The 57,671-nt window shown below is 54.7% G+C and carries 46 protein-coding genes and 1 riboswitch; of the genes, 29 read left to right on the forward strand and 17 right to left on the reverse strand.

The window, feature by feature from the left end; translation table 11 throughout:
- Positions 1–112: 112 nt before the first annotated feature.
- The 4 genes from GSF01_RS19315 to GSF01_RS19330 are packed head-to-tail and all read left to right on the forward strand — an operon-like array spanning position 113 to position 3,670.
- Complete coding sequence (locus GSF01_RS19315; protein WP_201305436.1) at positions 113–1,222, forward strand: Gfo/Idh/MocA family protein; 1,110 nt, start codon at positions 113–115, stop codon at positions 1,220–1,222.
- 24 nt (positions 1,223–1,246) lie between these two features.
- Positions 1,247–2,287, forward strand: a complete 1,041-nt coding sequence (locus tag GSF01_RS19320) for an LLM class flavin-dependent oxidoreductase (RefSeq protein ID WP_235941619.1) — start codon at positions 1,247–1,249, stop codon at positions 2,285–2,287.
- Positions 2,277–3,410, forward strand: coding sequence for an NtaA/DmoA family FMN-dependent monooxygenase (locus GSF01_RS19325; protein ID WP_159886931.1), 1,134 nt, complete (start codon positions 2,277–2,279; stop codon positions 3,408–3,410). The genes GSF01_RS19320 and GSF01_RS19325 overlap by 11 nt, the downstream gene beginning before the upstream one ends.
- Positions 3,411–3,424: 14 nt before the next feature.
- Positions 3,425–3,670, forward strand: coding sequence for a DUF896 domain-containing protein (locus GSF01_RS19330; RefSeq protein WP_159886932.1), 246 nt, complete (start codon positions 3,425–3,427; stop codon positions 3,668–3,670).
- A 600-nt stretch (positions 3,671–4,270) separates the two neighbouring features.
- Here GSF01_RS19330 and GSF01_RS19335 read toward each other — a convergent pair.
- The 3 genes from GSF01_RS19335 to GSF01_RS19345 form a co-directional block, all read right to left on the reverse strand.
- The gene (locus GSF01_RS19335) at positions 4,271–4,714 is read right to left on the reverse strand and encodes a MerR family transcriptional regulator (protein ID WP_235941620.1); all 444 of its coding nucleotides are present in this window, start codon (positions 4,712–4,714) and stop codon (positions 4,271–4,273) included.
- Positions 4,695–5,219 carry an ankyrin repeat domain-containing protein gene (locus tag GSF01_RS19340; protein WP_159886933.1) on the reverse strand — a complete coding sequence of 175 codons (525 nt, stop codon included), beginning with the start codon at positions 5,217–5,219 and terminating at the stop codon, positions 4,695–4,697. Before GSF01_RS19340 ends, GSF01_RS19335 begins: the two co-directional genes overlap by 20 nt.
- A gap of 93 nt (positions 5,220–5,312) precedes the next feature.
- Complete coding sequence (locus tag GSF01_RS19345) at positions 5,313–6,173, reverse strand: helix-turn-helix domain-containing protein (protein WP_159886934.1); 861 nt, start codon at positions 6,171–6,173, stop codon at positions 5,313–5,315.
- 129 nt (positions 6,174–6,302) lie between these two features.
- Between GSF01_RS19345 and GSF01_RS19350 the strand changes: the two genes are divergently transcribed.
- The 4 genes from GSF01_RS19350 to GSF01_RS19365 all read left to right on the forward strand — a co-directional run bounded on the left by GSF01_RS19350 (position 6,303) and on the right by GSF01_RS19365 (position 9,288).
- The gene (locus tag GSF01_RS19350) at positions 6,303–7,046 is read left to right on the forward strand and encodes a GNAT family N-acetyltransferase (RefSeq protein WP_159886935.1); all 744 of its coding nucleotides are present in this window, start codon (positions 6,303–6,305) and stop codon (positions 7,044–7,046) included.
- Between the two features lie 73 nt (positions 7,047–7,119).
- Positions 7,120–7,204: riboswitch (ZMP/ZTP riboswitch) on the forward strand.
- Between the two features lie 81 nt (positions 7,205–7,285).
- The gene (locus tag GSF01_RS19355) at positions 7,286–8,146 is read left to right on the forward strand and encodes a bifunctional 5,10-methylenetetrahydrofolate dehydrogenase/5,10-methenyltetrahydrofolate cyclohydrolase (RefSeq protein WP_159886936.1); all 861 of its coding nucleotides are present in this window, start codon (positions 7,286–7,288) and stop codon (positions 8,144–8,146) included.
- Positions 8,146–8,781, forward strand: coding sequence for a cyclodeaminase/cyclohydrolase family protein (locus GSF01_RS19360; protein WP_159886988.1), 636 nt, complete (start codon positions 8,146–8,148; stop codon positions 8,779–8,781). Before GSF01_RS19355 ends, GSF01_RS19360 begins: the two co-directional genes overlap by 1 nt.
- A gap of 162 nt (positions 8,782–8,943) precedes the next feature.
- A complete protein-coding gene (locus tag GSF01_RS19365; RefSeq protein WP_159886937.1) occupies positions 8,944–9,288 on the forward strand; it encodes a RidA family protein in 345 nt (114 codons plus the stop codon).
- A 154-nt stretch (positions 9,289–9,442) separates the two neighbouring features.
- On the opposite strand, the gene GSF01_RS19370 is transcribed toward GSF01_RS19365, so the two are convergent.
- The 5 genes from GSF01_RS19370 to GSF01_RS19390 form a co-directional block, all read right to left on the reverse strand.
- The gene (locus GSF01_RS19370; protein WP_159886938.1) at positions 9,443–9,991 is read right to left on the reverse strand and encodes a hypothetical protein; all 549 of its coding nucleotides are present in this window, start codon (positions 9,989–9,991) and stop codon (positions 9,443–9,445) included.
- 127 nt (positions 9,992–10,118) lie between these two features.
- Positions 10,119–10,277, reverse strand: a complete 159-nt coding sequence (locus tag GSF01_RS19375; protein WP_159886939.1) for a hypothetical protein — start codon at positions 10,275–10,277, stop codon at positions 10,119–10,121.
- Positions 10,278–10,283: 6 nt separating this feature from the next.
- Entirely contained in the window at positions 10,284–10,505 is a 222-nt protein-coding gene (locus tag GSF01_RS19380; RefSeq protein WP_159886940.1) for an NAD(P)-binding protein, read from the reverse strand.
- Between the two features lie 432 nt (positions 10,506–10,937).
- The gene (gene brnQ / locus GSF01_RS19385; RefSeq protein ID WP_159886941.1) at positions 10,938–12,257 is read right to left on the reverse strand and encodes a branched-chain amino acid transport system II carrier protein; all 1,320 of its coding nucleotides are present in this window, start codon (positions 12,255–12,257) and stop codon (positions 10,938–10,940) included.
- 138 nt (positions 12,258–12,395) lie between these two features.
- Complete coding sequence (locus tag GSF01_RS19390) at positions 12,396–13,178, reverse strand: alpha/beta fold hydrolase (RefSeq protein WP_159886942.1); 783 nt, start codon at positions 13,176–13,178, stop codon at positions 12,396–12,398.
- A gap of 270 nt (positions 13,179–13,448) precedes the next feature.
- On the opposite strand from GSF01_RS19390, the gene GSF01_RS19395 reads away from it, so the two are divergent.
- Positions 13,449–14,054, forward strand: coding sequence for a rhomboid family intramembrane serine protease (locus GSF01_RS19395; RefSeq protein ID WP_159886943.1), 606 nt, complete (start codon positions 13,449–13,451; stop codon positions 14,052–14,054).
- Here GSF01_RS19395 and GSF01_RS19400 read toward each other — a convergent pair.
- Complete coding sequence (locus tag GSF01_RS19400; RefSeq protein ID WP_159886944.1) at positions 14,044–14,553, reverse strand: metal-dependent hydrolase; 510 nt, start codon at positions 14,551–14,553, stop codon at positions 14,044–14,046. The genes GSF01_RS19395 and GSF01_RS19400 overlap by 11 nt on opposite strands.
- A 91-nt stretch (positions 14,554–14,644) precedes the next feature.
- On the reverse strand, positions 14,645–15,259 hold the full coding sequence (locus GSF01_RS19405) for a DedA family protein (protein WP_159886945.1): 615 nt from the start codon (positions 15,257–15,259) through the stop codon (positions 14,645–14,647).
- Positions 15,260–15,547: 288 nt separating this feature from the next.
- Between GSF01_RS19405 and GSF01_RS19410 the strand changes: the two genes are divergently transcribed.
- A complete protein-coding gene (locus GSF01_RS19410) occupies positions 15,548–16,147 on the forward strand; it encodes a nitroreductase family protein (protein ID WP_159886946.1) in 600 nt (199 codons plus the stop codon).
- A 124-nt stretch (positions 16,148–16,271) separates the two neighbouring features.
- Here GSF01_RS19410 and GSF01_RS19415 read toward each other — a convergent pair whose 3' ends face one another.
- On the reverse strand, positions 16,272–17,312 hold the full coding sequence (locus GSF01_RS19415; protein ID WP_159886947.1) for a LacI family DNA-binding transcriptional regulator: 1,041 nt from the start codon (positions 17,310–17,312) through the stop codon (positions 16,272–16,274).
- 262 nt (positions 17,313–17,574) lie between these two features.
- Here GSF01_RS19415 and GSF01_RS19420 point away from each other — a divergent pair, with 262 nt between their 5' ends.
- The 11 genes from GSF01_RS19420 to GSF01_RS19470 all read left to right on the forward strand — a co-directional run bounded on the left by GSF01_RS19420 (position 17,575) and on the right by GSF01_RS19470 (position 36,945).
- Complete coding sequence (locus GSF01_RS19420) at positions 17,575–19,008, forward strand: L-fucose/L-arabinose isomerase family protein (protein ID WP_159886948.1); 1,434 nt, start codon at positions 17,575–17,577, stop codon at positions 19,006–19,008.
- Positions 19,009–19,023: 15 nt separating this feature from the next.
- Positions 19,024–19,875, forward strand: a complete 852-nt coding sequence (locus GSF01_RS19425; protein ID WP_159886949.1) for a transketolase — start codon at positions 19,024–19,026, stop codon at positions 19,873–19,875.
- Positions 19,872–20,807, forward strand: coding sequence for a transketolase family protein (locus GSF01_RS19430; RefSeq protein WP_159886950.1), 936 nt, complete (start codon positions 19,872–19,874; stop codon positions 20,805–20,807). The genes GSF01_RS19425 and GSF01_RS19430 overlap by 4 nt, the downstream gene beginning before the upstream one ends.
- A 9-nt stretch (positions 20,808–20,816) precedes the next feature.
- Entirely contained in the window at positions 20,817–22,331 is a 1,515-nt protein-coding gene (glpK, locus tag GSF01_RS19435; RefSeq protein WP_159886951.1) for a glycerol kinase GlpK, read from the forward strand.
- 65 nt (positions 22,332–22,396) lie between these two features.
- A complete protein-coding gene (locus GSF01_RS19440) occupies positions 22,397–23,320 on the forward strand; it encodes a nucleoside hydrolase (protein WP_235941621.1) in 924 nt (307 codons plus the stop codon).
- 318 nt (positions 23,321–23,638) lie between these two features.
- A complete protein-coding gene (locus GSF01_RS19445; protein ID WP_159886952.1) occupies positions 23,639–27,088 on the forward strand; it encodes a COG1470 family protein in 3,450 nt (1,149 codons plus the stop codon).
- 299 nt (positions 27,089–27,387) lie between these two features.
- Positions 27,388–29,721, forward strand: coding sequence for a helix-turn-helix domain-containing protein (locus GSF01_RS19450; RefSeq protein WP_159886953.1), 2,334 nt, complete (start codon positions 27,388–27,390; stop codon positions 29,719–29,721).
- Between the two features lie 156 nt (positions 29,722–29,877).
- Positions 29,878–30,858, forward strand: coding sequence for an ABC transporter permease (locus tag GSF01_RS19455; RefSeq protein ID WP_159886954.1), 981 nt, complete (start codon positions 29,878–29,880; stop codon positions 30,856–30,858).
- 33 nt (positions 30,859–30,891) lie between these two features.
- Positions 30,892–31,773, forward strand: a complete 882-nt coding sequence (locus GSF01_RS19460) for a carbohydrate ABC transporter permease (protein WP_159886955.1) — start codon at positions 30,892–30,894, stop codon at positions 31,771–31,773.
- Positions 31,774–31,843: 70 nt separating this feature from the next.
- Positions 31,844–33,445: an ABC transporter substrate-binding protein gene (locus tag GSF01_RS19465; protein WP_159886956.1), complete on the forward strand. Its 1,602-nt coding sequence runs from the start codon at positions 31,844–31,846 to the stop codon at positions 33,443–33,445.
- Positions 33,446–33,534: 89 nt separating this feature from the next.
- Positions 33,535–36,945, forward strand: a complete 3,411-nt coding sequence (locus GSF01_RS19470; protein ID WP_159886957.1) for a hypothetical protein — start codon at positions 33,535–33,537, stop codon at positions 36,943–36,945.
- Positions 36,946–37,532: 587 nt separating this feature from the next.
- On the opposite strand, the gene mgrA is transcribed toward GSF01_RS19470, so the two are convergent.
- The 3 genes from mgrA to GSF01_RS19480 form a co-directional block, all read right to left on the reverse strand.
- Complete coding sequence (gene mgrA / locus GSF01_RS19475; RefSeq protein ID WP_159886958.1) at positions 37,533–38,525, reverse strand: L-glyceraldehyde 3-phosphate reductase; 993 nt, start codon at positions 38,523–38,525, stop codon at positions 37,533–37,535.
- A 279-nt stretch (positions 38,526–38,804) separates the two neighbouring features.
- Entirely contained in the window at positions 38,805–38,951 is a 147-nt protein-coding gene (locus GSF01_RS29385; protein WP_201305437.1) for a hypothetical protein, read from the reverse strand.
- A 157-nt stretch (positions 38,952–39,108) separates the two neighbouring features.
- Complete coding sequence (locus GSF01_RS19480) at positions 39,109–39,729, reverse strand: DedA family protein (protein WP_159886959.1); 621 nt, start codon at positions 39,727–39,729, stop codon at positions 39,109–39,111.
- A 141-nt stretch (positions 39,730–39,870) separates the two neighbouring features.
- On the opposite strand from GSF01_RS19480, the gene GSF01_RS19485 reads away from it, so the two are divergent.
- On the forward strand, positions 39,871–40,107 hold the full coding sequence (locus GSF01_RS19485; RefSeq protein ID WP_159886960.1) for a hypothetical protein: 237 nt from the start codon (positions 39,871–39,873) through the stop codon (positions 40,105–40,107).
- Between the two features lie 91 nt (positions 40,108–40,198).
- Here the strand turns inward: GSF01_RS19485 and GSF01_RS19490 are convergent, their stop codons facing one another.
- Genes GSF01_RS19490 through GSF01_RS19500 form a run of 3 tightly spaced genes read right to left on the reverse strand, consistent with a single transcriptional unit; the run spans position 40,199 to position 43,150 of the window.
- Positions 40,199–41,938 carry a hypothetical protein gene (locus GSF01_RS19490; protein WP_159886961.1) on the reverse strand — a complete coding sequence of 580 codons (1,740 nt, stop codon included), beginning with the start codon at positions 41,936–41,938 and terminating at the stop codon, positions 40,199–40,201.
- Positions 41,935–42,954, reverse strand: coding sequence for a hypothetical protein (locus GSF01_RS19495; RefSeq protein WP_159886962.1), 1,020 nt, complete (start codon positions 42,952–42,954; stop codon positions 41,935–41,937). The genes GSF01_RS19490 and GSF01_RS19495 overlap by 4 nt, the downstream gene beginning before the upstream one ends.
- Before the next feature lie 31 nt (positions 42,955–42,985).
- On the reverse strand, positions 42,986–43,150 hold the full coding sequence (locus tag GSF01_RS19500; protein ID WP_159886963.1) for a hypothetical protein: 165 nt from the start codon (positions 43,148–43,150) through the stop codon (positions 42,986–42,988).
- A 201-nt stretch (positions 43,151–43,351) separates the two neighbouring features.
- On the opposite strand from GSF01_RS19500, the gene GSF01_RS19505 reads away from it, so the two are divergent.
- The 7 genes from GSF01_RS19505 to GSF01_RS29390 all read left to right on the forward strand — a co-directional run bounded on the left by GSF01_RS19505 (position 43,352) and on the right by GSF01_RS29390 (position 57,405).
- A complete protein-coding gene (locus GSF01_RS19505; protein WP_159886964.1) occupies positions 43,352–45,127 on the forward strand; it encodes a vWA domain-containing protein in 1,776 nt (591 codons plus the stop codon).
- 25 nt (positions 45,128–45,152) lie between these two features.
- On the forward strand, positions 45,153–48,542 hold the full coding sequence (locus tag GSF01_RS19510; RefSeq protein WP_159886965.1) for a tubulin-like doman-containing protein: 3,390 nt from the start codon (positions 45,153–45,155) through the stop codon (positions 48,540–48,542).
- Between the two features lie 44 nt (positions 48,543–48,586).
- Positions 48,587–51,058 (forward strand): hypothetical protein, encoded by a 2,472-nt coding sequence (locus tag GSF01_RS19515; protein ID WP_159886966.1) that lies wholly within the window; start codon positions 48,587–48,589, stop codon positions 51,056–51,058.
- Positions 51,055–52,344, forward strand: coding sequence for a vWA domain-containing protein (locus GSF01_RS19520; protein ID WP_159886967.1), 1,290 nt, complete (start codon positions 51,055–51,057; stop codon positions 52,342–52,344). The genes GSF01_RS19515 and GSF01_RS19520 overlap by 4 nt, the downstream gene beginning before the upstream one ends.
- 88 nt (positions 52,345–52,432) lie before the next feature.
- Positions 52,433–53,068, forward strand: a complete 636-nt coding sequence (locus tag GSF01_RS19525; protein ID WP_159886968.1) for a hypothetical protein — start codon at positions 52,433–52,435, stop codon at positions 53,066–53,068.
- A 54-nt stretch (positions 53,069–53,122) separates the two neighbouring features.
- On the forward strand, positions 53,123–54,388 hold the full coding sequence (locus tag GSF01_RS19530) for a TRAFAC clade GTPase domain-containing protein (RefSeq protein WP_159886969.1): 1,266 nt from the start codon (positions 53,123–53,125) through the stop codon (positions 54,386–54,388).
- Complete coding sequence (locus tag GSF01_RS29390) at positions 54,385–57,405, forward strand: GAP1-N2 domain-containing protein (protein WP_201305438.1); 3,021 nt, start codon at positions 54,385–54,387, stop codon at positions 57,403–57,405. The genes GSF01_RS19530 and GSF01_RS29390 overlap by 4 nt, the downstream gene beginning before the upstream one ends.
- The last annotated feature ends 266 nt before the right edge of the window (positions 57,406–57,671 follow it).

The raw sequence follows: 57,671 nt of genomic DNA on the forward strand, positions 1-57,671 counted from the left end.
TATTTAGCAAGCTAAATTTTTATATACTAATTAAATACTTCGTAAAAATTTAAGTATTTGTTTAGCAAGCTAATTATTTTTTTCAGACAAACCATAAAGGAGACCATTAATTATGATGAATAATCAAAAAATTGGTGTTGGTATTATCGGTGCAAGCCCCTCCAATCCGTACAGTTGGGCGGTTAATGCACATATACCTTCAATTAAAGCATTATCGGATGATTACGAATTGAGAGCAGTTAGCACAAGCCGTCAAACGACTGCAAAAGAAGCCGAGAAAAAGTTCGGTGTGACCGGCTTCGATAATCATCTGGATCTAATCAACCATCCTGGTGTTGATTTGGTTGTTGTCGCGGTAAAGGTTCCCTATCATCATGAAATCATTTCTGCTGCGCTTGATGCAGGGAAGATGGTCTTCTCGGAGTGGCCACTCGCTAATGGCCTAGATGAAGCAGAAGAATTAACTAAACGTGCTGAAGCATCAGGAGTACGCACAATAGTAGGCTTACAAGCACGTTATAGTCCTGTCATTGGCTATGCAAAAGATCTGATTTCAGAGGGTTACATTGGAGATGTTCTTGGTACGACTCTTGTTGGATCAGGCATGGGTTGGACGGGAGTTACCGACCATTTGAATTCGTACGTCTATGATAAGGCCAACGGCGTAACGCTTCTCTCGGTTCCGATCATGCATACTATTGACACCCTACAGTACTTGCTGGGTGATTTATCGATCCTATCGGCACAATTGGTATCCAATCAAGCAGAAGCCGTAATAGCTGACACGAATACCATTATTCCCTTTACCTCACCCAATCATGTATCGATTATGGGGACGCTGACGGAAGGCACGGCTGTGTCTGTCTATTATCGCGGCGGAATATCTCGTGGTGAAAATATGCGTTGGGAAATCAATGGTACAAGAGGTGATTTGGTCATTACTGCACCAAGTGGTCATTCCCAGTTAGCAGAATTAAAGTTGCAGGGTGGACGAAATCAAGAAAACCATGTAGAAGATCTAACTGTTCCTGAATCATACTTTGGTAATCATTTACCAAATGGCATGCCAGGTAATACAGCGCGAATTTATGAACAGTTCGCTAAGGACTTGCGTGAAGGCACATACACGACTCCAGATTTTGCACATGCTTTACGCCAACACAAACTTCTCAGCATTATTGAAACAGCTTCACTTACAGGAATGAGGCAACATTTAAGCTGATTTTATTAAAGAGGGGTATTGCCAATGAATTCAACTATGAATGAACAAAACCTAAAATTATCGGTATTAGATTTCGTCCATGTATATAAACACTCCAATTCAAAGGAAAGCCTTAAAAATACGACTGAGGTTGTTAAATTGGCGGATCAACTGGGATATACCAGGTATTTGTTCACTGAACATCACAATACAACGAGTCAAATTAGCACTTCTCCGGATTTGCTAAGTTTGCATGCAGCCTCCCAGAGCCGGCACATTCGTGTTGGTTCTGGAGGAGTTATGCTGCCCAATTATAGTCCATTGAAAGTAGTAGAAAACTTCACCTTGCTGGAGGCGCTTCATCCTGGAAGAATAGATCTCGGCTTAGGCAGAGCTTCCGGGACAGATGGCTTAACGGCAACTGCCTTGCAGGTATCGCGAGATGATTTTTCTGTTCAATTGAATGATTTACTTTCCTTCTTTTCACGAAACTTTCCAGAAAAGCATCCTTACCGTAGAATTAAGCCGCCTGGAGATCCTACCCTGGTTCCCGAACTTTACATGCTGGGGTCCAGTCAAGGCGGCGTACAGTTTGCAATTGAAAGAGGACTTGGATTCGCATTTGCTGCACATTTGGCTCCGAAACTGGCAGTACCGATATTACGCTCCTATCGTGATAACTTTGTTCCTTCGTCGTACTTAAAGGAGCCTAAAAGTATACTAACTATCGCCGTAATAACTGCAGAGACTGACAAAAAGGCAAAGTACTTGAGCGGTCCATTAGAACTCATGTGGGCAAGGATGGCTACAGGATCAGCCGATATTTCTTTCCCCACCTTAGAAGAAGCAGCATCCCATGCGTATACTCATGACGAAGTAAGAGCGAAGGAATACAACAGTGAACGTTTTATCATCGGAAGTATTGAAAATGTGGCCAAAAGGCTGCGAGAAAAAGCAAAAGAAGCAAGGGTTGACGAAATTATGATCGCCGATTTTTACCCTGAACAGGCTGCACGGTTAAAAGCCCTGGAGTTATTGGCTAGAGAGTTTGGCCTTAACAGACAGGAGTGGAAAGATGCAAAATAAAAAACAACTTAAGATCGGCGTTATTGTCGATGGTGTTGGTTGGAGTTATACGGCATGGCGCCATCCTAACATGCCTGCCAACGCAAGCGAAAGTGTAGATTTTTATGTCAAGAAGGCACAACGAGCTGAGGAAGGCAAGTTCGATATGTTTTTTTTAGCAGATGTAAGCCATATAGGGCCCGGAAATATTCCACACTATCTAAGTATGTTTGAAGGTGTAACGATACTCTCAGCGCTAAGTATGGCAACCAGCCACATTGGGCTTGCCGCAACTATAGCGACATCTTACGCTGATCCATTTACAGTGGCTAGACAGATGGCCTCTCTCGATAAAATTAGCAACGGGCGAGCGGCATGGAATGCTATAACTTCTAATCCTGGAGGGTTGGTTAACTATAGCAGAAGGCATTTGTCTAAAAATGATTTATACCCTTTGAATAAAGAGTTCATCGAAATTGTGGAAGGCCTGTGGGATTCTTATGAAGACGATGCTTTTATACGTGATAAAGAGAGTGGTATCTTCTTCAATCCAAGAAAGATGCACCCATTGAACTATAGAGGAAAGTATTTTTCTGTAGACGGTCCACTAAATATTAGTCGTTCTCCACAAGGAAGACCCGTCATCTTTCATGCGGGTACATCTGAAACGTTTATGAATATCGCATCCAATCATGCTGAAGGTGTACTCATAAATGGGGATGATTACAATTACGCCAAGCAATTTAGTGAGGAACTAAGAAGAAGAGTAGTCCTTGGAGGACGAGCCCCGGAAGACCTGTTGATTATGCCGACTCAACACATCCTCGTCGGAAGAACAGAAACTGAGGCAAATGAAAAGTTCCAGGAGTTAAAAAGGTTATCACCTGCAGGATATCATATTCCTAAGCCCCAATTTTTCGGATCTGCAGAAACCGTAGCTGATATGATTGAACATTGGCATCAAACGGGTGCAATGGACTTATTGCTCCTAAGACAAGAACATCCTTCGGGAATTGATGATTTTATTGATTTGGTCGTACCTATCCTACAGGAAAAAGGAATATTCCGAAGAGAATATGAATCAAGTACGTTAAGAGGTAATTTAGGTCTTCCTTATCCAGAAAATAGGTATGCAAAAGTATAATAACAACAGTGGAGATGAACACTTTGATTCCTTTTCTTGATAGAATAAACGAACTGAGCAGGAAACAAGCCAAAGAAGGACTAACTGATAACGAGAAAACAGAGCAGGTAAAGCTACGGCAGAATTATTTGAAGCTGATTCGTGGACAACTCCTAACTAATATGTTAGCTATTTCCGTAGTCGATTCTGAGGGGAATGATGTTACTCCATCAAAGCTAGTTGATGAGAAAAATCGTGCGCCATACTCCCGTAGAGATTGAGTTTTTCCTATCAAGGCCCGGCGATGATAGGGCGAGGAAAGGAGCAGACGACCTCTGGAATCGCACGCCAGGCAAAGCTTAGGGGGCAAGGCTCGCGAGCACAGTGAACGTTGAGATTGCAGCGAGTCATATCTTGGTGATCTGCGTGCTGGATTACGAGGCTGTACATGATATCCTTGAGGAGGCAGGCGAAAAATTGGCCGGTCGGGCGATCGTAAACCTCACAAACGGGACTCCGACACAAGCCCGTCAAACAGCCGCTTGGGTGATAGATCGGGGGGCCGAACATCTGGACGGCGGATCATGGCTGTTCCCCAAATGATTGGCACCTCTGGCGCACTTGCGTTGTACAGCGGATCAGAAAAGGTTTTCCAATCCTACCAACCGATGCTAAAGGGGCTCGGGGCCGCGAATTATCTTGGGAAAGACCCCGGCTTGGCGCCTCTTTATGACTTGGCGCTGCTAAGTGCCATGTACGGGATGAGGGCATCAGTACTGAGTTAATGACGCCGATTTAATCAATCGCGGTGTCGCGGAAGGCTACGGTACCGATGGACTTTCAAGGGTAGTTGAGCTTCTTATCCGTAAACCGGTCTCGGTTTAACCGATCGCCGTGCTTATTATCGTTCTCTGGACTATCATTTGTTCAATGCGTTGTTCCAGTTTCCGTTGTACAGTAGTCATCGTTTCAATTTGACGGACGATCTCTGCATGTTTTTCCTCATAGGCTCCGAGCATTTCCTCACAGAACTCATCGCTAGCGTAAGCATCGTAATTATCATGGCATTTCAAAATTTCAAGAATTTCCTTCGTTGACATACCGAGATCTAGATAAATTTGTATCGTATTGATTCGTTTGACGTCAACCTCGTCGAATTCCCGATAATCATTATCTAAACGCTTTGCAGTCAGCAGCTTTTTCTTTTCGTAAAATCGGATGGATCGGGCACTGACACCGGTCTCTTTCGAAAGCTGGCTTATTTTCAGCGGATAGCCCCTTTCATTAATATTGTTATCAATACTACTATATAGGCAGCGCTCCATGCTTGCGAAGAAGTTCCGCTACGTTATGGTTACCTTGCTTGACGGCAAGTGAGCATGCGGTATCTCCGCCCTCAACTCTAGCGTTAACATCGGCTCCGTGTTCGATCAGCAGGCGGATTATTTCCACGTTATCGTCATGGAACGCAGCTGTGTGCAGACAAGTATGTCCGTTGCTGTCGAACAGGTTTGCCTGCGCGTTATGACTCAAAAGCAGCTTGATCACATCCAAGCTTCGCGCCCCCGCAATCGCCGCATGCAAGGCTGTATTCGAAGGAATGTAAGAGATCTTGGAATGCGATACCGCATCAACATGTGCGCCCTTATCTAGTAAGATTTGCACGGCCTCCTTGTTGCCCAAGTGTGCCGCATATCCCAAACTTGTCATCCCGTCCCTGTTTTCTGATTGTACCAGGTGCGGGTGAGCGTCTAGAATGACTTTCAGCTGTGAAGCCTCGCCTGACTGAACCGCTTGAAATATTTCCTCCATGCTTGGTGTGGACTCCATTCCAGTAACCTCCAACTCGATTGTTTGTTGTGATGTGCATACGGGATGTACTTTCAATGATAACTGCAAGTTGATAAACAAGCTTCTTGAAAATCACTTTTTTTGACGAAACTGCGACGGGGTTATGGAGAAACGCTTGGAGAATAGGCCGCTAAACGTGCTAGGGCTCAGGAATCCCACTTCCAGACAAATATCGGTCACCGACATATCGGTTTGAAGAAGAAGCCTCTTGGCTTGTTGAAGCCTTCTTTCCGTTAAAAATTGATGAGGAGACATGCCGAACAATTGCTTATAGCTTCTAAGAAAGTGGTTGGGGGATAAACATGCGGCTCTCGCTACATCCGCTAAAGATATGGGCTGATCGGAGTATGCCGACATAAAATCATGGCCAATATGGATCCGTTTATACAGTTCCTCGCGCGTCGAGGCTCTTAGGGACTGGAGCTTCATGATTTCTGTATTCACTTGTCGATGAACCTGGAGAAGCCCTTGGGCTAATTCATGTAACTTTTCCTCCAGTCTTGTTCGATCCAGAGATTTATTGGTATAGTCAGCCTTTAGCTGACCTAAAGTGGCCGCTAGCCATTTATCATTATAGGTTCTCTCGACAAAATCAACGGATATCGGCTTAGGAGAGACAGGGTCATCTAACAGTTGCGCATCGGATGTCCTCATGCTTCGATAGATTTCTTCAACCATATTCTCCGGGAAAAAGATACAGAAGGATTCAACAGGCACCTCCGATTCAATGGTTATCGAGTATTCCTGTCTGTGGTTGAGCAAGAGATAGTTTCCTTCATCGACAGCAAAGTGACCGTGACCGGCTTGATAGTATGCCCGTCCATTTTTAAACGTTTTAATGGATAACGCGCCTTTCCCCTTCCAGAAATAGTTCTCGCTCCTGGCATGGAGAATCGGGCTGAAGCGTGGAGGTTTCTTTTTATTTATTGGCATTCGTTCACCTGATCCATGGAATATCTTTATGACTATTGTTTCTGGATGAGTGATCCGTTCTCCTGCTTTTTGATTTGAATAATTATACGTTTTATCGTATTATTATTCGATACCAAGAGGGGGATACCTATGAATAATAAATTCATCGAAGAATTATCTATGAACCACTGGCAGGCCTTATCCACTTTGTTTTACGACGGATGGGTGCTGCGCTTTGCGGAAGGCTATACCAAACGTGCGAATTCCATTCATCCGATTCATGATTCGACCTTTGAATTGAACTCTAAGATCGAAGAATGCGAGAAGCTCTATTCCGCCAATCAATTACCTACCGTATACAAAATCACTCCATTTGTTCAACCCGCTCATTTGGATGCGGTATTAGAGGAGAAAGGCTATTCGTTGATTGATCCAACAAACGTCCAAACCTTGGAGCTAGCTAACCTGAACGAGCCAAGACTCCATTCTGTTCAAATAAATGAAAAACTAGATGCTAAATGGATAGAAGTCTTCTGCAAGCTCAATCATGTTAACTACAAGTATAAGCATGTTATGGAACGAATGCTGGCTAATATCAAAACCAAGAAAGGGTTTATTACGCTTTATAACGAAGAGCAACCTGTTGCTTGCGGTCTCGGAGTTATAGAAAGAGAATACATAGGGCTATACGATATTGTGACGGATAGTCAGTTTAGAAATCAAGGCTTCGGAGAACAGATGATCTTGCATCTGCTAAGATGGGGGAAAGAAAACGGAGCGAAATACAGTTATTTAGCAGTTGTAGCCGATAATGAACCCGCGTTGCGGCTTTATTCCAAGCTCGGTTACTCGGAGATTTATAAGTACTGGTACAGGGTGCGGAAAGAATCGTGAAGAAAACCTGCGAACTCGGCTTGATCATTTGACTGTTTCATTTCAATCGATTATTTGATAATATAAGGGAAATATCACTGTATGTGACTGGCGAAGAAAGTGGAATTAACCACGAGGAAGCATACGGTTGGAACGTACCGTTCGCCTGGGGAAAAGTATCTGCGATTGACTCGTGTTTGACGAGCCGTCGTAGATGCTTTTTTTCGTCTATGACAAACTACACGACGGAGGTAATCGGAATGGCCATGCTCATGAAAGCCAAAGAAGCAGCAAATCAGGTATACGATGCGGTCCGAACGAAAGTAAAGAAATTGAATCAGAAAGGGATTCAACCTCACATGGCGACGATATGGGTAGGTGGAGACCCCGCATCCGCGTATTACGCTCAAGCCAAACAAAAAATCGCTGAAAAGCTTGGGGTATCGTTTTATCTTCATTCGTTCCAGGCAGACGTAACGGAAGAAGAAATACTTCAACTGATTACTCGGTTGAATCATGATCCTTCTGTCCATGGCATTATGCTGGAGCTCCCCTTGCCGAAGCACCTCTCGACAAGCACTATTGAAAAGGCTATTTCACCCCTGAAGGATGTAGACGGAATCACGCCTAGTAATAAACTTGCTACGGTTACAGGTGATGCAGGTTTATACCCGGCCACCCCCCAAGCCTGCATAAAGCTTCTCAAGCATTATGGCTATACGCTTGAAGGCAGGAACGTGACCTTGGTGGGAAGAGGTCAAACAGTCGGGTTGCCGCTTTTTCATATGCTTCAACGGGAAAATGCGACCGTTACGGTATGTCATTCCCGGACACCGGACATCGCTTCGCATATTGGGCATGCTGAGATAGCATTTGTCGCTGTTGGTCGTCCTCATATGGTTACTCAGGATTTTGTTCATTCCGACCTGATCGTCATTGATGCAGGAATAAATGAGGTGGCGGGCGGGAAAATAGTTGGCGATGTATCTGCCGAAGTCAGCTCTCATGTAGCAGCCGTATCCCCTGTTCCAGGCGGAGTTGGAACCTTAACTACGGCTATCCTATTCGAGAATCTATTGAAAGCCATAGACCTTCAGTCAGAGGAGTTACATGGATCATGATGAGTACAATTACATGGGATGATTCGATCCGCAGCTTTCTACAACAAGCAGGTAGTTCTAATCCTACACCCGGCGGAGGGAGCGTAGCTGCTCTTGTCGCTGCACTTGGGGCTTCCATGACCTCAATGGTCAGCAACCTTTCCCAAGGAGAGAAGTTCGCCCATATCCATTCACAGATCGCAGAAGTAATCGAGAAGATGAGCGGCTTAACCGCAGAATGTGAGGAGCTGCTTCATGCTGACATCACTTCGTTCAGCCAGTACATGGATGCGTTCAAGCTTCCAAAGAGTACGGATGAAGAAAAGCTCCTGCGTAAACGAGCCATACACGAAGCAACTATCCAGGCTATCGTGGTTCCTCTTCGCCTTATTGAGGTTTGCAGGACGGGAATGGCCTGTACCCACAGCCTAGCAGAATCATCGAATAAAAACGTGATCTCCGATCTAGGTATCGGAGCTATATTGTTTGAAGCTGCCGCACAATCTGCATTGCTGACGATAGAAATCAATCTTGCCTCGTTACAGGACCTGGAGTTGAAGAGTCATTATTCAGACAAGCTCTCCTCCATGATCAGCGAAATTGGAGATCTGAAAAATAAAGCAATCCAAATTACCCGAGCCAGGATCATGCAGTAGTCAATACGTTCCATGTGAGATAGAAGTGGAGAAAGAATGAGCGGGCGTTTGGCTTTTATAGCCGGTGCCTGCTCACATCCGTTTTGGGGATATTTACAAATAGGAACATATGATCTATAGTTTGAGAGGTAATAGAACATAATCATGAAAGGAGAATACCAAATGTTAGAGAGGATCCCTACCAATTATAGCTATTCCCAAGCAGTCATAGCAGGGGAATATATATTCCTTGGGCTTCAGCGTGGGTTTGGTGAAACTTTTACTGAACAAATACATAGTGCCTTCTCAGGATTAAAAGAAACTCTTCAAAAATGTGATGTTTCATTGGAAAGGATTGTAAAGGTACACGTTTACCTGAAAAATATTCAGGACTTACCCGAAATGGAGAAGGTGTTTTCAGATTACTTTGCTAAAGATACTTTTCCAGCTAGAATGACAACGACAACCGAGTTTATTGACTCCGATTGCCTTATGATGATTGATGGCGTAGCGTATAGAGGTGTATAAGGCATAGTCCGACCATCGACGACAATAGAAGCCGAAAAGGGGCTGAAAGTAAGGCCGTACTTTTAGTCTTTCCTGATCAACAGTGAACAGCACTCCACATGGCTTGATTATTGGTTAAAACTTTTCCATACAGATGTGTGAGGGAACCTGCCAATCAGGGAGCGAAAACCTCCGTACTATCGTTTCGCCAAGCGCCTATGCAACCAATTAAACAGGCCGTGTAGCTTATCATCACGCTATCGCTCTCACTGTACTCATATTCAATTGCGATATTTATGCCCGGCTTGCGCCATGTCAAAATTCGACCAATAAATCCAGGCCACTCACTTTCTTCATCCAATTCAGGTTGACCATATACCTTTATCGACTCATCTGGTGTTGAGCTCATCGTGATTCCCTTGGGAAGGTATCCGGGAAACGGAGCTCTAATTCTGTCATCCGACCCGGGCGCAAGAAAATGTATGGCGCCAATGATCCATTCCTCTTGATTTGTATATTTGAGTCCAGTCAGATCGTTTATTTTTGGTGGGCGATAAATATCGATGCGTATCGATGATTTCACAGACCAGATGATATCGTCGTTGAAATAGCTGTTCGGCTTTGGCATTCGTTGGACGCCGAATGATTGCAGCAAAGATTGAACACACTTGGGACTGTATGGATGGCCAAGCATTTCAATGAGTTGTTCGGATGGTGCTTTCATGTTTTTATCGATTCCTTTCACTTCGATCAAGGTACACAACGTGAGGAAATCGTTGTGCGTGGCTATGGTTTAGATAAAACGGCAAAGGAAATGTGGCTTCGATTTACTTTTTCCTAATAAGCGACACTCAGCCCTCCACATGTCCAATTCGATTAAAATGCAGCAGCTTGTCAGCAAATATATAATCCACTACCTTAATAACAATGCCGGGATATCTGTTGATTTCCAGAATATCGCACGTAAAGTTGCGGATGCCGGCGGATGGCTTTCCTTCAGTTCCACGCAAGCTCTTTCATCCAGCTTCGCCTTCACCGTCTAGATAAAACGCATGCACGCCCATATTCAGTGAAGCTCCCTTTTTCTTCACCGTCATGGCCCGCCCTCCAAGCTGATTCATCTTTTCTACTATAAAGAACGGATAGAGACCTGCTTTGGCCAGATAGATAGATGCTGTCAGTCCGGAAAGCCCGCCGCCAATAACTGCAACATCATAGGTTTTTTCGATCGATTTCATGGGCGATTTGTTACAACGGCCGTTTAACATAAATAAAAGCAGCAGTTTTCGATTATTTCCTTCTGCCGATATACAACAAATGAGATGAGATCCCCAAGACAGAAGGGTCCTTAGCGAGTTCAATAAGTAAGCTCATCAGCATCTGCGACTCACCTTTTTCTTCCCATGACAGCCTTTGTTCCTTACTTATCAACCCGCCGACACTAGAAGAACCAATCAAATCAATGGTTTCAAATCCATTGTTCTCCATAAAGGGCTTGATAGCATGGATATCGAAGTAATAGGCTCAAAAGAAAAATAAAAAACCTATTGCCTGCAAAGAGGCGATAGGTTTTCCTTCGCGGTATCACTCATGGATGAAGTATATCGTTTCCAGTTAATACCTGTCAATGGTCCAGTAAATTTCTGTGCGTCCAGCAAATTTTCAAAATTCTAGTGTCGTCCCTTCTGTCGCTCCGGCAGCAGAAGCCCAATCAGCACTCCCGCGCAGGCGGGAATCAGCCAGCCCAGTCCGATAGAATACAAAGGTAAGTACTGGTTAAACCAGCGGTCGAGCTGTTCGATACGCAGCGGCGTATCCTCCAGGCCGTCGACCAGGCTGAAGAGAAACGTCAACAGCAGGCTAACTCCGTATACGTTGCGCTTGCCTTTGAATACATCATGAAAGAATGTCAGAAAGATAAGCATGATAGCAAGCGGATATAAGATCGTCAGAACAGGCACGGAAAAGCGGATTAATTGCTCTAGGCCAATATTGGCCAGCAGGGCGCTGACCACACTCAAGACGATGCAGAACCTTTTATACGAGATGCCGGGAATGATCTTGTGAAAATAGCTGCTGCAGGCGGTGGTCAGGCCGATGTTAGTAGTCAGACAGGCCAGCAGCACGATGATGCCGAGTACCAATCCGCCGAGCGTACCGAAATAATGGCTGGCCACCAAGTTCAGCACCTCGCCGCCATTGCCCAGAGTACCGAAGGCGGATACGCTGCTTGCTCCGATATAAGTCAAGGAGGTGTAAATAATGGCAAGCGCCGCCGCGGCAATCATGGCCGCCTGGAAGCAGACGGTCAGAATGCTCTTACGTTCAGTGACCCCTTTCGCTCGAATAGCGTCTATGACGATAATGCCGAAGACGAAAGCTGCGAGCGCATCCATAGTCAAATATCCCTCTTGAAATCCGGTAAAGAAGCCTTGGGAGGCATAACCGGCATCCGGCGCTTGAGGCTCGCCTAGGGGTGCCATAATGGATGCTATGGCCAACAAGGCGATACAGGCGATCAAGATGGGGGTCAGTATTTTTCCTACAATATCAACCATTCTCGCCGGGTTAATCGATAGGAGCAGGGTCACCCCGAAAAATAGTACGGTAAAGACTGCCAATCCTAGCGGATCATGCTCCATTTGGACAAAGGGCTTTATACCGATTTCATATGAAACGCTGCCGGTTCTCGGCATCGCAAACAACGGCCCGATCGTTAAGTAAAGCAAAGTGGTGTAGCCGAAGGCGAACCAAGGATGCACGCGGTTAATCAAGGTAAGCAAATCCTTCGAACCGGAAAATCCGAGCGCCAACGTTCCAAGCAAGGGCAAGCCGACCCCTGTGGTCAGAAAGCCTAGATTGGCTAGCCAATACTGATCGCCAGCGTTTTGGCCCATCATCGCCGGGAATACGAGATTTCCCGCTCCGAAGAACAGGGCGAATAGCATGAGTCCGATGGTCAAAGTGTTACTAAAAGGTACGCGCTGCATAGGATGTCTCTCCCTTAAAATCTACATAATTCGATAAAAAACGACATTATTCATTATAGTGCCCAATAGGGGATAAATCCATCGAAATCAAGTGGTATCACCGAAAATACAAAAAAACGCCCAGGTGCCGAACGGAGTTCATTCCGTTGAGTGCCTTGAGCGAATAAATTGGTTGATCAGTTTATTCAACTTACCTGCTGCTTTTGTAGGTATTTGATGCTTGGTGTTTTTGATGAAAACCAGCTCGCTCATAGGCAATCGTTGATGCAGCAGATTGGCGTATGGATGAAAAAGCGTATCCTTCTCCCCATAAACCAGTAAGACGGGATGGTATATATTACCCAGCTTTGCCGTGCAGTTATAATGCAAGCTATAGTGATAGTATTGCTCAACGTTTTTGGCGTTCCCTTTTTTGGCATCGTTAAACAATTTCCGAAACAAGGACATCTTCCTGTTGGCTTGCGACCAGGCAACGGAGAGCGCAAGGGTACCGACCGCGCCCATTTGGGAGAAGATGCGGCCAATCGATATTTTGTTTCTCAACCTCTTGTCGCTAACCTCCGACATCCCGCCGATGACAATACCGCCCAGCGCCCGATCGGGGTATGTCAAAAGAAACTCGAGCACAACCGAGCCGCCAGTTGAGTAACCGATAAAAAAAGCTTTTTCGATCTTCAACTGATCCATCAACTGTTTCATATCTTCGACTAGTAACGGATAAGTGATTTCTTCCCCGGAAGGCTCGCTTCGACCGTGGCCCCGGATATCAAAAGCGACCGTTCGAAAATTCTCCGACAATTTCTGGATCTGATATTGAAAATTCAGGCTTGTCAGCACCGGAGGATGGATGAATAGGATCGCTGTTCCTTTCCCGTGATCAATGTAATGCATGCTGTATCCATTTATATCGGTTTGGGGCATTCATGTTCACCTTCTTTAAGTTGAGTGGAAACAAAATATCGTTATAAAGCCCGTTTGGCTCTTGAGAATAACGAATATTAATGTAACCTGTTCATTCCGTAAACATTCACTCGGAAAAGATGAAGACGATGCCGCGCTCTTCACGTTGTCGGCAGCGGAAGGAAGAGGAGGGATGAGCCCTTGGGGCAGCATCCGTAGGAGTGGCATAGATATTGGGCATGTATGGACGTTATAATGGAGTTATAAAACCGAGGCAAAAGGAGGGATGAAATGTTCGTCAGGCGAGAGAGTCTGAAGCAATACGTCAAGCTGTATCCGGTCACTTCGTCCCTGATCGTCATTCAATTGATCGTATGGCTGGCGATGGAAGGGTACGGGTCTTCGCGCGATAACGCGACGCTGCTGGGGTTCGGCGCCATGTACGGGGCTCCGGGCCTGCAGCCGGAGCTGTGGCGGTACGTCACGGCCATATTTCTGCATATCGGCTTTGACCATCTGCTGTTCAACAGCTTCGCGATGTATGTATTCGCCGCGCCGCTGGAACGATTGCTTGGCTCCTGGAGATATGTATCGCTCTATGTGCTGAGCGGTATTGCAGGCAATGTCGTCAGCGCCTGGCTGCAGACCGGCCCGTATATCGGAGCCGGCGCATCCGGGGCGATCTACGGCGTATATGCCGCTTACTTGTTCCTCTCGATCTTCCGCAAGGATCTGATCGACTATCAGACGAAGCAAACGGTCAGGACGATTGTCATCGTTGGTCTAGTGTATTCCGTCATTATCCCTCATGTCGATCTGTATGCGCATGCCGGAGGCTTCGCGGGAGGGTTTGCGGTATGTGCCCTGCTGGCAGGAACTGTCCATCTTAGAAGGTGAAGGCAGCAAATCCCGCATCCAGCAGCAGCAGCCAGACACATGCTGCTATGAGCAGCCAGCGGAATATCATTTCAGCGGTCGAGCCGGTGTCTACCGCGATCATGCGGGGGAGAAGCCGGATCTTGAGCTTCAATGGCCAGAGCAGTCGCACGCCTTGTTCGTTGAAAAGATCGATCAACGGATGGGAGGCGTAGGCAGCCAGGAAAATCCAGTAATAAAGCGGGGGCATGGGAATAGCGAGCACCCCGAGCACAAGCAGGAAAGCCAGCGAATGCGTGAAGGTGCGGTGCTTGATTTTCAACAGACGAAGCAGGGCGGATACGGGAAAAAAGATTTTCGCCATGATGGAGCCCTGCTTGTCGATATCGGCCAATGGGCCGGCCACGCAGCCGATCAGAACGCCGGCGGCGGCTTCCCAGGACAATAAAGAGACATTATATTGCAAAAGTACGAGTTCGGCTGCAAGTACGCCTGCAGCTCCATGTGTCGGTTGAAGCAAAGCTGTCGATACCTCCCGGAACAGACTGGAACATCAGTTCCCATCTTAAGGGAAAATCAACTTTTTTGCAAACGTACCAAGGAATTCGGCTTTACAGATGGCGGCCTAACCATTTGGTGATGGCTGCTTTTTTGTGCTTGATCATGACCGCGGCGGTACCTATAACCGCAAGTAATGTGATAGCCAAGGCGGAATATTGGGATATCGTATGGAGCAGCTCGGCGATCCGGTGGCCGAACAGCTTGCCGATCATCACATAGAGAGTGACCCAGAGGGCGCCTCCCAAGCCGTTATAGAGAAGAAGCGTGGTCAAGCGAACCCTCAGCATTCCCGACACATAGCCGGTAAAATGCCGCAGACCCGGTACAAAGTAGCTGACCAGGATCAGCTTATCGCCATATTTGGCAAACCAATTCGAGATTTTGACGATCCGCTCCGCATTGAGCAGGAAGAACCTGCCGTATCTTTCGAAGAAAGGCGTTCCGAGTCTGTAGCCCAGGAAATACGTAAGCACCGTTCCGGCAAGCGCGCCTCCATACGAGTAAAGCATGACCAGCGGCAGGGAGAGACGGCCAGAGGCGGCCAAATGTCCGAAAACCGCCATCGCGAGCTCACCGGGGAAGGGAAGGGCAAGCGATTCGGCGAACAAGCCCATAAACAAGATCAAGTATCCATACTGCTCGGAAAGTGCGGTGATCCATTCCATATTCATTGCTCCTCATAACCGTTTCGGTGTTTCAATTCACTTTACATAGTGTAGCTAATATATGGGAATACCATAACGGTCAATGGTTGAGTTGAAGGCTGGACTTTGGTCTTGTTCGGAGGTGACCCATGATCCCCAAGCGTTAGCCGGCAGGCTTAGGTTGAGAGGGCTTATGTCGTTCTTCTGATTTAGTTAGTAGGTTTTAAAAAATATTTTACTTTATTTTTTATAGCGACTTGGCTATAATGGTTTCGGAAGCACAATCTACCAAAATGGAGGAATACAAACATGGCTACTGATTTCTGGACAGCGGTTAAAGGCAGACGCAGCGTGTATACACTGGGTAAGGAATCTACGATCTCCGATGAAAGAATTCAGGAAATCGTAGCGGAAGCGGTCAAGCATACTCCGTCGGCGTTCAACTCGCAAAGCACGCGTCTTGTCCTGCTTCTCGGCGAACAGCATAACAAGCTGTGGGATATCACGACCTCTACGCTCAAGGCGATCGTGCCTGCCGACCAATTCGAGTCCACTCAGCAAAAAATGGACGGTTTCCGCGGCGCTTACGGTACTGTGCTGTTCTTCGAGGATGAGTCCGTAATCCAGGGGCTGCAGGCGGCTTTCGCAGCTTATCAGGACCGCTTCCCTGTATGGTCCCAGCACACCAGCGCTATGCATCAGTTTGTCATCTGGACGGCGCTTGAGGCGGAAGGCCTCGGAGCGAACCTGCAGCACTACAACCCGCTGATTGACGAGCAAGTCAAATCCGAGTGGAAGCTTCCCGAGAACTGGTCTCTGGTCGCTCAGCTTGTGTTCGGCAAGCCAACGGCTGCGCCTGGAGATAAAGAATTCAAGCCGGTGGAAGAGCGTCTCAAGGTGTTTAAATAAATATAATAGGCCGGAGCCGTTCATCCAAAACGGGCTGCGGCTGCAATAGCGAAAGCCGCGTCACTCTGTACGAACAGAGCTGGCGCGGCTTTTTTTGTTGGTTGCGGGAACGGGTCCCTGCTTCTTATTCAGCAGGGGAGCCCGAGGACATCCGCTCGATGAATCGGGTGTCCACCCGAATTTTGGTTTTGGCCAGTTCCCCTGACTCCATGGACTCCACCAGAAGATCGACGGCGAGCTGCGCCATTCTTTTTTTCTCGACATGGACGGTGGTCAGCTCTGGCGAGACGATACGTGATTCCGAAATATTATCGAAGCCGACGACGGTGACCTGCTCCGGAACGCTGATGCCAAGCTCGGTCAGCGTCTTCACAGCGCTGATAGCGATGTAATCGCACTCGCAGAAAATAGCGGTGGGCAGACGTCTGCCTTCACTTAGAAGGGCTTCAAACTGAGCCTTCAGCTCGTCCCGGGAAGAGAGCATGGTTGGAGCGGCCGAGAAGCATAGCGGCTCTGCAACCTCCAATCCGCTTGCGAGCAGAGCGGCCGAGAAGCCTTCCTTGCGCTCATCGAAATTATGAATGCGCACATTTGAAGCAATATAGCCGATCTCCCGGTGTCCGAGCTGGCAAATATGGCGCCCCGCTTGATAAGCCCCCATATAGTTGTTGATGCCCACAAAATGAACGGGCAGCGTTTCGAAGCACGTGTCCAGCACGACCAGATGCGGACCGATTTTTCCCGCGATATCTCTGATCTCGTCTTGCCCCAGATTGGTGCCAAGCACGATGACGCCTTCGCTTCGCTTGTCCTCGGCCGCCGCGCGGATATCCCGGTCATAGAAGCCCATGTCGACCGTGGTGAAACGCAGAGCATAGCCCTTGGTCCGGCAGCGGTCCTCGATATCATGAATAAGCTCTCGAAAAAAAGGCTGCTGGTAATACTCCTCAAGCACAATCCCCGAATTCGTGAACACGAGAAACGATAAAGATTTCAACGGGCTATCGGGAGCAGGCATTTTCGTCTTCGGTAAATAACCGCTCTCCTTGGAGAGCTGCAGGATACGCTCTCGAGTCTCGCTGCTGATCCCGGGCTTGCCGTTTAAGGCGAGCGAGACCGCTGCCTTCGATACGCCCGCAAGTCTTGCAATATCTTCCATCTTCATAGGCGGAGGGTCCTCCATCTTCGATTTTCTTATGTTTAGTGAGTTTAGTTTATAACTTTAAAGAAGTTAATGCAAGATAAGGAATGAATCGACCTACAATTTTAGCTGAAAATAACTAAAAAATAGCTTAACAATCCGTTGACGAGCTAAATTTACCGTGTTAACATGGATTTAACGCCGATTACATATGATTATATTATTTATAGTTTATTAAAGTTTAGTTTATTTTAGTTTAACTAAAATTCATGCGGAGGGTTGTTGAATGAAAAAATTAAAGCTTGGCTACGCGCCTACACGCCGCTTTGTATTCAGCGCAGAGGATGCCTTTAAGTACAAGGTCCTGATCAAGGAGAAGATCGAAAGCTTCGGCCCAGATATTGAGATCGTGGATCTGGAGGGGATCAACTCCGAAGGATTGCTGTATGACGACAATATCAATGCCGATCTGATCATTGACCGGTTCAGGCAGGAGAAGGTGGATGCGGTTTTCTTCCCGCACTGTAATTTCGGAACGGAGGATACCGTAGCCCGGGTGGGCAAGGCATTAGGGAAGCCGGTGCTGCTGTGGGGACCGCGGGATGAGGCTCCCCTTGAGGACGGCATGCGCCTCCGCGATACCCAGTGCGGGTTGTTCGCTACAGGCAAGGTGCTGCGCCGGTTCAACGTGCCGTTCACTTATGTTACGAATACCCGGGTGAATGATCCGGTATTCGAAAGAGGGTTTACCAATTTCATCGCGGCGGCGAATGTCGTCCGTCAGTTCCGCGGACTTCGCATTCTGCAGATCGGGCCGCGCCCCGCGTCGTTCTGGACGATGATATGCAATGAAGGGGAACTGCTCGAACGCTTCGGCATCGAGGTCCACCCGATCACGCTCGTGGATATTCAGCGCGCTTCCGCAAGGATCGAGAAGGGCAGCTCCTCGGAGCTGGCCGAAGCGATCGATTACATCAAGGCCAAGCTGGATTGGTCCGAGGTGACGGAAGCTGACGTCCGTCGCATCGCCTCCCTTAAGGTAGCGATGAAGCAGTATGCGCTGCAGACCGGCAGCTCGGCGATCGCCATTCAGTGCTGGTCGTCGCTGCAGGACGCTATGGGGATCATGCCCTGTCTCGCGAACGCGATCCTGACCGACGAGCAGATCCCGGTTACGTGCGAGACGGATATTCACGGCGCGATCACCTCCGTGATGGTGCAGGCGGCTGCGATGAATCAGGCGCCGACCTTCTTCGCAGACTTGACGGTGCGCCATCCCGAGAATGCCAATGGCGAATTGCTGTTCCACTGCGGCAACTTTCCGGTGTCGCTGACGATAGAGAACAAGCCGAAGCTGCGCAAGCATTTCTTGTTCGACGACCACTCCCCGGGTACGCATGAGGGCGAGATCCGGGGCGGGAGCATGACACTGGCCCGTTTCGACGGGGATCATGGGGACTATCAGTTGTTCCTGGGCCGGGCCAAAGGCATCCCCGGGCCATATACCCGCGGCTCCTACGTGTGGGTGGAAGTGAACGATTGGCCGCTGTGGGAAGAGAAGCTGGTGAAAGGCCCGTATGTTCATCATTCTGTAGGCATCCATGCCAACGTCATACCGGCTTTATACGAGGCCTGTCAATATATCCCGGGGCTGACACCGGATCCGGTAGATCCGACAGAAAGCGAAATTCAGGCCTGGCTCAGAGGCAAGGGCCTGTAATCACAAGGAGGACTTATGGAGATCAAAGCACTTCAAGCGAAAGCCGTTGAGATCCGGATGGAGCTGCTGCGCATGATTCACAGAGCCAAGACCGGCCACACCGGAGGCTCCCTTAGCAATACGGACATTTTAACAGCCCTCTACTACCGCGTTATGAACATTGATCCTCAAAATCCGAAGTCGGAGGACCGGGATCGGTTTGTATTAAGCAAAGGCCATTCCGTAGAATCGTTATGGGCGATCCTGGCGGACCGCGGCTTTTTCCCGAAGGAGGAGCTGGCTACTTTCAGCCAGTTCGGCACGAAGCTGATCGGCCATCCGAACAACAAGGTGCCCGGCGTCGAAATGAATACCGGCGCTCTCGGCCACGGTCTGGCGGTAGCCGTCGGCATAGCGCTTGCGTCCAAGCGGGACGGTAAAGGGTATCGCGCGTTCTGCCTGATGGGCGACGGAGAGCAGGCGGAAGGGTCGGTGTGGGAGGCAGCGATGGCCGGAGCCCACTACAAGCTGGATAACCTGGTGGGCATTATCGACCGGAACCGGCTGCAGATCAGCGGAACGACGGAGGATGTGATGGGACTTGAGCCGCTTGAGGACAAATGGGCCGCCTTCGGCTGGCATGTCGTCAGCGTGGACGGCAATGACATCGCGCAGCTCGTCGAGGCATTGGAAGCGGCGCCCGCCGTTGCCGGCAAGCCTACGCTGATCATGGCGAGCACGGTTAAGGGCAAGGGCGTGTCATTTGCTGAACATGTGCCTCATTGGCATCATCATGTTCCGAGTGACGAAGAGTTGGAGAAGGCGCTGGCGGAGCTGTCTGCAAAGCTGGCGGCCTATCAACAGGAAGGACCGGTGAGTCAGCTATGAATAAAATACCTAACCGGCAGGTCATCTGCGAAACGCTGCTGGAGCTTGCGAAGACCGACCGCGATATTATGGTGCTGGCCAGCGACTCCCGCGGGTCGGCGGCAATGGCACCCTTCGCGAAGGCCTACCCGGAGCAGTTCGTCGAAGTCGGCATCGCCGAGCAGAATATCGTCGGGATCTCGGCGGGGCTGGCACATAGCGGGAAGAAGCCTTTCGTCACCTCGCCGGCCTGCTTCCTCAGTATGCGCAGCATCGAGCAGATCAAGGTAGACGTAGCGTATTCCGCGACCAACGTGAAGCTTGTCGGCATCAGCGGAGGAGTCAGCTACGGAGCGTTAGGCATGTCGCATCACTCCGTTCAGGATTTGGCCGTGACGCGGGCGATCCCGGGGCTGGCCGTCATGATGCCGGCCGACCGTCACGAGACGAAGCGGATGACGGAAGCGCTGGTAGGATATACGGGCGGCGTCTATATCCGGATCGGCCGTAATCCGGTCGAGGATGTATACGAGTCGGATGATTACGAATTCGTGATCGGCAAGGCGGTCACTATGCGCGATGGAGCCGATCTGACGATTATAGCATCGGGTGAGACGGTACGGGTCGCGCTGGACGCTCACGAGGCGTTAAAGTCGGCCGGCTTGTCCGCCCGGGTATTGAACATGCATACGATCAAGCCGCTCGATGAAGAAGCGATAAGACGTGCGGCGAGCGAGACGCGGGCTATCATCACGGTCGAGGAGCACAGCATCCATGGGGGACTTGGGGCGGCGGTCGCCGAGGTAGTCGTTCAGCACAAGCCGGTGCCGATGCGGATTCTCGGCATACCGGATGAGCCGGCCATCGCGGGCAAGACCGCGGAGGTGTTCCGCCACTATGGCCTGACGGCGGACAACATCAAGCGGCTCGGGCTTGAGCTGCTGGGCCGGTAGGGGGACGCGATGGAGAAACGGTATATGCTCGTCATCGATCAAAGCACCTCCGGGACGAAGGCGCTGGTCGTCGATCGGGCAGGAACGGTCATCGGCCGGGGAGCGGCCGAGCATGCCCAGCATTACCCGCAGCCCGGCTGGGTCGAGCATGACCCTATGGAGATTTACGATGCCGTGAAGCGAACAGCCGCTCAGGCGCTCCGCTCGGCTGGAGCGGAGCCCGGCGAGCTGGCGGCGCTTGCGCTGACCAATCAGCGCGAGACGGCCGTGATGTGGGACCGTGTGACCGGCCTTCCTGTGTATAAGGCTATCGTCTGGCAGTGCCAACGCACCTCGGAGGCCTGCGAGAGCTTAAGGGAAGCGGGCTGGGAAGGGAACGTTCAAGCCAAAACGGGACTGAGGCTCGACCCGTATTTCTCTGCGGCCAAATGGAGCTGGATGCTGAAGCATGCGCCGGATGCTCAGGAAAAGCTGGCCGAAGGCCACCTCCTAGCAGGTACGATCGACAGCTGGCTGCTCTGGAAGCTGACGAGCGGAAGCATCCATGCTACCGACTATACGAATGCAAGCCGTACCTCCTTATATAATATTCATACGCTGAGCTGGGATCAGGAGCTGTGCGAGCTGTTCGGTGTTCCCTCCTCGCTGCTGCCTGAAGTAAGGTTCTGCGATGCCAGCTTCGGGCATACCTCAGACCCTGAGCTGCTCGGCGGCGCCAGGATCCCGATAACCGGAGTGATCGGCGACTCGCAGGCGGCGCTTTACGGCAATCAGTGCTTTCAGCCCGGGATGGCTAAAGCCACCTATGGGACAGGGACGTCCGTCATGATGAATATCGGCGATCAGCCGACCTCCTCGGACAAGGGGCTCGTCACCGCTATCGCATGGGCGGCCCAGGGGCAAGTGACATATGCGCTTGAGGCGATTATCCGCACCTCCGGGGATTGCATCAAGTGGGTCCGCGACAATCTGGGCTTGTTCCAGACTTACGAGGAGATGGACCGGCTGCTGGCGCAGGCGAAGGACAGCCAGGGAGTCGTGCTGGTGCCGGCTTTCGTCGGGCTGGGGGCGCCATATTGGAGCCCGGACGCGCGAGCCTCGATTACAGGCATGAATCGCGGGACGGGCAAGGCGCATATCATTCGCGCCGCTCTTGAGAGCATCGCCTATCAGGTGCTCGATGCCGTGCAGCTGATCGAAGCCGAGTCCGGCGTACCGCTGCAAGAGCTGCGGGCGGACGGGGGCGCCAGCGGCAATGAGGTGCTGATGCAGTTTCAGGCGGATCTGTTGTCCCGCAGGGTGGTCAAATCCGACGTGGCCGAGTTATCGGCGATGGGAGCCGTCTACATGGGCGGTCTAGGCGCGGGCTTCTGGTCGTCGACCGACGAGATCGAAGCGCTGCATACGTCGTATTGTCCTTATGAGCCTGTCATGGAGACGGAAATCCGGGAGGCCTACTGCCTCGGGTGGCGGCGTGCAGTTGCATCCGTGCTGCATAATACCGAAGCGGTGCACAGTAACTAATCCAGAAGCAGACGCGGTAACGACAAGGAGAGCTGACGGTTGCTCTTACAAGGGGGATAATGGAGATGAGAACGACCTACATGCCATTTGAGGTGCCGTCTGGCCGGCAGATTCGAGTAATCATGAATACGGATGCCAAAAATGAAGCGGATGATCAATTCGCCATCGCGCATGCTCTGCTGACCCCGCGCTTCCAAATGAAGGGAATTGTCGCCGCGCATTTCGGCACCGAGCGGGTGGCGGATTCCATGCTGGCCAGCTTCGAGGAGTGCGAGCGCGTGCTGTCGCTGATGGGCGAAGCCGGGCAGGTTCCGCTGCTGAAGGGGGCGACCTCCAGCATGCCGGATGAGCAGACGCCCGTCCTATCGGAAGGCGCTCAGCTGATCATCCGGGAGGCGATGTCGGACGATCCGCTTCCGCTGTATGTCGTTTTCCTGGGGCCGCTGACGGACCTGGCCAGCGCTTACTTGGCCGAGCCTGCCATTGCCGATAAGCTGACTGCGATCTGGATCGGGGGAGGGGCATGGCCGAAGGGCGAGTGGGAGTATAACCTGATGAACGACATTCATGCCGCCAACGCGGTGATGGCGTCGCCGATCCCGCTGTGGCAGGTGCCGCGCAATGTGTACAGCAAAATCCGCGTCAGCCTGGCCGAGCTGGCGCTGAAGGTGAAGCCTTGCGGTGAACTGGGCGAGTATTTGTTCACTCAGATGATCGAGCTCAACGATAGACTCGGCCGTTCGCCCGGCAGATTTCCCAAGGGGGAGATGTGGTCCCTGGGGGACTCCCCGGTCGTAAGCCTGCTGCTTGACGAGCAGCCCTATGATTACGAGCTAAAGCCGGCTCCGCGTATTACGCCGGATATGCATTATGTGCACCATCAGAACGAACGGCTGATCCGGGTCTATCATGACGTGGATGCGAGATTTACGCTGGAGGATATGTTTGCGAAGCTTGCGCTGTTTGCTTCGGGGCAGAGGCAGAGGTAAGCAAGAGGGACGAATAGGTTAGAAATAAATAGCGGAACTGCGATGATCTATCGCGTATCATGGCCTCGGAAGAGGCAGCGGCATGAGCGCATTAGACAATGGGTTCCGCTTTTTTGTTTTGGGGCCCCGGCCGGATGCACGCAGATGAAGGGAACAAGCTGGCAGGACCTCGGCTCACAGGCGGAGGTCTATTGGCGTGCCGATAGCGTTACATATCGAACATATCTTTAGTTTTTAATGTGTCCCCGCCGCCCGGCTGCGGGTTATACTCGAACCGACTTCACATGTGATGGGAGAAGGGAAGGGGATGAGAAGGCGATGAATGCAATCGAAAACCTTGCTTGCTGGAAGGGACTGCTTGCGGCTGCCGGTAACCCGGTGGAGGGCGCAGAGCCAGCCGTCATTCCTGCGGGAACAGAAGCGGTGTTTGAGTATGATCGGGCCGAGGACTGGAGGAGTCGCGAGTCTATCCGTCTGGAAGTGCGCATACCGGAGGGACAAACGCTCCAGATGACCTTTCGCATATATCCGCTTGCTATCGGCAGGCCGGAATATTTGCCATGCGCCACGGCGACCATCGCGGTAGCCGGGACGGGCTGGACGCCTGTCGAGGTGCTGTTGGAGCAGTTCGACTCTATGCGGCTGACGTCTGCCTATTGGCGAATGGTCCAAAGGGTGGGCGTCGAGGTGACGGTATGGGACGGAGACGGTCAGGAGGAAATCCCTGTCCGCTCCTTCGCGCTGGCTAAGAAGGGACAGCTGGACTTGTATGCCGCCATACGGTCCCGGTCGGCCGAGCCGGGAGAAACGGTCGCCTACGAGCTGCTAGTCAGCAACGAAGGGAAGGAAGAGCAGGCGGTTGTACTCAGCCTGGAGGCGTACGGGTTTGAATCCATGGACTGCCGGTTGGAGCCGGACCGGCTGCTTCTGAAGCCGGGGGAGACAAGGGCCGTTACCTTGACGGCGTCCGTCCATGAAGGCATCGCTCCCGGCGGGTATGAGAAGCATACCGTGAAGGCTGTGCCGAACGGAGACGCGGGCCGAGCCCGGAAGCTCGACCTGTATACGGTGAGAAAGCTTCCGCGTCCTTACATCCTCCATACGGAGACTGGCTGGGATGAGGTCAGATCGAAGCTGGCGAAATATGAATGGGCTAGAGAAAAATTAGACGCTTATATCAAGAAAGCCGAGGAATGGTCGGTTCCCCAGGCGCAGGGCCCGGGCGCAGCCTATGCGTTCGAGCTGGGGCAACGGTTTTATTTGCATGCGGCCGGCGTAGCGTGGAAGCTCACCGGACGGAAGGACCTGCTGGACAAGGTGATCTTATTTTACCGCAGGTTCGCAGACCCGGCAGCGGGGTATCCGGCCACAGACGCCCCTGTTCTGCATATTTATGCTTCTCGGGAAGAAAGGGAAGTGCGCACCCCAAGGGCCGTCAAAGTATGCTCGGGCGAGTTCATTCATGAGGGCGAGTTCATGCTGGACGCGGCTTCCGTATACGATCTGGTGCGCGATGCGGACGGCTGGGAGGAAGAGGATCATATCCGGATCGAAGCGGCCTTCCGGCTGTTTCTGGAGAAGGCCGATTGGAAGATTACGGATGGCGATACGAATAATATTCCGTCCGGCGGTATGGTCGGGGCGCTGCTGTGCAGCCTGGCGATCCAGGATATGCACTGGATGCAGCGGTTTCTCGAGGGGCCGGGCGGCTTTGCCGACATGGTGGCGACGGGCGTCATGGACGATGGCTGGTACTTCGAAGGAGCGACGAACTACGTGCTTTTGTTCGCGGACATGTTTACCCGCCTGGCGCATGCCTGCGAGCCGTGGGGGCTTAACCTGAAAAACCGGCATGTACCTCCTTCTTACTGCCGCAACGCGATGCTCTCTCCATGGTCGATGCCCCGGGAAAAGCCGTTTCTCGGCATGTCCTTCGAAAAGTTCGGTCCCGTCCGCCGGAACTTCCGGACGGTAAAGGACTTGTGGGACGCGATTCTGCCGTTTGTCGATTACCGGGGCATTCTGTTCGGGACAAACGATTCTACGGACAAGGATATCGTTCATCTGTTCGATCTCGCTTACTATGTCTGGAGAGATCCCGGATATATTCCCGCTATAGCGGGCCATAATAAGCGTCGCGACCTTCTCTATGGGGTGGGAGAGCTTCCTGCTCAGGCCCCGGAGCCTGCCGGCCTGCCATCGGCGAAGGCGGACAATATCGGCCTGGCCGTGCTGCGCTCCCAGAAGGCCGGGACTGCTCGGGGAGCTCAGTACCAGGCTGTGCTTAAGTATGGCTCGCATGGCGGCTATCACGGGCATTTTGATCGTACCGGGCTTGCAGCCTTGTCCAGATACGGACGCAGCGCGTTCAGTCCGATGGCCTCCTGGTACGGTTATAGTTCCTTTATGTTCAAGATGTGGGTCCAGACGTCTCTGGCTCACAATATGGTCGCCGTGGACCAACGCATGCAGGAGCCGAAGGATTCGAGAAGCCTGTTGTTCCATGCGGGCCGGCTGCTTCAGGCATCCGTCGTGGAGACGGTAGCCCGCTGGAGCGAACCGCCGTACGGGGGGCAGACGCCGTATCCCGAAAGCTTTCCCGAGGAACGAAGCTGGCAGGAAGGACGCGATATGCCTGTTCCTGCCAAGCCGAGGAGCCAAGGGGACATTGGTGAATATTCCGAGCCCATTCTGCAGCGGAGGCTTCTCGCCGTAACCGATGATTACATCGTCGTGGCTGACTTTTTATCTGGCGAGCAGCATCATGAATTCGACTGCCTGTACCATTTCCAAGGCTATGAGGACTTGGAGGCGGCAGGGAAACGGCATCTCGGACATAGCGGGCAGATGAACCAGGACCCTTACGGGGCCGGGCAGTTTATTACGGATTGCGATTGGTACGCCTGCGATGCTCCTGCTCTGCTCCGCTTCTCCCACGACTACGATGGCGAGAGGGACGACCGGGACGGGCGCCACTGCCTGCACAGCGAGCCGGGCAGCATGAAGCTGAACCTGCATGCCCTATGGCCGCCGCAGCAGCGGATCATGACCGGCTGGTATCCGGAAGCGGATCGCGTCAATAAGCGGCTGTTCTATGAGGTGCTGGGGGACGGATACGTGCTGGAGGAAGGGCGGTTCGGGGCATGGACGCTCGGCAAGCGGCACATCCGTGTTGCGCTTCATGGCTTGAAGGAGCTGAGGCTGCGCGTCAAAACGGAGGGAAGCGCCAAAAAAACGATATTCTGGGGCGATCCCCACATCACGCTGGCGGATGGGTGCAAGCTCCCTCTGTCCGCTCTGCCGGTAAGATACGATAATGTCGACCGCGGACATGGGGTAGGCGTGGACTACTACGGAGGGCCCGTTCATCTGCAGGGAGAGCTTTACCCGCTAGCCGAGCCATTTGAACCGACGGATCAGGAACGGTATGCGGAAGCGATCGTCGACTTGACGGGCGTCGATGCGGCAGCCTTCGAAGCGGTCATCGGGGGAGATTATCCGCTAGGCCTTGAGCCGGCCCGGAGGAAGACAGTCAGTCTCCGCGCCGAAGGCAAGCAAGCCCGCTTCTTGACGGTACTCGAGCTGCATGAGGGAGCCTCCGCTATCGAGCGGATAGAAGCCCCATCTTACGAGAAGGTTTCCGTCACGCTGAAAGACGGAAGGGTCCAGCATTGGTTCCTCGAAGGCCTGGACGGGGACGGAAGCGGAGTAGGCATTCGGGTGCAGGAGATGCTGCAAGGGAAAGTGATCAGGGAAGAAAGCTGCTAGCCGGACTGCCGGATAAATAAAACGGCATAGAAACCGTTGCCAAAAATTCCGTTCACGATAGGGTGGACGGTTTTTTGGCGTTTATCTTAAAAAAACGCAGTTCGGTCTAAAAATCCTTCATACAGAGGAGAACCAGGCTTTGCTATGATTACATTTCAAACCATTCTTCAAAATTTAAAGTTGTCCCTGATGCTTGATCGATGATAGTGAGGGGAATGTGATGTACCCGAGACCGTGGCGTGTAGTAGACAATGACTAAGGTAACGTTTTGTTTGATTTATGAAGACAGGAGGATTCACATGAGTTCGATCCGGGCATTTCTACTGAAAAAAAACTTCTTGATCCGTATTATTTTATCCTATCTCTTCGTCGGTCTGCTGGTGTTGGGGGCGCTGACGTTCATGATTACGAATAAAGTATCCAGCAAGCTGACGCTTGAAATCAATAGCTCTACGGACCGGGCGATCGAGCAATCCTATAACGCAGCGCAAATCTTGCTGAATTCCACTTACATCAATTATGCGAGCGCGTTTCATACGGCCGACATCCAGCTCGGGTTTTACGGCGATGAATTTTCGACCCTCGATATGTGGCGGATCGGAAGCCGGTTAACCGAGCTGGCCAACTCGAATCCGCTGGTTCATTCGGTTTACCTGATCAATCCCAAGAAGAAGCTGGTATTTTCCTCATTGTCGACCGTTCGTTCCTTCGGCGAGTTTTACGACGCTAACATGTTAAGCCTGCTCGACAGCCTGCAGCCGCATCACGCCGGTATTTTCATACCCAGATACGCCAAGTTCCAAGTCGACGGACGGACGTACGAACAGAATCTGATCTCCATCCTGTACTCGAACGTCCGGGAGGAGAAATCCACGAGCGGCGCCATGGTGCTGAATCTCGATCAGGATGTGCTGCAGAGCACCGTTATGAATGGCGTAGGCAGCGCCTCCTTCCAATCCATGATCCTGAACAGCCAGGGAACGATTATTTCCCATACCGATGGCCAAAGAATCAACACGAATGTATCGAATGAACCCTATGTGGAGGAAATTCTGGCAGCCAAAGAACAAAAGGGGAATCTCCAGGCGACCATCGACGGCAAAACCTCCCACGTGTCTTATATTAAATCGGAGAGCCTGGGGTGGATATTCATCGGTACCGTCAATTACGACCTGCTCCTCGACAAGGTTAACGAGATGAAGAGCTACATCTTATGGGTGACGGCAATCATGCTGATCATCGTCGCCGCCTCAGGCGCTTTTTTTACCCGGATGATCTACGGTCCGATTCAGCGTCTGCTCGTCCATGTCCGCAAATCCTCGCCCGACAGCGGGGAGCAGGAGGCCGTCTCGGAGATGGATAAGCTGAGCGGCACCTTTCATTATCTGCAAAATAAAATTCACGATCTCCAGTTCAGTGTAGCCAGCTATCAATCGACGGAGCGGCTTCAGGCACTGAGGTTGCTCACCCGAGGGGGCTGGGCGGGCGAGCAGGAGATGGCGCGCAAGCTGGGGAATGCCGGGATCAGCTTCCCTCACCCTCAATTTATCGTAAGCCTGTTTCGTCTGGATGCGTACAAGGAGCTGTCGGAGCTCTATAGTCAAGCCGATATTTCTCTGCTGAAGTATGCGATATCCAATATTGCGGAAGAGCTGGGAAGCAGCAGAGGGATACAAGTTGCCAGCTTCGAGGATGAGGGAGATGCGATCACGTTCATAGCGAATCTGCCGGAGGATGCGCAGGCTTTCATGCCGCACATCCACGACCTGCTGGCGGATATTCAGGCGCATGTCGCCCAGTTTCTCAAGCTGTCCGTATCTGCTGCCATGGGCATTCCCGTGAGCGGGATGCCGCGGATTTCCGAATCCTGGCATGCGGCTTATGCAGGCTCCCGGTACCGCATCGCCCTGGGCAAGGGATGTTTGATCCAGGCTGACGTAAGGGAGTCCAGAGAATCGCTTACGGATGCTCAATATTTGACGATGGAGAAGCAGATCATCGATCAGCTGAAGCTGGGGGACAGGGACAAGACGGAAGCGGTCATCACGGAATATATGGCTGCGCTTAGCAACGCCCCGTATGACGAAATGATGCTCCTGCTCACCCAGCTGCTTATCGCCACCGCCCGGGCAGCCAAGACCATGGCCGCGGAGAGCGACGAGATGCCGCTGGATATCGAATATCTCGGCCAGCAGCTTTATCAATGGGAGACGCTGGAGCAGATCGAAGCGTGGTACAAAGAGCTGTGCGCAATGGCCATGTCGTTACGGGAGCATCAAGCTTCCCAGAAAAACCGGCTGATCGTGGATAAGGTTAAGCACTATATCCATGAGCACTACGTGGATTCCAATCTGACGGTGGAGACCTTGGTCGAAGTGGGCGGGTTATCGACCAATTATATGAGAAAAGTGTTCAAGGAAATCACCGGCAGCTCCATCACGGTCTATTTGAGCGAGTACCGGTTTGCTAAAGCCAGGGAGCTGCTGACGACTACTGATCTTCCGGCGAACAGAATCGGGGAGATGGTCGGCTTCGATAATACGAATTACTTCTATGTTTCCTTCAAGAAGCATATCGGTAAAACGCCGGATCACTACCGGAAATCGTATGAAACGGGCGGTTCGCAAGCCTGAATCGCCACGAAATAAAGAAATTGGTCATTTTTTATAGCTTTTATCCGGTACGAAACGTTGCTTTTGCACGGAATATGCTCTTTTTCGCAGGCAGCAGGTCGGATAAGGTTTAGGCATGAGCAGCAGCACATTCCAAAGCTTGAGGAGGAGACACAATTGAGGGATACGGTTATCGGGTCCTCTCCGTATGCGAACAAGGCGGTTAAGAAGCAGCGGGGGGCTTTCGGTTCATTTATTCATGAGCTGCTACGCAACAAATTTTTATATGCGCTGGCCTTGCCCGGCGTCCTGTGGTTTTTCGTATTCGCTTATTTGCCGATGGGCGGGATCGTCATTGCGTTCCAGGACTTTAAGGCCATGAAAGGAATTACCGGCAGTGAGTTTGTCGGACTTAAAAACTTCCAGTTTTTCTTCAAGTCCAGCGACTGGATCAAAATTGTGTTCAATACCGTGTATCTGAACGTCTTATTCATTACCTTCGGCACCCTTGCTTCCATAGCCATCGCCATCATGGTGACGGAGCTTACCGGGAAATGGTTCAAGAAGATCACCCAGTCCATCATGATCTTCCCGCATTTCCTGTCCTGGACTGTCGTAGCCATGTTCATTACAGCCTTCGTCGCTACGGAGGGAGGATTTATCAACCAGTTTTTAGCCGGGCTGGGTTGGGAACCGATCACCTTCCTGAGCTCCCCTGAGTATTGGCCGACCATTCTGGTGCTGCTGAAAATATGGCATGGCGCAGGCTTCGGCGCCATCGTCTATATGGCCACGATCGCGGGGATCAATCCGGAGGTGTATGAATCCGCCTCGATGGACGGCGCAAGCCGCTGGCAGAAAATCCGGTTTATCACGCTTCCGTTATTGAAGCCGACGGTTATCCTGCTTACTATTCTGGCCGTCGGGGGCATCTTTAACGGCGACTTCGGACTCATCTACGCGATCATCGGCCGCAACCCGGCGCTGTATCCGACCACTGACGTTATCGACACCTATGTGTTCCGCTCGCTGCTGGATCTGGGGGATATCAGCATGTCGGCGGCTATCGGCTTCCTGCAATCGCTGGTCGGGTTCCTGCTCGTCCTGACGGTCAATTACATCGCGAGGAAAACGGCGCCGGACTCGGCCATCTTCTAGGCTCGGCCAACCTCTACTAGAAAGGAGCTTGTCATGATCAGGGAAAGCTTGCCGGACAAACTGTTGAAAGGTTCGTTCTATCTCATACTGACCGTGTTTTCGATCTACTGCCTTATTCCGTTCTGGGCGGTCGTTGCCAGCTCATTCTCGAGCGAAGCGTCGCTGCTGCGTGACGGATACACCTTGTTCCCTAAGGAATTCAGTCTGGATGCCTACAAGCTCATTTTCCAGGACAATACGATTTACAAATCCTATGGCGTTACCATATTCATTACATTGGTCGGCACGACGCTGTCCATGATTTTCACGAGCGCCCTTTCCTACGCCATCTCGGTCAAATCAGTGAAATACCGGAACAGCATCGCTTTTTATGTGTATTTTACGATGCTGTTTCATGGCGGGCTCGTCGCCAGCTACCTGCTGATCTCCAAGTACCTGGGCATGAAGGATTCGATCTGGGTGCTGATCATTCCCAGTATGATTAGCGCCTGGAATATGTTTCTGCTGCGGAATTTCTTCGCTTCGATCGACGAATCGCTGGCCGAGTCGGCCAAAATCGACGGAGCCAACGATGCTTATATCTTATTTCGCATCATTTTGCCTGTTTCTTTGCCTGCGCTCGCTACGATCGGTCTGTTCTACGCGCTCGGCTACTGGAATAAATGGTTTGACGCCCTGCTGTATATCAGCAACAAGGATTTGTTTCCGCTGCAATATTTGATCCAGCGCATCATGAACAATCTGGATTACGTCAACCAGCTGGCCGCGGATGTGTCCATCCCGAACTTTATTCCACCGGCGATGTCCGTCCGTCTGGCGACGACCATTGTGACCATCGGTCCGATCATTTTCTTGTATCCGTTCCTGCAAAAGTATTTCGTCAAGGGCCTGATGGTAGGCTCGGTCAAAGGCTGAATCCGCATCTTCTCGCGGTTTGGTATATATGTGGTACAAACAGGAAAACAAAAAGGGAGGAAATCGATTTATGAAAGCAAAACGATGGACAACAGCCATGTTAGCCCTGGCCGTTATGGGGACCACAGTGGCATGCAGCACTAGCGGCAAGGAGGAAGCGGTTCCGGCAGCGGGAGGGGACGCAGGTAAAAGCCTGCTCCCGGTTACCTTAAAGGGGATGCTATTCGGCGATCAGCCGAAGGATCTGCCGGTGGTGCTGGAGGAATTTGAGAAGCGTACGCAGGGAACCTTGAATACCAAGCTCAACATTCAATGGAACCCGGGCGGCGATCATAAGCAGAAGGTGAAGCTGATGATGGCGGCGGGCGAAGAAATGGATTTTGTTTTTGACGCCGCTTTCATGAACCTGAAGGAGCTGATCCCGCAGGGAGCGTATGTCCAACTGGATAAGTACTATAACAATGACGCTTACCCGGGATTAAAGAAAGCGTTCACGCCGGAGTTTGTAGAATCGAACAAATGGGATGACGGACATATCTATACCATTCCGTTCACCCAATATTTCTATGATATCCAAGTGGTAATGCTGCGGAAGGATCTTCGTGAAAAATACGGAATGAAGCCGATCAGCAGCTACGAGGAACTGCAGGCTTTCTATGACAAGGTATTGGAGCAGGAGAAGGGGGTAACTCCGCTCGCGCTAAGAGGCGCAAGCGGGTATCAGGATATTCTGGCCAGCGACACTCCGGAAACGGATACTGTCCGTCCCATCCTGATCAGCGGCATTCCCTATGTCGTCCATCTTTCGGATGATCTGAAGACGGTGAAGGATGTCGTCGTATTGGGCGATCCGGCTTCGGAATGGGCCAAGCTGCCGGCTCCGTTCAATTCGATGAAAACGGCGTTCGCCCAATATGACCGGTGGGCGGATTGGAGCAAATATCTGGAGAAGGATGTGCTGAGCCAGAAGGACTCGAAGGCGTACTTTATGTCCGGTAAAGCCGCTTCTTATCACGGGACGCTATCCACATATGCGGCCGACCGCAAGAAGCTCAAGGAAACGATCCCGAGCGCAGATCTTGAATTTTTCGTCTTCCGCGCCAACATGCGCGATATGAAGGATAAGGCGATCAGCACGAATTACAAGGCCAACAATTCGGTCGCCATCCCGGTCACTTCCAAGAATGTCGACCGAACGATGAAGTTTTTCGACTGGCTGTTCAGCAGCCGCGAGAACCATGACCTGTTCGAGCATGGAATTCCCGGCAAGCACTGGGAGGCGGTTGGCGACAACCAGATCAAGCTGCTGGATGAATCCAAAAACTATACCTTCCCTGGCTACGAGCTGACCTGGAACCCGTCCATGATTCGTCTGGCATCCGATCTCGATGAGAATGTAAAGAAATACTACGAGTACTCGGCGAAGCCGGAAACGTACTATACAGCAGTTCTCGGTAAATTTACGTTTGACAACACCCAAGTGAAATCCGAATTCGCCAATATCAACTCGAAGGCAGAGCCTTTTGTGCAAATTTTGAAGGCCGGGCAGATGAAGGACTGGGAGGCACAGGCTGTGAAGCTCAACAGCGAGCTGAAGCCGCTTGGTCTGGATAAGATCCGGGCCGAGCTGCAGAAGCAGGTGCAGGCTTATCTGGATAAAGGCGGCAAATAACGGCTAGAATCCAACCGGTTGGGGAGGCAGGAAGGCTCCAACCGGTTTTTTCCGCTGCGGAAAAATAGAGAACAACGGAGGAATGGCTTATGAAAACGGGAATCCATCTATTGGATGAATGGATCGTAAATGGTGACAAGTCGGGGGCCGGCTATTCGCTGCAGAAGGGACTCAGGCTGGAGTATCCGGAGCCAGAGAACTCGGCAGGCTGGTACCCGATCGGCTTCGAGCGTGGTCATGACGGCGCGCTGGATGCGATGGGTTGGTTCGGCTTGAGGCTTGGTCTGCAACTGCAGAAGGAGACAGCGGATATTCGGGTTAAAGCCCGTTTTATCGACAACCGGAGTGTAGATGCCGTGATCTCCTTGGCAGGGGCGGGTGATCACGAGGTCAAGCTGAAGCTGTCTGATTTCGAGATCGAAGGGTCTAAAGGGAATATTTGGAGGCTCCTCAAGAGCTTTGAGCTGCAAGGGGAGGCGGAACTGGCCTTCGCCAGTCTGCAAAGAGGGGATGTCCTCTATGTAGAGACGAATGTTCTGGGGAAAGCGGGGGAGCTCGGCGAAGAGGTCGTCTACACGATGACGGTGCATAATTGCACCCCGGTCAAGCAGCATGTGAATGTAAAGCCCCGGATCTATGGCTGGGAATCGCTGCATCCGGTTATTCATCCGGCGGGCTTTGTTCTCGAAGCTGATGGAAGCCGTGAGGTCACCGTCACCGTGAAGGTGCATGACGGCATGGTAGCCGGAGGACATGAAGAGACAGCTCTTAGCTTTATCCCGAACGGACGAAGCGACTGCGCGGTTCAAGCAGCCTGCATCACGCTGCGGGCGCTTCCGCATCCGTATATTTATCACGATGAACGGAAGTGGAAGGAGACCCGCGAGAAGATTGACGCTTATCCGAAGTTCAAGCCCGGCTTCGAGGCGATCCTGGCCGCCGCCGATGGCTGGGAAGTCAGGCCGCCCGTGCCGGTCGGAGAGCGGGATTACTGCTATGATACCCATGAAGAGCATAACATCATGTCTGCGGCCTACGCCTATGCGCTTACCGGGGAGTTGGAGTATGCGGAGAAGGTCGCCCGGTTTCTGCGGCATTTCTGCGATGAGGCGACCGGATATCCGCGGAAGAAGAAGGGCTGCAGTCAGAGCTATGTCCAGGAAGGGCATTTCTTCCAGCACCTGGCGATTCCTTATGACATCATTTTTAACGCGGGCGTACTTACGACGGAAGACCATCAGGCGGTCGAGCGTACCTTCCGGATCTACATGGATATTCTCGACCACCATCTGCAGCAGGGTCATATCTCCAACTGGCTGCTCTCGGAAATTACCGGAGCCGTTTACTGCGCGCTGGCGCTGCAGGATATGGAGCGGGCAAAGCGCTTTGTTTTCGGCATCGGGGGCTCGATCGAGCAGCTGAAATGCGGCCTGTTCAGCGACGGGTGGTGGTATGAATGCTCGGTCGGGTACAACACTTGGGTATCCTCGATGTACATCCATACCGCGCATGCGCTGCTTCCTTTCGGCTATAACCTGCTGCATACGCATTTCCGCATTCCCTTTAACGACGAAGTGAACAGCACTTATGGCGGGGCTGACGCGAAAGTGAGATTCGGCATGGTGAACAAAAAGTGGGGAGGACGGCAGAAAGGCTACGTGTGCATCAAGGATATGTTCGACGCCACCATTCCCTTTCTCGATTATCGGGGGGTGATGTTCGGCATCAGCGACTCGGACGAGAGGAAACTGGAGGGCGTGCACTTCGGCTCGACCTTCGATCTGGCCTATCATTATTACAAGGACCCGGCTTATATTCCGGTGATCCGGCAGAACAGCCATGCCGATCCGATCTTCGGACACGGGGAGCTTCCGGAAGTCGAATCCGCCTATGTGAGCCGGAACGCGTATGCCGACAATGTCGGGATCGCCATGCTGCGGAGCCAGACCGAGGGCAGGGAGCAGAAGGAGCAGATTCAGGCGGTCATCCGCTACGGCTCCCACGGTTATGCGCACGGGCATTTCGACCGGACAGGGCTGTTGTCGCTGATGCGCTACGGCCGCAGCTTTTATAATCCGGAGCATGTCTGGTGGGGCTACGGGCATTTTATGTACAAGTTCTACGTCCAAAATTCCATGACTAAAAATATGGTTGTCGTCGATGAAAAGCTGCAGGTTCCGAGCGATTCCAGGCGGCTGCTGTTCTATAGCGGCAAGTCGCTCCAGGCCGCGGCCATCGAGACGGTCTCCCCATGGTCTTATCCGCCCTATGGGGGGATGGTCTACCGAGACGGGGAGACGCTGGAGGAGCGCTGCCGGATGAACGCAAGCTGGCTGCCCCAGGTGCCCGATGCGCCGCCGTATGGGGAGCTGTCCGACTTCACGGAGCCGGTTAGGCAGCGCCGGGTAATGGCGGTAACCGACGATTATGTCGTGCTGTTCGACTTCGTGCAAGGGGAGAAGGAGCATCAATATGACCGGTTGTTCCAGATCAAAGGCTTCCAGGGCTTGAAGGGGGAGTCGGTCCGCTATATCCGACATACGAGCCAATGGACGGAAAACTCGCTATCCGATGCCCAATTCATAACGGATTGCAGCTGGTATGAGGCGTCAGGCTCCTCCGTGGCAAGCTTCGTGACCGTCTTCGGGGAGGAGGAGGGCGAGGATATGCGAGGCAACCGGACGGCGCATAATGAGCCTGGCCTGCTCAAGCTCGATGTCCATACGGCTTGGCCGCAAGAAGCTGCCCATGTTATCGGCCGGGCGGCCGAGTATCATGGGTATACGATACCGCTCTCCTACCGCGTCGAGACGGACGGGGAGATAAGGGCGCAAGGGGAGTTCGGCGCCTGGCTGCTGGGTGAAGGAAAGGTGGACATCGCGCTGGACGGAGTCCGGACGCTTACTTTGCGGGTGACCAACCACCCGATTTATAACGAGCAGAAGTACCCGCAGCGGACCAAGCAGGGCTTGTTCTGGGGAGAAGCTTATCTCTTGACGGCGGACGGTACGAGGCTGGAGCTCAGCAATCTCGCGCTGGACTACGAGAATATCGATCCGGGCCATGGCATCGGCAGGGATTACGAGGGCGGGCGCGTCACGATTGTGGGGAATGAGTATGCCCGGGCGATCCCGACAAGCCCCGCCGATCATGAACGGGAAGGCATCATCCGGCTGGATGTGTCGGAGCTTGGCGCGGTGAGGTTCGTCGGCCTGATCGGGGCCGATGCGTTCCCGGGCGACGAGGCGCAGCGGAGAATGACCTATGGCGTTCGTACGAGAGGGCGGACGGGAAGGTTTACAACGGTCGTGGAGCCGTTCGAGTCGGAGAGCCGGATCGCTGCCGTGACTGCAACGGATGCCGACACCGTGGAAGTGAGGCTTAAGGACGGACGAACCCAGACCCTCACCGTGCTTCGGATGGAGGAGGACGATGTGTCCGTGAAGCTTGTGGAATCCAGGGACGGTTGCGTTGTGAGTGAGGAAGAGACGAGTCGCTGATTATAGAATGGAAAGATGAGCAAACGAAACGAGCCCTTGGAATGGCTTCCAGGGCTCGTTTTGCTGTCCAGCCGGCGAACGGAGTGAAGGCTCAGGCCGGCGGAATATCGATGGTTCACTAGTAAAACGCGTTTCCAAAGCAACGGTTACTTGTCCCCGATACCTGCATGGGTATCGGGATCGGCTAACGGACATGGAGGAGGTTGTCGATTCATTGTGAGTAACCGAGTTGAAACGTTCTGCTTTCGTTAACGGACCTCAGAGTCTCTATTTGCAGCATTTTCGCGATATTGAAAATCTAACGGACTCAGATGACGCTGTTTGGTGCATTTCTGCCCATTCTATGCGGTTTTGACGTAAGTAAGGTCGTCTGTGTCCGTTACAATTTGAACAGGCCCCATTTTTGTGTAATAGCGACTGTGGTGTCCGTTACGATCAGCCTTTACTTAACTGCGCTGCCGTCCACAATGAATCGACAGCCTCGTGGCGGCCTCTTAGAAGCAGTTTTGGGCTCGATGAAACATGTAACGGACATGCCGTTAACCGTAACCCCCATTTATTACTTTAGGATCGCTCTACTTAGCTTATTAGCTCTGAAGCACCGCTTCGATATCGGCCAGCTCCTGATCGGTGAAGTCAAGGTTCGCCAGCGCGCCGACCGCATCCTCGATCTGACTCACTTTGCTGGCGCCGATCAGAGCCGATGTCACGCGTCCGCCCCGGAGAATCCAGGCAACGGCCATCTGTGACAGCTTCTGTCCGCGGGCAGAAGCAAGTTCGTTAAGCTTGGCAACCTTGGCAAGCAGCTCGTCCGTCAAATCCTCAGGCTTCAGGAAGACGCTCTGTCCGGCCGCACGGGAGTCCTTGGGGATTCCGTTCAGGTAACGGTCGGTCAATATCCCCTTCTGCAGGGGCGAGAACACGATGGAGCCGATGCCCTCTTCATCCAGCACGTCCTGCAGTCCGTCCTCTATCCAGCGATTGAGCATGGAGTAGCTTGGCTGATGAATGAGGCAGGGCGTGCCCAGACGCTTCAGAATCGCCGCGGCTTCACGGGTTTCCTGCGGCTTGTAGTTGGAGAGACCCACATACAGCGCCTTGCCTTGACGGACGATCAGGTCAAGCGCCGCCATCGTTTCTTCCAGCGGCGTGTTCGGATCGGGACGGTGGTGGTAGAAAATATCGACGTAGTCGAGTCCCATCCGCTTCAGGCTTTGATCGAGGCTCGAGACCAGATACTTCTTGGAACCCCAATCGCCATAAGGGCCCGGCCACATGAGATAGCCTGCTTTGGTAGAGATGATGAGCTCATCCCGGTAAGGGCGCAGATCCTCGCGAAGCATGCGGCCGAAATTTTCTTCCGCGCTCCCTGGGGGCGGCCCGTAGTTGTTAGCCAGATCCAGATGGGTAATGCCGAGATCGAAGGCGCGGAGCACCAGCTCGCGCGCGCGTTCGTAAACGTCAACCCCGCCGAAGTTATGCCAGAGTCCAAGCGAGACCGCGGGCAGCTTCAGACCGCTGTGGCCGGTGCGGCGGTATTGCATCGTATCGTATCGATTCGTATTCGCCAGATATGGCATATGCAATCATTCCCCTTTGTACATTGGTTATGCCCGGCTCCAGCCCGCAAGTTGCAGGGTGAGCAAGCACTTCAATCTTTATCCTATCGGTTTCTGCTCCATTCGTCCAGCTGGCGCACTTCCCGATCGAACGAAACGGAGAGGAAGCTTATGTATGGCCCATTCCCGATCTGCCCGATTGGGAACGGGCCTGAGCTGCAGCAGGCGCGCGGGACTGCCCCGGCATCAACCGAAGCTCATCGGCCGGATCCGGTCAGTCGCTGCGAAGAACGCCTGCATTCACGAAAGCTTCTGCTTGTTGATCAAAGCCTTCATGCTTTTGTGCAGCGATGTCATTTCCTTCTCGAGCCGTTCCATATCCTTGAACATCTTCTTCATGTCCTTGTCCTCGGCCAGCACCTTGATGATGTGCTCGAACTTGATCACGTCCGATCACCTGCCCCTCCGCTTCGTTTGCTTTAGGTTATGCGCATCGCGTTAGGAGGGAGCGGGCGGCCTGGACATTAGCCGTTATGTATAGACATGCGAGCCTCCGACAAAGTCCGAATTCAGAATTTCCGACCCAGGTGCGTCGACGTCAACGCTATTTCCGAGGCTTGGCCGTCCGTCTCCGGCGCAATAAGAGGTAGACGACGGCCAGCAATCCCAGAGCGATCAGCGCATACGCGACATTGGAGTATACATCCATCGTGTGTACGATTTGTTCCCAGGAATCGCCGACAGCCGCGCCGACGGATACAAGCACGACATTCCAGATGAACGTACCGATGGTGGTGAACAACAGAAACATCCAAACATTCATTCCGGACATGCCGGCGGGAATCGAGATTAGGCTGCGGATCAACGGAATCATCCGGCAGAACAGGACCGTCCAGTATCCGTACTTATCGAACCAGGCATCCGCCTTGCGGATGTCGGCTTTGGTGATACGGAGCCAGCCGCCCCAGCGGTCCACGATTTTCTCCAATCGCTCCACATCGAGTATCCGGCCGATCGCATACAAGATGATGGCGCCAAGGACGGAGCCGGCGGTAGAAGCGGCGACGACGCCGGCTATCGTCAGCTCGGATGTGGTCGTCATAAAGCCGCCGAACGTGAGCACGACTTCCGACGGGATCGGCGGGAACACATTTTCAAGAGCGATCATGAACAGGATTCCGGCGTAGCCGTACTGTTCCATGAACGTTGTAATCCAGCTTTGCATAATGACCTCCTAAGCAAATGTGCGGAAGGGTACTAGATAAAGTTAGTACTACACAACATTGTTTTCCTCATCCTACAATGGCTTCAAGGACTGTACGGATGAACGGACGTTTAAAGGTTCGAGGAGAAGAGGGAAGCCGGCATGAATTTGGATAACCAATTGTCCATTTTAAGAGAGCATGAGAGCGACTGCTATACGATATGCCTGATGATTTTGCGCAGCGAGGAAATGGCGGCTCGCGCTGCCAAGAAAGCTCTGCTGCAGCTGTGGACCCACGAAGCTTTTATGCAGATGGATCCCTCCGAAAGGCCCGGCGTGCTGAAAAGCGTATCGATCCGCTGGGCGCTTGAATTCAGGAAGAGCGCGGGCCGCTGCTGAACTGCTATCGTCGGACGGCAGATCGCATCATGTTACCAAACTGGGGGAATCCATCGGCTTATACGCAGGCTGATCAGGATTCCCTTTTTGTCTATGGAGCTTGAGGGATTCGCCGCTCGGCCGCCGGCTGGTCCGCGGTGGAGCTTGAGGCGGGCGCAGCCGGCTTCTCCGTTCCGGGCTTCTCCGCCCCGGGCTGCTGCGCCTTCGGGCGGGTCCCCCCACCCGGTGTGGAGCCGCCGGTCTGCGGCGCAGCCGTGCCGCCGGGCCTGGCGGCCGCGCCCGGACCGCTCTGCTCGCTGAGCTCCTCGTCCGGCTCGGCGGGAACCCCCTCGGTGCGGATCAGCACATACCGCTCCCGGTCGAACTTGTAATGCCCGCGCATCGGCTGATCGTCCGGGACCTGTCTGTCTGAGGCAATCCATGGCCGCGTGGCGGTCAACTCGCCTTTGCCGCTCGAAGAGAGCGCGTCGGCTTCCACGTCCAGAACTAGCTGCGGCGCGCCTTGTTCTCCGACCAGCAGCAGCATGTACCTGGCGCTGCGACGGGTGGAGGCGGCCTCGACCAGAAGCAGCTTGTCGCCGCCTGGTCCCGTCAGGTCGGAGTAGCGGATGGAGCCTTTTTTGACGGCCGGGTCCAGCACAGCCTCGTGCAAGCTCGGGCTTCCGTCCGCGGACAGCTGAGCCAGCAGCAGCTTCGTCCCTGTTGCGTCGAGCGCCGCTGCCTGCGGAAGTCCGCTCGCGGGCTTGAGTGCCGTTACAAGGGTCAGCTTGCCGCTGGCGCCCGCCGCCGTCAGCAGCCTTTGCGGATCGCCGGCGAGCTGGCGCTGCTCGGCGGCCTGCAGCTCCTTGGAGGTGTCCCGGTAGCCGCCGATAGTCCGGTACAGGGCGACAGCCTCCTCATGCTTGCCGCTTGCGGACAGGGCGTCCGCCTTCTTCAGCCGGGCCGTGATGATGGAATCGATATACGCTTCGATTTTGCTTCCGGGGCCGGCCCAAGACTTGTAGCCCGTCAATTGCCGAGCCGCCTCCAGAAACTTCTCCAGATCCTGCTTCTCCACGATGGAGAGCGTGCCTAGCGCCAGCTTCTCCAGCTTGGGAGCGACCCAAGCCGCTTCCCAGCCCTGGCGCTCGTAGAACTGCCTCAGCTCATCGCCCAGCTTCCAAACCTCCAGGTAGGGCTTCGTCCTGGCCAGGGCATCGAGCCTGGCGGTATCGCGCGTCTGCAGCCGTGCATTGACCGCTTTGAGCTTGGCAGCGTCTCCTCCATAGTAAACGGACGGAATCAGGATGAGCTCGGCCGCGGCTGCGCTGGTATCCTCTGCAGCCTTGGCGCCGGCGATCTTCGTCTCGGCCGCCTTGCGGGCGGCTGAGAAGGCTTCTCCCAGCTTTGCTTCCACACCGGCCTCCTTCATGGCTGCGTCGAACCGTTCCTTATGGTCCGCTCCCGATCGGCCGATGCTCTCTTGAGCTGCCTGCAGCTCGGTATGGACCTTCGTCAGCGCGGCAACGTCCCCGGATGCGGAGGCGGCGGCGACGGCTTCCGACAGGCCGGTCACGGTTCTCATCAAATGGACGACCGGCCGCAGCTGTTCGAGTGCAGCCGCTATCTCCGCTCTGCGGTAGTCGAAGCCGGATATCGACCCGGCCTTCGTATAGAGCGCCTCGGCCTCAGGCAATTGACCGGCCGCATGCAGAGCTTGAGCCTGGTTAAAGGCACGCGCGGTTTGCGCCGCTTCATAGGTTTTCCAGCCCGCTGCGACGACCGTGACGGCGAGAAGGGCGGAGGCAGCCTTCCTGAAACGGTACGCACGTTGATACGTAAAACCACTCACAAGCGTTCCCGCCTTTGATCAAAATGTGGGTCATTCTCATGCGAGGCATCCGGTTGTTCTTCCTGCGGAGCACCGGGACCGTTCGTCCCGAAGGCCGGCACAGCTCCGCCGGAGCGGCGGCTTGCCGCCTGCTGGACGCGCTCGAGCAGTCCCGGATGATCCGCGGCCAGCTCGGCGGCGAGCAGCTGAAGCCGCTGGAGCCGCTCGTCCGGCAGCAGATCGATATAATCGAGCACAAGCCCGCGGTACAGCAGCAGATGGCTTCGGATGCGCAGCGCTGCCCCCGCCGCCGCCGTCAGCACTTCTGCTCCGTAAGGCAGCCGCTCAATCTCGCTGCGATGCTTAACGACATAATCGAGGGTCGGCCGCTCGATCAGCCCGGGCTTGATCCGCCCGATCTCCAGCAGATAGGCGGTGAAGTCCGTGTCGAACCGGTCCGGGATAAGCGTCGTCAGCTCAAGCTCCATGTCGCTGCGCAGGATGAACCGGCGCAGACACATCAGCTTAAGCAGCCGGATCGGATTGTCGAGGATGAAATATCCGATTTCCCGGAATTTTTCATAGGCTGATTTGAAGTCCTCGGCCTTCAGTGCGGTTTCGGCTTTGTCGATATCCTGCAGCAAACCGAGTCGAATTTTTTCATGCTCTTGCAGGAGTAGGCGGGATAGCGTACGTCTAAGGATATAGGGCTGATACGTTTGACGGATTTTGGCGTACAACGCGATCAGGACGAGTCCCGCGGCCAGTGCAGCCGCCATCTCGGCGAAGCTGCGGGCCACCAGAACGCCTGCTGCGGCCAGGATGCCGATCACGATCATATCCGTATAACCGCGTTGACGGGCCGCAGCTTCGGCAGGCTCCGGGAGCGTCAGCCAGGAGCCCTGGGCGCCGCAGCCGGGGCACTCTTCAGGCTCCAGGCACGTATAGGCGCCGCAGCGCGAGCATTGGCGCAAGCGTTGAAACAAATAGGCCGTTCGAAGCGTCTTATTGAAGCGTACGGGTTTTTTGGGGTTCATGGGTCCCCTCCTTTCGAGAAATCAGTCTGCTTCAAGACATCGTGCTGTTGTCCGGGAGACCGGGATGATCGAAACGGGCTTTAAGCTCACCGTCGATCTGAGCGAGCGTTTTATCATGTTTTTTGTAATAGACGAATGTCAGCAGCCGGGCCCCTGCAAACAGGGCGGCCGCAAGCATAACGAGGAATGTCAGCATATGAGCCTCCGATCAGAACGGGTAGGGTAATCAAACATTTAGCAAATCTTAAGGAAAAATTAAGTGGCCTTTCAATTTAGGACCAGATAATATATAAAGTTACTAACGATAGTCCTATACATTGTACAACCGTAACCGGCAAAATACTACAAGAGCGGCGTCCGAGGGCGAAGGACGCTAACGATGGAGGAATGAACCGCTGTGAATATAAAACAACTAGGGCTGCGCATCATACTGCCGCTTCTTGTGGCTTGGCTGCCGCTTCAAGCCGCGTCCGTGCAGGCTGCAACGCCTGCGGGCGATGTGAGAATGGATGCCGTGCTGTCCGTCGACGTCAGCACATCCATGAATGAAAGCGACGTAAACAAAGTCAGCTTCGAGGCCGTCAAGCTGTTCGTCGATATGGCGTCCGTGAAGGGCGACAAAATCGGCGTCGTCGCTTATACGGACCGGATTATGCGCGAAAAGGCGCTGCTGGAGATGAAGACGGCGGCCGATAAGCAGAGTCTGAAGACCTTCATCGACCAGCTCGACCGGGGACCATATACCGATCTGGCCGTCGGGGTGAGCGAGGCGGTGAAGGTGCTGGAGAACGGCGCCGATCCTGCCCATACGCCGGTTGTCGTGCTGCTGACGGACGGCAATAACTCGCTCCCGGCGGGCAGGACGCAGGAACAATCGGACAAGGAGCTTGCCTCCGCGGTGGAGAAGGCCAAGGCAGGCGGAATTCCCGTCTATACGATCGGGCTCAACGCGGACGGTCAGCTCAACAAGACGGTGCTGGAGCGGATCGCAAGCGATACGGGAGCCAAGTCGTTCGTGACCAGCTCGGCCGAGGACCTGCCAGGCATACTGAGCGAGATATACGCCCGGCATCTGAATTTGAAGGTGGTCCCGGTACAGGAGCTGACCGCTAACGGCGCCTTCCAGGAGGTCAGCATCGATATTCCGAATGCAAGCGTCCGGGAGGCGAATATCTCGCTCATGTCCGGCTCGCCGGTCGAGGTCAAGCTGGCGGACCCTCAAGGCGCGGCGGTAGCCATTCCTTCGGACAAGGTCGTCTATACGTCCTCTAAGGCCTATACGCTGCTCAAGATCGTCCAGCCCGGGCAGGGATCCTGGAAGCTGCAGGTCAAGGGCTTGCCTAAGGATAAGATCAAGATTAGTCTCGTTTACAACTATGATTTGAAGCTTCAAATGGAACCTTTGCCCTCTAAGACGTGGAAACGGGGGGAAGATGTTGCAGTCGCGGCCTATCTGGAGTCCGGAGGACAGAAAGTCGGGGATGCGGGGCTGTACAAAAACCTGAAGGCGGCGCTTGTCGTCAAGGATCTGCAGACCGGCAAGTCGGAGGAGATTCCGCTTGCCTCCGGCGCTCAGGGCATCTCGGGCAGCTATAAGCTTCCGGACTCCCATGAGTACGAGCTGAAGGTGAGGGCGGAGGACGCGGGCTATGTTCGGGAGACCGAGCCGGTCAAGCTGTCTGCCGTCTCCGGCTCGGCTCCTGCCCCGTCGCCGCCTGTCCAGGCTGGCGAGGCCGCTAAGAAGGGGATGGGCGCCGGAGCTTGGGCGGCGATCCTGGCCGGAGTGCTGGTCGTTGCCGCTGCGGCGTTGTACGGGCTGGCGATGTGGCGCAAGGCTAACAAGGGCTTTGTCGGCCAGGTCGTTATCGAGGTGCGCGATGAGGACACGGGCGAGCGGACGCCGCCGCAATACCGCAAGCTGAATGCCTTCAAAGGCAAGGTCACGCTGCATCAGCTGCTCCAGCTCGCTCCCGAATTTGCCGAGACCCGCGACATCGTTTTCCGGCCCTCGGCTGGCGACAGCCTGCTGCTGCAGAACGGAACCGCCTGCGTCATCGAGAAGGGCGGCCGGGTGCTGGAGGCGGCGCAGGGCAAGGAGCTGCGTGCCGGCGATCGAATCCGCATCATGCTGGGCGGCGTCCACCGCTCGGTGACGCTCGAATATATCAAGTGAATGTTCCCACAGGAGGGGTTGCACGATGAAAGCAGTCGTAAGAGAACATATTCAACAGCTTGACGTATCGCTCGGCGGAGGGATCGTCAGCGAGAAGATCAGAGTCGACACCATCGACAATCCGATGCTCGTTATCGGGCTCGGAGGCACAGGCATCGATGCGCTGCTGCGTCTGAAGTATCAGGTAAACCGCCGCTTCAAGCTGCCGGAGGACCCGCATACGAAGAAAAAGCGGGAGAAGCCGGACAACATCGAATTTCTAGCCTTCGAGACGAATGAGCATGACCGGGGCAAGCGCTATAAAGGAATCGGTCTCGATCCGATGACCGAGTTCGTCCTGCTGGCCAATGCCGAGATCGGCAGCGTCCTGCAGAACCGCAGTATTCTGGAGCCGTACATCAAGGAATGGCTGTCCCCCGAGCTGACGATTACCGACGGAATCAACGGCGCTTCCGGGGTTCGTCAAGCTGGACGGCTGCTGCTGTTCACCAAGATCGTGCAAGTCGTGCAGACGATCGAGCGCAAGATCAAGTCGCTGATGGTCGGCACGAACAAGAAGCTGATGGTCTTCATGCTGACAGGCTTGTCCGGGGGAACCGGAAGCGGCTGCTTCCTCGATATCTCCTACATCGTGAGGGGGATTCTCGAGCGCGACTACGGCTCGGCCGGTGTGGATAAGGTCGGTATTCTCGGCTACCTGTTCACGCCCGACGTCAACCTGGCCAACAAAAGCCTGACCGAGCATTCGCGCGAATATATCAAGAAAAACGGCTACGCCGCTCTCAAGGAGCTCGACTACTGGATGAACGTAGACGAGCGCGGGGAGAGGTTTCGCCAGCAGTATGCGAACATTCTGAACGTCCAGTCGCCGATGCCGCCGTTCAATCTGGCGCATCTGATCTCGGCAACGAACCTCGAGGGCAAGCTGCTGGAGAACGCTTATGATTACTGCATGAACGTGACGGCGGAGAACATCACCAACTTTATGGCGAGCGAGCAGAAGGCGTCCGGCGAGGAGTTCGCCATTCATGACTATATCAGCAACATCCGCACGAACATCAATCAGATGCCGAAGGCATATGCGGCGAACTACCAGTATAATATTCTGGGAGCGTCCTCCGCTGTGCTTCCGATCGAGGAAATGACGACATTTCTCGCGTACAAGGTATTCCAGCGCATGGATCAAATGTTCCAGGCTGGACCAACGCAGGAGGATGTCGAGAAGCTGGCGCATAAGCTGGCGCTCGACCCGGACTCGGTCCACAGGGAATTCGACAAGCGGGTGCCGGAGCCGCTGCCAGGCTACAAGAACAGCGAACGGCTCAGCTACACGAATGTCGTCAAGCAGCAGGTCGTCCATGTCGATACGGAGCTTGAGCAGAGCTACCTGTCGCGGGCCCGCGAGGAATACATCAAATGCCGCAAGCAGCTCCCCGGCGAAATCAAGGAGCGCTTCACCGAGCAGATCACCCGGGTGTTCCTCCATCCGGAGCAGGGGCCGTTCTATGCGTCGCGCATTATTTTGCAGGATAAGGGCTTCTGCCTGCTGAAGCTGATCTCGTCCTACATCGAGGCCCTGAAGGAGAATCTGCTGCGGTTGCCGCAGGACCTGGAGGCGGCTCAGGAAAGCTCCCTGCAGAAGCTGGGCGAAGCCAAGAGCGCGTTTATTTCCAAGGACCGCAAGAAGGACGCCTATATAGAAGCGAAAATCCAAGAGTACATGCTGCATGCCGACCGGGAGCGGATGGAGCAGATGATCGAATTTTACGAGGACCTGTACACGCTGATTAACCAGGACAATTCCCGGATCTATCAGGTGTTCACGGAGCTGCTGAACGAGCTGAACCGGATCTTTGAGAAAAACGGGAATCTGCTGTTGAACGGCGAGGAGCAGGTTGACCATAAAGGCAACAAGACGTATTACTGGAACGTGGTCAGCGTACCGGATATGGCGAAGATGATCAGCCGGATGACGGAGGATCGCAATTCGCAGGAGTTGATCCGGGACTTCACACAGGAGCTGCTGGCCAAGGCCAACCACTGGGTGAAGGAGCAGGAGGTGGATATCGTCGGCTCGATCTCGGATTTCCTCACCGAGCAGTTCGGGGAATTGATCACCAAGTCGATGGAAGACTATCTGGTTATTCAGTACGGACATGAGGATTCCATCGAGAAGCTGGTCGAGCAGCGGATCGCAGGCCGCCTGTATGAGGAAGCGAAGCCGGTCTTCCATCTGACGAATTCGTCCGGGCATTTCAATTTCCCATCATGGGGGTTTGTGTCGGTTCCGGTGAAGGCTCCGAATATATTCAAGGGAATCAAGGCGTTCCAGGACAATGCGATAGCCAACTCGCGCTTCACGATCAAGGAGAGCGAAGTGAAAAACAGAATCTTCTGGCTGAACACGCAGAATGGCGTTCCGCTGTTCCTCTATACGCCGCTGAAGGTATACGAGGAAAGCTACGAGCGCTCGATACTGGAGCCGGAAGGCATCGGACGCCATCTGGTGCAGACGGACCGGGTCAATTGGACCTACCTGCCGTCGCCAATTCCTGAGCGCTCGTGGGGCGATACCTATGTCAACGGCCGGGTACGGAGCTACAATGCGGAGGTTCGGGGCGTATTCGACCGGGCGGTCAAGCAGGGCGTTATCCGTGAAAAACCGGCTGATTCCGGTACGATTCACCGTTATGAATGCGTGCTGACGGGAGCGCTTGATCTGGAGCGCAAGCTGGCCGGATACGGGATGCAGCTGCAGGAGGCGCGGCCGAATCTCGGCGAGGTGAAGCGCTGCGTCACCGATCTGCGCGCTATGCTCGAGCATGGGCTCGAGATGGAGAGCATCAAGGATATTTTTGGCAGCGTCAGCGAGGAGATGGCGAAGGAGAACCTGATTCGTTCGCCGGAGCAGCTTCGTCAGGTTCGCGAGGAGCTCGCCAAATACGAGCGGATCCGCGAGCGGCTGGAGGAGCTGGAGAAGGTGCTCGCCGCCCATCAGGACGAAGAGCGCCTGATGAAGCAATACATCGAAGCGATTTATACCGGCACGATCGGGCGCCGCGGCGCGCTATATGTGTATGATCACGGCGCCGAGGAGGATGCATGGGAGCCGTTCGCGAATGTCATGCAGGCCGGGCGCTTCGTCGACTTTGAGATGTACGGCAAGCTGCGGGCGCTGGAGCCTAAGCAGCTCGCGCAGCTGCAGCGCAAGACTGCTGACCGTATCCGGCAGCTGACGGCATCGGACGATATTTCTGAGCTGGTCGCCAAGCTGCAGGAGATGGCAGGCGTGTACCAGGAAGCGAAGTCGGCGCTCGACTACGACCGCGGCGATTATGCGGATGGCGAGGAGATGTACCGCTTCTACAAGGAGCTCGCCGTCAAAGTCAATGAAATGGTACGCAGTCTGAAATAGCAGATAACGGCCGGACCGCGTGTCCGGTCAAGGAGGTTTTGAGCATGAAGGAGCGTCTCGCGGCCTTTGCGGATGCCTATGCGCAAGCGATGGGCGGCGGTGATCCGGGTGCTGAGGAACGAAGAACGCTTCGGCATCCGCTTGTCTTCCTCATCGTCGGCGAACGATCGAAGACGGCGCTTGAGCGCCTGTATGAGGAGAACCGGGCACAGTGGACTCATCCGGATGGCGTCATGTACGTATATGTAGGCGCAGGAGAGCCGCAAGGCCCGGCCGAGAGCCAGCTGCTGTGCTGGCAGCCGCCTGTGCCTGCCACGGAAGCGGGGGACAAGCGCTCGTCCCGAAGCAGGCTGGCCCGGACGCTGGAGGACGATGCGGAGAAGCTGCAGGAGCTGAACCTGCTGCTGCGCCGGCTTGTCGGCCGGATCGGCGAGAAGGGCCGCTTGTACAGTTCCTTGATGCAGGTACATATCGCCGTCCTTACACGGGCCGAGGACCCGGCCAACGCTGTCCTGCCCGAGCTGACCGTGCTGATGAAATCGGTGCTTGGCGAAAGCTTCCGCTCCGTATCGGCGGATCTGTTCACGCTGCTGAGAGAGAAGCAAGCGCAGAGCGACTATGCCTACGATGCCGCGCTGAGCGTAGCCTTTCTAAACGAGCTGGATCGCTTGCAGCACCGAACCTTCCGGTTTGAAGCCGATCTGCAGGTAACGAGCGACGGACTGAAGCTGCCGACGTCTCACGGGCCGGCCCCCTTGTTCGACACCGCTTATATGCTGGGCGATAAGGATGAGCGGGGGCTGTATGCGGAGGACGATACGGAGGCATGCAGCCGGATCATCTGCCGGCTCAGCTTTCTGCGCTGCCGACAGACGGCCGATGGGGAGATCCGGCTCAATCCTTACAACCATCAGCTGTTCCGGCAAAATATGATGCCTCCGGGCGCGGAGGAAGCCTATTATGCCTCGGCGGGTCTAGCTGAGGTGACGCGGCCGGACCGGGCCGTAGCCCTGACGGTGCTGCTCTCCTTGCATCGCCGTCTGCTAAGGCTGCTGCAGGACAACGGGGTCGGCATGAGCGGGCGGGAGCTGCTCGAAGCGGTCGGCCTGGACGCCGGGCAGACGGATGCGCTTGTGCAAGCCGCTATGGACAGGGTACCCGATCCGGTGGAGGAGATGCACGGCTTGCTGTATGAGCCGCTGTCCGCCGCGGAGCTTCGCGGAAGAACGCTGCGCCAGGCGGAAAATGCGCTGTTCGGCAGCAATGCGCGGGATTTCTTCGGACGGCAGAGCCAGCGTCTGAAGGAAGGCTTGTCCACGGGCGGCCCCGCGGAGCGGCTGCGCCAGACGGTATGGCAGCGGCTGGTCGAGGACCCGCGCTATGGGCTTTGGGCCGCCTACCGCTGGACCTCGCCGGAAGAGCGGCATGGCCTGACGGGCGCTGTACGCGAATGGCGGCTGGAGAATGACCGGCGTCTGGCAGCGGGACGCGAGGACCTTGAGGCGCTTTACGAAGAAAGCGCGGATGGGCTGCCCGCGGCCCGCAGCGGGATGTTCGGCCTGTTCGGCGGAGGAAAAGCCAGCTTGAAGACGACAGTCGGCGCGCTGCTGGACCGGGTCTACGGCTTGAAGCGCGAGCTGCTGTTTCTGGAGATGAAGCGCGAGCTGCTGCTGCGCTACGAGCATATGCTCGAGGAGCTTCACGCGCTGCTCAAAAGGTATATCGATCGGCTGGAAGCGATAAGCAAGCGTCTGCAGGAGGCATGCCGGCTTCGGATTCTGGAGGCAAGCGACGAGATGGGACGCAACGTCGAAGAGTATTACAGACAGGCGGTCGATCTGATCGCTGCCGAGCTGGAGTCGCGCTTGGGCGAGCGCTTTGAGTTCGGAGAAAGGCGCATGGGCTCACTGACGGCCTTGCTGGAGCAGGGGGACGACGCATATCTCGAGCGTCTGATGCAGACTGCGCATACCGATTGGTTTTCTCATCCGCTGTTCAGCCAGGCTTTCGAAAGGGAGCTGCTGGAGCGGGCGAACGTAACGGTCAGCTACGACAATCGTCAGGCGCTCACCAAGGAGGAGCTGTACCAGGATTTATGCCGCGCGCTGGACATGGAGTCGGCGGTGCGGGTGGATGTGTACCGGTTCACTCACCGTCATCGGCATGAGGAAAGCTACTTGTTCGGCGATGCGGGCAGCGAGCTGGTCCGGTACGCCCTGGAGGCCGGAGACCTGACCGGGATCAAGCCCGGCTGCGTGCATGAAGGACGCAGCAGCGGAGTCGAGAAGCTGAGGCTGATGGGCGGCTTCCGGCGCGACGATCTGATGCTCTATCGCAACGGCAGACGATTTTACGATACGTATAAGGCTGGAGGCTACCGGTTTCACAGGGAAGAGTGGGAACCCCGCGCAGAAGAAGGGTCCGGATCGCCGCCGTCGAACGCGGCCGGTGTGGGAGCGGAAGCCGGGGAATCCGTCACGCAAAGAGACGATAGAGAAAGAGGGGATGTCCGGTGAAGCGGCGTAAATGGAACGGTTTGCTTGTCGGACTTGGTCTGGCGGGCGGTCTGGCCGGGTTTGCGGCAGGGGAGTGGATGCTGGACCGACTGGCCGGCTCGCTGCATGAAACGGTGCTGATGGGGCTGTATTTCGGAATATTCGCGCTGTTCGTAACGGCCGGCTGTCTGCTTGCCGAGACGATAACGCCACGGCTCAACGGAGCGAACTGGAAGCTGCGGTATGCGGGGGACGGCTGGAAATGGCTGGTCCCTGCCTCGCTGCTTTTGCTATTTGCCGGGGGAACGCTGTTTCAATGGCTATACGGCCTTGACATCGGCAGGAAGGCTGCCCCCAAGGACTACATCTTGCTGCTCGACACGTCGGAGAGCATGACGCAGAATGACCCGGGCAATCAGAGCCGTCAGGCGGCCTCGTCGCTGGTGGCCGGCATGTCGGATGACAAACGGGTCGGCATAGCCATCTTCAACGAGAATACGACATGGCTGCAGCCGCTGACTTCTCTAAGAACCGAGGCGGCCCGCCGGGAGATTGCGGATAAGCTGGCGGGCGCGCCCGAACCGATCGGCCAGACCGATATCGGCAAGGCGCTTGGGCAGGCGATGGAGCAGATGAGGTCATCCGGCACGGCTGAAGGCCGCGGCGCTGTTATTCTCATCTCGGACGGCTACAGCGCCATGAATCTGGCAGAGGTTACGGCGCCTTACATCGCGCAGAACTTTGGGATTCATACCGTCGGACTGGAGTCGGCCGGCAACGAGCAGGGCAATCGGCTGCTTCAGCAGCTAGCGGAGGCGACAGGGGGCACGTACAGGCATGTTCAACAGGCCGAAGGGATTGCGGCGGCGATCGGACATATTTATGCGAATCAACAGCATTGGCATCTGCTGGAGGAGCGCACCGGGGCTTCGTCCGACAGTCCGTACAGAGCCGCGCTGCGTGTGGCGTCGCTGCTCGTAATAGGCGGCCTGCTCGGACTGGCGCTGGGCATCGTGTTCGATAACCGGTATCTGGCGAAAAGCTTCCTGTTCGGGGGCCTTGTTGCCGGCCTGCTGGCCGGGCTTATCCTTGAAAGCGGCCTGCCTGCGCGGGAGCCCGCCTGGATACGGTTATGGGCTGACCTGCTGCTGGCATTGGCGCTGACGCTCTCTACGGTCTTGTTCGCGGTCAAGGAGAACGATGGCGGCGCGGGCCTCGCTCCTTTCCGCCGGGGCGGGGGCGGCAGCCGTTTGCCGGAACGCTCGGGCGCCCGACCTGCCGACCGTACGGGCAGGCGGTTTCGCTAAAGCGAGGCAGGCCGCCTGAATACCTGTCCGCTGCAGAAGCCGACTTTCACGCCGCTGCAACTGCGAAGACCTAGGAAGGAGCATACCGATGTTGTGGACAGCGCCGGATGACCGGCATCGCATTACGAAGGCCGCTTCCCGACTTGCGGAAGGGGATTGTCTGGTTACGTGGCAGTGGCCTGCAGACATCCAATATGTATACATCCACAGCTTCGGCGCCGGCGGCGAGGAAGGAATGCGGGAGCCGGACGAGCAGCGCATGAAGCTGTATACGAGAGAAGAATACAAGGTTCGCGGCGGGTACCGGCTCCCTGCCGATTTTATCGGGGCCCGTTACTTTCGCATCTATGCCTGCGTGATGAAGCAAGGGCAGCTGACGGCGCTTCGTCAGAGCGATGCGGATAACCTTGCCCGCGTCAGCGGGGGCCGCGCCAAGATCCGCTACGGCATCCAGTATGGACTCGGCTGGTTCGGCAGGCACCGGTCGGCCCGCATCCGGCTGCACTGCGAAATTCCGGTGCCGAAGGAGGCGCTCTGCTATGTCAAGAAGCAGGGGGCGGTGCCTCTGCATCCCGATGACGGCACCCGGTATCCGCTGCTGCGGGATTTGCCCGCAGGGCGGAGCGAACTGCCGGAGATTCAGGTGGGACGGTCCGAGCAGCTGCGTATTTTTCTGTCGGACGGAAAAATATTCGGAGATCAATTCGAGGTCGTCCCTGAATAGGGCTTCGGATAGCGGGGGGCGCGAAGCCAAGTTATGTTGCGAGGGGGAATGTGCATGCTGGAATTTTTTAAACAATTATTCGACAAAAAGGCGCCCGTCAAAGAACGGCCGGCGTTTTACAGTATCGTTTGTCCATATTGCTTCACCAAGTGCGAGCCGGGGGACGTCGTTTTTCGCGCCGCTCATGTGAAGGAGAACGATGACGAATTCGCCCTGCAGGAGGATGAGCGCCTGAACGAATGGCGCCGCAAGTTCCGGCTGGCGTTGCCCGATATGGAGGCCGTGATCGATCCGGAGCTGATCCCCGAGGACAGCCGCGTTTATTCCGGCCAGGTGCTGGTCGCGGTCACGGACCGTTACGGCGTGACGACGCGCCGCCGGCTGTGCCCGAACTGTCACAACGAGCTGCCGATTACGGCGGGGCAGGTGCCGAGCAATATCATTTCGATCGTCGGCGCCTCGCAGGTGGGCAAGTCGGTATATATGACCTCGCTTATCCATACGCTTCAGACCGAGACAGCCGCTCATTTTCAGGCGGCCTGCATGCCGCTGAGCGCCGATATCTCCCGTAAATTCCGCCATTACTACCACGAGCCGATCTTCGAGCGCGGCAGCATGCTGCAGTCGACGAACCCCAATGAACAGCAGGAGCCGTTTATTTTCCAGTTTGTGTTCAAGGATGAGACGAAGCCGCCGCTGCTGCTCGTATTTTTCGATGTAGCGGGCGAAGGTATGGTGGAGCGGGACTATTTGGATATTTATGCGTCCCATATCAAGAACTCCTCGGGCATTCTGTTTCTGGTGGACCCGCTTCAGGTACGGACGATCCGCGATAAGATGCGGCTGAACCTGGGCGAGGAGGAAGGGGAATTCGCCAGCCGCTACGATGAGCCGAGGGAGGTCGTGATCTCTCTCTACGAGAATTTCATCTCGCATCAGCAAAGCGGCAAGACGGATATTCCGACCGCGATCGTCCTCACCAAGAGCGATATGCTGCAGCATCTGCAGGAGGAGGACAGCGACTATATCCAGCCCAACAGCAATGTGTTCCGCGACGTAAGACACCGGGGCTACCTGGATAGGACGGAGTTCGAAAATATCGACGGCGAGATTCGCCGTTTCATCGAAAAGGTGGACCGCCCCTTCAAGGATGCGGTTGACGTTTATTTCCGCAACACGGCGTATTTCGCCGTATCGGCTCTGGGCACCAACCCCGTGAACCGTCAGGTGACGGGCGTGATCAGTCCGGTACGGGTGGATGAGCCGTTCATCTGGCTGCTGAACCAGCTTGACTACATAGACAGGAGAGATGCCACGTGACCTCGAACGGACAGCGCAGCATTCAACAGCATTATTTTACGCGCGCGCGCGAGGGCGTTTTCCGGACCAATGAAGGCTTCGATACCGTCGCTGTATCGCCAGGACTGGATGCGCTGTTCATCAAGTCGGCGCTTCATCCTTACTGCACCTACAAAGGGCCGCGCGAGCTGCCGGATCACGGCGGGACGACAGGCGAGGCGGAGTATCCCGCAGCCCTCGCCGTATACCATGCGGATAACGGGGACCTGGTCATCGGTCAAACCGTATTCGTGCCGGCAGATTTTACCGGACAGCGGAGCGCCTTTTTTACCCACCAATATGTGGTGCCCGCTTCGAGAAAAGAAGAGTGGCTGAGGCATCCTGAGCGAATGTTCGCCATCGATGAATTTGCCGTGCAGCATGATGCAGCGGATGGCAAGGCGCTTCCGGAGCTGCAGGAGCCACCCCGTCTGGAAGCGCCGCATCATACGGAGCATGAGCAGCCCGACCAGCTCTTAGATCGGCTTCGCTTGACGCGCGAGACGTTCGAGCTGCTGCTGGTCTCGATGATGGCTTCCGTGACCAATCGCCGCAAGGTGTACATCGTATTGGACGAAGAACCGGCCAAGGCCGAGAAGGATGCCCGAAAGCTGCTGTCGCTCTTGTGGGGCTGCCTGCCGTATGCGTTCCGCCGCCGCTTGGGCGTTCTGACCTTTGCCGGAGAGCCGGAAGGGAAGCAGCATCTGCATGTGACCTTCCTGGAGAGGGGGGCCTTACGGCAGTCCGACCGGCAGCTTGAGCGTGAAATGCTGTTCGATCTGTCTGCGGGCAGGCTGACGGGCGCTGAGTCTCCGGCGGCTGCAAGCCGATGGCTGGAGACGATCTGGACGCTGCGCGGCGAGCCGGAGCGGCTGGAGGAGCTGTTTGTGTTCTGCGAGCAGGCCCTATCGGGGATGGAGCCAGTCGCGTCTCTATCCTTGACCGCCTACGAGGACCTGTCCACGCTGTTCCTGATCGAGCAGGGCGGACCGGGAGGAGAGGCGCTGTACGATGCGGACCGGGTGCGGGCATGGCGCACGCTGGGCACCTATATGAAGGGAGAAACGGAAGCATCCGGCAAACCGCGTCTTCATGAGCTGATGGTGAGGCTGCTCCGTCTGGAAACGGGAGATGTCAAGCGAAGCGGCGAAGCGCAGCTGATCGAAGCGATGATGGACTGCGAGGAAGCGGTGGAGCGGGGCGAGCTTGCGCTGCTCTGCCGCGCTGTGGCGCTGTTCGTCATGCGGGCTGCCGCCGGCGGAGATACGGCGGCGACCGCTCCGCTGCTGGAGCCGCTCAAGCGTCGGCCGGAACTGTTCCGGACCGTCTTCCGCGAGCTGTCCAGCCTTTCGCCGCGGACTGCGGAGGGCTGTGCGGCCTTTGCCCTGGGACGAATCGACGGCGCACGCCCGCTGCAGACGGCGCTCGCATTCTGGCTGACGAATGCGGACACGCTTTCCCTCCATTTTTTTGCGGGCGAAACGGTATCAGCCGTGAAACGTCTGCTCGCCAAAGAAGCCTCCGGCCGGAAGGTGGATATTGCGGCGGCTTTGTTCCGTTTTTTCGAGGAGCTTTCGGAGCAGAAGGGCTTGGAGCGCTACGCCGATTATTGCGAGCTATTGAAGCTGGAGATTCAACTGATGCTGCTCGAGGAAGTTCCGCTGGCCGAGCTGGAGCCGGAGCATGTCCAGCGTCTTACGTTCATGCTGGACCCGCCCGCGCCTGAGCTGCTGCCTCATCTCGGCAAGGGGCACCGGCTGACGCTGGATCTTTGGGCAGCGGTATACCGGGTACTGACGCTGGAGCGGGGCGGCGAAGCCAAGGCTAGCGCCGCTATGGCGAAGCTTGGGCCGCTGGAGCTCGACAGAGCCCAGGCCTTCCTGCGCGATGCCTGGAGAAGCGGGGTTACCCGCTCGGCCTTCTCGGGTGTAACCTTTAGTTTCTATAAAGGAGGAGGCGGGGAAGCCGGGGGCTGGGGAAGCTTCGATTTCGATCCGCTGCTCGATTATTTGGCCAAATTCGCAGGAAGCAAGGAAACGATCTATGACTTTATAGAATGGAGCTCGTCGGACGAACGGTTTATGGGAACGGTCGGGGGCATCGATCCGCATTACCGCGCCGCATTGAACGGTTACTTCGACCGCCACGATAACGGCGCGCTGCGTCAGAAGCCGCTCCGGCAGCGCTTGACGGCTTTGCCGAACACGGCCTTTGCCGCCTTGTTCCGCGACATCAGCGCCCGCCAGGCGCCAGGCTGGCAGCGGCTGCTGCTGCGCAACCGCAAGCATCTGCTGCTGGCGTCTGTAGCAGCGATCATTCTGCTGATCGTGGTGCCGATGATCTGGACGCCGGTGGCGGCCTTCATCGTGCGTCCCGTTCCCGAGCTGCACGTATCCGAGCTGCCGGAGCGTACGTCAGTCGACCTCGTCACGGTGAAAGCGGAGGCCTCGGATGATTACGACCGGATGCCTAACATTTATGTCAACGGCGAGCTAGCCGGCCAAGGCGCCGTAACCCGGGAGATCGTGCTCAGCTCGGGAATCAATACGATCACCGTCAAGGCTGAAAATAAATACGGCCGCAGCCCGGAGACGGTTACGCGCACGGTTATTTTGGAGCCTGCGATCGGCCCGAAGCTGCCGGTACCGGCAGCCGGACAGACCGGAGGCGCTGCGACGGGTTCGACAGGGAGCGCCGACGGAGGCGCCGCGGGGACAGGAAGCAAGCAGGCGACCCCGACGGAGCCGACCAAGTCGACTCCGGCAGGTACATCCGGAGCCAAGAGCACTACCGGTACGGGCGGTGCAGGCGGAGCCGGTACTGGTACTGGCACTGGAGCTGGAACTGGAACCGGTACTGGAACTGGAACTGGAACCAGTACTGGCACTGGAACCGGTACCGGTACCGGTACAGGTACAGGTACAGGTACAGGTACAGGTACAGGTACAGGTACAGGTACAGGTACAGGTTCCGGTACGACCGCCGGCGGAAGCCGGTAATTCCGGCGCGCGCGGTCAGTCAGGTGTAGGCCTTTCCCACAACGGGAAAGGCCTACTTGCCGTAACTTCTTTGCCAATCCGTCATCCAGTCAGGACCGATCGACAGGGTGCAGGCAGCTCTGCGAGACGAACAAGCAGCTAGGGAAGCGGATGGCCGCAATGGCTTCACGAGGAACCGATGGGTGGGCGGGACAAGTCATAAAAAAAGTGGATTGACAAATTCATATGTATACAGGTAATATACAAGTATGTTAAGTATCCGCTTT

The sequence above is a fragment of the Paenibacillus puerhi genome (assembly GCF_009846885.1).
Lineage (GTDB): Bacteria > Bacillota > Bacilli > Paenibacillales > NBRC-103111 > Paenibacillus_G > Paenibacillus_G puerhi.

Excerpts from the sequence above, each read along its gene's own strand:
- GSF01_RS19465 (WP_159886956.1), top strand. The coding sequence starts at position 31,844 with ATGAAAGCAAAACGATGGACAACAGCCATGTTAGCCCTGGCCGTTATG.
- GSF01_RS19530 (WP_159886969.1), top strand. The coding sequence starts at position 53,123 with ATGCTGGAATTTTTTAAACAATTATTCGACAAAAAGGCGCCCGTCAAA.
- GSF01_RS19470 (WP_159886957.1), top strand. The coding sequence starts at position 33,535 with ATGAAAACGGGAATCCATCTATTGGATGAATGGATCGTAAATGGTGAC.
- GSF01_RS19420 (WP_159886948.1), top strand. The coding sequence starts at position 17,575 with ATGAAAAAATTAAAGCTTGGCTACGCGCCTACACGCCGCTTTGTATTC.
- GSF01_RS19445 (WP_159886952.1), top strand. The coding sequence starts at position 23,639 with ATGAATGCAATCGAAAACCTTGCTTGCTGGAAGGGACTGCTTGCGGCT.
- GSF01_RS19425 (WP_159886949.1), top strand. The coding sequence starts at position 19,024 with ATGGAGATCAAAGCACTTCAAGCGAAAGCCGTTGAGATCCGGATGGAG.
- GSF01_RS19440 (WP_235941621.1), top strand. The coding sequence starts at position 22,397 with ATGAGAACGACCTACATGCCATTTGAGGTGCCGTCTGGCCGGCAGATT.
- GSF01_RS19395 (WP_159886943.1), top strand. The coding sequence starts at position 13,449 with ATGTTCGTCAGGCGAGAGAGTCTGAAGCAATACGTCAAGCTGTATCCG.
- GSF01_RS19390 (WP_159886942.1), bottom strand. The coding sequence starts at position 13,178 with ATGCCCCAAACCGATATAAATGGATACAGCATGCATTACATTGATCAC.
- GSF01_RS19325 (WP_159886931.1), top strand. The coding sequence starts at position 2,277 with ATGCAAAATAAAAAACAACTTAAGATCGGCGTTATTGTCGATGGTGTT.
- GSF01_RS19495 (WP_159886962.1), bottom strand. The coding sequence starts at position 42,954 with ATGAACCCCAAAAAACCCGTACGCTTCAATAAGACGCTTCGAACGGCC.
- GSF01_RS19510 (WP_159886965.1), top strand. The coding sequence starts at position 45,153 with ATGAAAGCAGTCGTAAGAGAACATATTCAACAGCTTGACGTATCGCTC.
- GSF01_RS19485 (WP_159886960.1), top strand. The coding sequence starts at position 39,871 with ATGAATTTGGATAACCAATTGTCCATTTTAAGAGAGCATGAGAGCGAC.
- GSF01_RS19430 (WP_159886950.1), top strand. The coding sequence starts at position 19,872 with ATGAATAAAATACCTAACCGGCAGGTCATCTGCGAAACGCTGCTGGAG.
- GSF01_RS19350 (WP_159886935.1), top strand. The coding sequence starts at position 6,303 with ATGAATAATAAATTCATCGAAGAATTATCTATGAACCACTGGCAGGCC.
- GSF01_RS19410 (WP_159886946.1), top strand. The coding sequence starts at position 15,548 with ATGGCTACTGATTTCTGGACAGCGGTTAAAGGCAGACGCAGCGTGTAT.
- GSF01_RS19365 (WP_159886937.1), top strand. The coding sequence starts at position 8,944 with ATGTTAGAGAGGATCCCTACCAATTATAGCTATTCCCAAGCAGTCATA.
- GSF01_RS19450 (WP_159886953.1), top strand. The coding sequence starts at position 27,388 with ATGAGTTCGATCCGGGCATTTCTACTGAAAAAAAACTTCTTGATCCGT.
- GSF01_RS19360 (WP_159886988.1), top strand. The coding sequence starts at position 8,146 with ATGAGTACAATTACATGGGATGATTCGATCCGCAGCTTTCTACAACAA.
- GSF01_RS19380 (WP_159886940.1), bottom strand. The coding sequence starts at position 10,505 with ATGAAATCGATCGAAAAAACCTATGATGTTGCAGTTATTGGCGGCGGG.
- GSF01_RS19340 (WP_159886933.1), bottom strand. The coding sequence starts at position 5,219 with ATGGAGTCCACACCAAGCATGGAGGAAATATTTCAAGCGGTTCAGTCA.
- GSF01_RS19480 (WP_159886959.1), bottom strand. The coding sequence starts at position 39,729 with ATGCAAAGCTGGATTACAACGTTCATGGAACAGTACGGCTACGCCGGA.
- GSF01_RS19320 (WP_235941619.1), top strand. The coding sequence starts at position 1,247 with ATGAATTCAACTATGAATGAACAAAACCTAAAATTATCGGTATTAGAT.
- GSF01_RS19330 (WP_159886932.1), top strand. The coding sequence starts at position 3,425 with ATGAACACTTTGATTCCTTTTCTTGATAGAATAAACGAACTGAGCAGG.
- GSF01_RS19525 (WP_159886968.1), top strand. The coding sequence starts at position 52,433 with ATGTTGTGGACAGCGCCGGATGACCGGCATCGCATTACGAAGGCCGCT.
- GSF01_RS19335 (WP_235941620.1), bottom strand. The coding sequence starts at position 4,714 with ATGGAGCGCTGCCTATATAGTAGTATTGATAACAATATTAATGAAAGG.
- glpK (WP_159886951.1), top strand. The coding sequence starts at position 20,817 with ATGGAGAAACGGTATATGCTCGTCATCGATCAAAGCACCTCCGGGACG.
- GSF01_RS19355 (WP_159886936.1), top strand. The coding sequence starts at position 7,286 with ATGGCCATGCTCATGAAAGCCAAAGAAGCAGCAAATCAGGTATACGAT.
- GSF01_RS19345 (WP_159886934.1), bottom strand. The coding sequence starts at position 6,173 with ATGCCAATAAATAAAAAGAAACCTCCACGCTTCAGCCCGATTCTCCAT.
- GSF01_RS19515 (WP_159886966.1), top strand. The coding sequence starts at position 48,587 with ATGAAGGAGCGTCTCGCGGCCTTTGCGGATGCCTATGCGCAAGCGATG.
- brnQ (WP_159886941.1), bottom strand. The coding sequence starts at position 12,257 with ATGCAGCGCGTACCTTTTAGTAACACTTTGACCATCGGACTCATGCTA.
- GSF01_RS19315 (WP_201305436.1), top strand. The coding sequence starts at position 113 with ATGATGAATAATCAAAAAATTGGTGTTGGTATTATCGGTGCAAGCCCC.
- GSF01_RS19500 (WP_159886963.1), bottom strand. The coding sequence starts at position 43,150 with ATGCTGACATTCCTCGTTATGCTTGCGGCCGCCCTGTTTGCAGGGGCC.
- GSF01_RS19370 (WP_159886938.1), bottom strand. The coding sequence starts at position 9,991 with ATGAAAGCACCATCCGAACAACTCATTGAAATGCTTGGCCATCCATAC.
- GSF01_RS19460 (WP_159886955.1), top strand. The coding sequence starts at position 30,892 with ATGATCAGGGAAAGCTTGCCGGACAAACTGTTGAAAGGTTCGTTCTAT.
- GSF01_RS19415 (WP_159886947.1), bottom strand. The coding sequence starts at position 17,312 with ATGAAGATGGAAGATATTGCAAGACTTGCGGGCGTATCGAAGGCAGCG.
- GSF01_RS19405 (WP_159886945.1), bottom strand. The coding sequence starts at position 15,259 with ATGGAATGGATCACCGCACTTTCCGAGCAGTATGGATACTTGATCTTG.
- mgrA (WP_159886958.1), bottom strand. The coding sequence starts at position 38,525 with ATGCCATATCTGGCGAATACGAATCGATACGATACGATGCAATACCGC.